Raw genomic sequence first — 56,943 nt, forward strand, 5'->3', positions numbered from 1 at the left:
CCCATCGCCCCGGTCGGCCTCGACAGCGTCAAGGCCCGCCCGATCAACGCCGCCGATTTCGGCGTGCCGCTCAACGAAGGCGAAAGCTCCGTCATCGGCGTGATGCCCGGCAAGATCATCACCGAGCACCGCCGTTATCGGCTGCCCGCCAAGGGCAATCAGACCGATATCGACCTCGGCAACGATGTCATCAAGGTCGCCGTCATCGAGCGGCACGGCAAGAACGGCAACCACGCCAACGGCTTCGTCCAGGGGTTTGGGCTGAAGAAGGGCGCGATCGCCTCGACCGTCGGCCATGACAGCCACAATATCTGCGTCGTCGGCGTCAACGAGGATGACATGGCGCTCGCCGCCAACCGCCTCAGCGATATCAACGGCGGCTTCGTCGTCGTCGAGGATGGCGTCGTGACAGGCGAAATCGCCCTGCCCGTCGCCGGCCTGATGAGCCTGGAACCATACGAAAGCGTGCGCGACACGCTGCACGATCTGCGCCAGGCGGCCTATGCGCTCGGCGCGACGCTGGAAGAGCCTTTCCTCCAGCTCGCCTTCCTGCCCCTGCCCGTCATTCCGCATCTGAAGATATCGGACAGAGGCCTTGTCGATGTCGACAAGTTCATGCTGATCGGCTGATCAGGCGAGCTTGCCGCAATAGACGTCGAGCGCGGCGAGCACCACCGTCGCGCCGGCATCCGCCGTTCCAAAACCCGGCATGGCGATCGTCTTGGCCAGCTTGATCCCCTTCGGCAGGGCAACCTTTACCGGCTTGCGGGAGAGATTGAAGACGAACAGCAGCGTCTCGCCGCCCTTGGAGCGCGTGAAGGCGAGAACATCCTCCTTGGTATCGAGGAAGGTCATATCGCCATCGCGCAAGGCCGCATAATCCCTGCGGAAGGCCAGTGTCTGCCGATAGTGGTGCAGCACCGAATCTCCGTCCGCCTCCTGCTTGTCGACGGCGAGCGCCGCATGCTGGTAGGGAACCGGCAGCCATGACTTGTCCGCGGTCGTGAAACCCGCATGGGCGCGGCTCGCCTCCCAGGGCATCGGCGTGCGGCATCCGTCACGTCCCTTGAACGCCGGCCAGAAACGAATGCCGTAGGGATCGCGCAGATCCTCGAAGGCAAGCTCCGCCTCGGGCAGGCCGAGCTCTTCCCCCTGATACAGGCAGATCGAGCCACGCAGGGTGGACAGCAGCGAAATCGCCAGCTTCGCGACGCGGGGCTGCTCTTCCTCCGTCTCGGCAAAACGGCTGACATGGCGCTGGACGTCATGGTTGGAGAAAGCCCAGCAGACCCAGCCGTCGACGACGTTATCCTGGAAATCGCCGACACAGCGGCGGAAATGCGCCGGCGTGAAATCAGGACCGAGCAGATCGAAGGTGTAGCACATATGCAGTTTGTCGCCGCCGCTGGTATAGGCCGCGACCGTCTGCAGCGAGCGTGCGCCGTCGCCCACCTCACCGACGGTCGTACGATCCTCATACTGGTCGAGCAGCGCCCGGAACCGCTTCAGGAAGCCGATATTCTCCGGCTGTGTCTTGTCATAGAGATGGTTCTGCATCCCGTAGGGGTTGCTCTCGGGCGCATCGAGACCGCCCGTCGCGACGAGTGCCGGCGGATTGTCGCGCAATTCCTTGTCGCAGAAATAGTAGTTGACCGTATCCAGGCGGAAGCCGTCCACGCCGCGGTCGAGCCAGAATTTTACCGCCGCCAGCACCGCGTCCTGAACCTTCGGATTATGGAAGTTCAGGTCCGGCTGAGAGGTCAGGAAGTTGTGCTGGTAATATTGCCGGCGCACGCCGTCCCATTCCCAGCCCGGCCCGCCGAAGATCGACAGCCAGTTGTTCGGCGCCGTGCCATCCGGCTTCGGATCGGCCCAGACATACCAGTCCGCCTTGGGATTGTCGCGGCTTGTCCGGCTTTCCACGAACCACGGGTGCCGGTCCGAGGTGTGCGAGATCACCTGGTCTATGATGACCTTGAGCCCCAGCTCGTGCGCCGCCGCCATCATCTCGTCGAAATCGGCCAGCGTGCCGAAAATCGGATCGACATCGCAGTAATCGGCGACGTCGTAGCCCATATCGGCCATCGGCGAGGTGAAGAACGGCGCCAGCCAGATCGCATCGACCCCGAGTGCCGCAATGTGAGGCAGGCGTCGGGTAATACCCTTGATGTCGCCGAGCCCGTTGGCATCCGTATCCTGAAACGACCGCGGGTAGACCTGATAGATCACCGCCCCGCGCCACCAATCGGCTCCCGCCGCCTTATTCGTCGATTTCATCAACCCGCCTCGATATCGCACAAGGCTGCCCAGTTTGCACACTCGCGCGCGGGCGGCAAGCCGCCAAACGGTAGAAGGAAAGATCGCTACTATCAGGACGCGTAAATTCGCAGTATCAATTTTAGAGAATTATCAACATGGAAATCCACGCGCTGAGCACCTCCGACTCTTTTGGGCTTGAAAGCGACGTCGCTTTGGATAGGTTCCGGCATTGACCTGCACGTACAGGTCACCTGTGGAAATAAAAATACCCCTGTAAAATCAGGGACAATAACTCCAGAAAGGTGGGAAAAGGCATGACTCATTTCACCAGAAAATTTCTAGCGACGGCTCTCGTCAGCACGGTATTGAGCTTCTCCGCGCACGCCGCGACCCTCAATATCCACAACGGCGGCGACCCCACGTCGCTCGACCCGCAAAAAATTTCCGGCGATTGGGAAAACCGCATCGACGGCGATATTTTCGAAGGGCTGGTGACTGAGGACCCCAAGGACAATCCCATCCCCGGCCAGGCTGCAAGCTGGACGGTTTCGCCCGACCAGAAGGTCTATACCTTCAAGCTGCGCGACGGCATCAAGTGGTCCGACGGCCAGCCGGTGACGGCTCAGGACTTCGTTTTCGCCTTCCAGCGCCTGATGGATCCGAAGACCGCCGCCCAGTACGCCTATCTGCAATACACGATCAAGAACGCGGAAAAGATCAACAAGGGCGAGATCAAGGATCTGACCCAGCTCGGCGTCAAGGCGATCGACGACAAGACGCTGGAAATCACGCTTGAGAACCCGACGCCCTACTTCCTCAACGCCTTGATGCACTACACGGCCTATCCGCTGCCGAAGCATGTCGTCGAAGCAAAGGGCGATGCGTGGGTCAAGATCGAGAACATCGTCACCAACGGTCCTTACAAGCCGGTCGAATGGGTGCCCGGTTCGCACGTCTCCAACGTCAAGAACGATCAGTATTATGACGCCAAGGACGTGAAGATCGACAAGGTGAACTTCTACACCCTCGAAGATCAGGCCGCCGCTCTGAAGCGCTATCGCGCCGGCGAGTTCGATATTCTCACCTCGTTCCCCGCCGATCAGTACGAGTGGATCCAGAAGAACCTTCCCGGCCAGGCACATGTGGTGCCGTTCCTCGGCACCTATTACTATGTTGTGAACGCCACCAAGCCGCCCTTCAACGACAAGCGCGTCCGACAGGCTCTCTCCATGGCCGTCAACCGCGAAGTCATCGGCCCGAAGATCCTCGGCACCGGCGAACTGCCGATGTATTCCTGGGTTCCGCCGGGCACGGCCAATTATGGCGAGCCTGCCTATGTCAGCTGGAAGGACGAGCCTTACAAGCAGAAGGTAGAAGAGGCCAAGAAGCTCCTGAAGGACGCAGGCTTCGGCCCCGACCATCCGCTGAAGGCGCAGCTGCGCTACAACACCAACGACAACCACAAGCGCATCGCCGTCGCGATCGCCGCCATGTGGAAGCCGCTCGGCGTCGATATCGAGCTCTACAACACCGAAACCAAGGTGCATTACGATGAAATGCAGCGTGGCGAGGTGCAGATCGGCCGCGCCGGCTGGCTCGCCGACTACAACGACCCGATCAACTTCCTCAACCTGCTGTCCACCGGCGTCGAAATGAACTACGGCCGCTGGAGCAACCCGGATTACGACGCGCTGATCAAGCAGGGCAATGAAGAAACCGACCTGAAGAAGCGCGCCGAAATCTACAAGAAGGCCGAACAGCTGGCTCTCGACGACAGCGCCGCGATCCCGATCTACTACTACGTTTCCCAGAACATCGTCGCCCCGAAGGTCGAGGGCTTCGTGGATAATATTCAGGACATCCACCGCACTCGCTGGCTGTCGATCAAAGAATAATTGGGAACAGGCCCTCTCCCGCATAAACCGGGAGGGGGCCGTTTAAAAACATGTTTGGCTATGCTCTCCGCCGTCTGCTGTCGACAATCCCCGTGCTTTGGATTGCCGTGACAGTGTGCTTTTTCATTTTGCGCCTCGCTCCCGGCGGCCCCTTCGATGGCGAAAGGCCATTGCCGCCGGAAGTCAAAGCCAACCTTGCGGCCCACTACAATCTGGACAAGCCCCTGGTTGAGCAATACCTGATCTATGTCGGCGACGTCATGAAGGGCGACCTTGGCCCCTCCTTCGCCAATCAAGATTTCACCGTCACCCAGCAGATCATGTCCGGCTTTCCCTACACGCTGACCATCGGCGGCGCGGCCTTCGTGCTCGCAACCGTCGTCGGCGTCTTCATAGGCTGTCTTGGCGCACTCTATCAGAACCGCGCGGCCGATTACTGGCTGGGCGGCGGCCTCCTCGTCGGCCTGGTCATGCCGAGCTTCCTGATCGCCCCGATCCTTCAGCTCGTCTTCGGCAACACGCTCGGCTGGCTGCCGGTCGGCGGCTGGGGCGACGGCTCGATCCGGTTCCTGATCCTGCCTATCATCGTCCTGACGTTGCCGCACGCGGCACGCATCTCCCGCCTCATGCGCGGCTCGATGATCGAGGTGATGAGCCAGAACTTCATCCGCACCGCCAAGGCCAAGGGCATCGGCCCGCGGCTGACCGTGATGCGGCACGCATTGAAGCCGGCCATGATGCCCGTCGTCTCCTATCTGGGACCGGCGGCCAGCTACCTCCTCACCGGCTCGCTGGTCGTGGAAAGCATCTTCGGCCTGCCCGGCGTCGGCCGTTACTTCGTCGGAGCGGCGCTTAATCGCGATTACGGCATGGTCCTCGGCACCGTCATTTTCTACATGGTGCTGATCGTGGTCCTCAATCTCCTGGTCGACATCGCCTATGCCTGGCTCGACCCGAAAGTGAGAATGCGATGATCCTCAATTCCGCCAAGAGAGAATTGCTGGAAGCGGAACTGCTTTCGGCTGAAGGGCTCGCACCCAAGGGGCGCTCCCTCACCGGCGATGCGATGCGTCGCCTGCTGCGCAACAAGGCGGCGGCGCTTTCGCTGATCGTGCTGGCGGCGCTGGTGCTCATCGCCATTTTCGGCCCGAGCTTCCTTCCCTTCAACTATGAGGATCCGGACTGGAACTCCTTCCGAGGCGCTCCGGACTTCGCCGCAGGCCACTATTTCGGCACCGACGGCAATGGCCGCGACCTGCTGGCGCGCACGCTTTACGGCACACGCGTTTCGCTGACCGTCGCCCTCGTCGCCACCCTCGTCTCGGTCGTCATCGGCGTGCTCTACGGCGCCGTGTCAGGCTATTTCGGCGGTCGCGTCGATGCGATCATGATGCGCTTCGTCGATATCATGTACGCCCTGCCCTACGTGCTCTTCGTCATCCTGCTGATGGTGATCTTCGGCCGCAACGTCTATCTGCTGTTTGCGGCGATCGGTGCGCTCGAATGGCTGACCATGGCCCGCATCGTCCGCGGCCAGACCCTGTCGATCAAGCAGCGGGAATTCATCGAAGCCGCCCGCGCCTCCGGGCAGCGGTCGTTCAAGATCATCCTCAAGCATATCGTGCCGAACCTCGTCGGTCCGGTCGTCATCTATGCGACGCTCACCATTCCGGAAATCATCGCGACCGAAAGCTTCCTCTCCTATCTCGGCTTCGGCGTCCAGGAGCCGCTGACGTCGCTCGGCACGCTGATTGCCGAAGGCTCGGCCGGCATGGAGACGACGCCCTGGCTGCTGTTCTTCCCGGCCGGATTCCTGATCGCGCTGCTGATGAGCCTGCTCTTCATCGGCGACGGCCTGCGCGACGCTTTCGATCCGAAGGATCGCTGACATGACAGACACGCTTCTCGAACTCAAGGACTACTCCATCACCTTCCGCACGCCGGAAGGCGAGGTGGCTGCCGTCTCCAGGATGAACCTCAAGATCGGCCGTGGCGAGCGGGTCGCCATCGTCGGCGAATCCGGCTCCGGCAAGAGCCAGACCTTCCTCGGCCTGATGGGCCTGCTCGCCAAGAACGGCCGCACCAGCGGCCAGGCGCTGCTCGACGGCAAGGATCTGCTGACGCTGAAGCCGCGCGAACTCGACCATGTGCGCGGCAAGGACATGGCCATGGTCTTCCAGGACCCGATGACCGCGCTCAATCCGTCGCTGCGCATCTCGCGGCAGTTAACGGAGCAGCTGGAGGTCCATGGCGGCCTGACGGCACGCGCGGCCTCGGCTGCAGCGCTCGACATGTTGAAGCGGGTCGGCATTCCCGACCCGACCCGACGCTTCAATCTCTATCCGCACGAGCTTTCGGGCGGCATGCGCCAGCGCATCGTCATCGCCATGGCGCTGCTCACCAAGCCGAAGCTGCTGATTGCCGACGAGCCGACGACAGCGCTCGACGTGACGATCCAGGCGCAAATTCTCGATCTTTTCAACGAGTTGACGGCGGAAATGCATACGGCGCTTGTGATGATTACCCATGACCTCGGCGTCGTCGCCGGTCTCGCCGACCGTGTCGCCGTCATGTATGCGGGCCGTATCGTCGAGGAGGCGCCGGTCGAGGAGCTGTACGAAAATCCGGCTCACCCTTATACGGCAGCGCTTCACGCCTCGATCCCGCGACCCGACCAGGATGTCGACGATCTCGCGGTCATCCCCGGCCGTCCGCCGAACCTGATGCACCTGCCGCGCGGCTGTGCCTTCTCGCCGCGTTGCGCCCATGTGCAGGACGACTGTCTGGATGCGGCGCCGCCGCTCGCCCAGCTCGCGCCGCGTCGCTGCGCTGCCTGCTTCCATCCCCTCTCGGCTGATCAGGAACGGAGCCTCGTCCATGGCTGAACAAACGCTTCTGAAGGTCGAGCACCTGACCACGGAATTCGAACTGCCGTCGAAATCCCTCTTCAAGCCGCCGCTGGTGCTGACGGCGGTCAACGACGTCAGCTTCGAGCTTAAGACCGGCCGCACGCTCGGCATCGTCGGCGAGTCGGGCTGCGGCAAGTCCACGCTCGGCCGCTCGATCCTGCGGCTGATCAAGGCGCAGAAGGGCCGCATTCTCTGGCAGGGCAGCAACCTGCTCGACCTCAGCGAAGAGGAGATGCGCGCCGCCCGCCGCGACATGCAGATCATCTTCCAGGACCCAATCGCCTCGCTCGATCCGCGCATGACCGTCGGCGACATCATCGCCGAGCCGCTGACCGTCTTCGAACCGAAGCTGAGCCGCGCACAGCGCCAGGATCGCGTCCGCGAGATCATGGCGGCGGTCGGTCTCGTCCCCGAAATGATCAACCGCTATCCGCACGAATTTTCGGGCGGTCAGGCACAGCGCATCGGCATTGCCCGCGCCGTCATCACCCGGCCGAAGCTGATCATCTGCGACGAGCCGGTCTCGGCCCTCGACGTCTCGATCCAGGGACAGGTCATCACGCTCCTGCGCCGCCTGCGCAAGGAGTTCGGGCTGACCCTGATCTTCATCAGCCACGACCTTTCGGTCGTGCGCCTGATATCGGACGACGTGCTGGTGCTCTATCTCGGCAAGGTGGTAGAGGCGGGCGAAGCCGCAACGGTCTTCGACCACCCAGCCCATCCCTACACGCAGGCACTGTTCTCCGCCGCCCCGATCCCCGACCCGAAGCTGGCGCGCGGCCGCGAGCGCATCCGCCTGCAGGGAGACCCGCCCTCGCCGCTCAACCCGCCGCCGGGCTGCGTCTTCTCGCCCCGCTGCTGGAAGGCGACGGATATCTGCCGCACGAAGATGCCGCCGACCGAGCACGTACGCCCGGGCCAGACGGCGGCCTGCTATCATATGGACCGACCCTGAGGCCGCAAGGAGGACGGCGGTAGCCGCCGTCCTCCTTGCCCAAGCCGCCGCTTGCGCGTATGCAGCACCAGGGCAAAATGCGGGAGGAAGTCTTGGGCGGGCGTTTTCTATCGATCGGCGAATGCATGGTGGAACTGTCGCAGGCCGATGACGGACATCTGCGCAAGGGCTTTGCCGGCGACACCTTCAACACCGCCTGGTATGCCCGCGCCTGCCTGCCCGCAGACTGGTCGATCGACTATTTCACTGCACTCGGCGATGATGCCATGTCCGACGAAATGAGCGCCTTCATCGGCGCCGCCGGCATCGGCACGGCCAGTATCCGCCGCCTTCGCGGCAAGACGCCCGGCCTCTACATGATCAATCTGAAGGACGGCGAACGCTCCTTCAGCTATTGGCGCGACAGCTCCGCCGCCCGCCAGCTCGCGGCCGATGGCGATGCCCTGCGTGCGGCCATAGAAGCATCCGACGTACTCTATTTTTCAGGCATTACGCTGGCGATCCTGCCCCGCGAGGACGCCTTCACCCTCCTGGCCGAGCTGCGCCGCGCCAAGGCTATTGGCAAGCTGGTCGCCTTCGACCCCAATCTGCGCCCTCGCCTCTGGTCGAGCCTGGACGCCATGCACACCATGATCGCGGAGGGCGGACGCGCCTCAACGCTCGTCATGCCGAGCTTCGATGACGAGGCCATGCATTTCGGTGACGATTCGATTGCCGCCACCATCCGCCGCTACCGGCAATACGGAGCCAGCATGATCGTCGTCAAGAACGGCGCCGACGGCGCCACCATCGGCGACGGCACCGATGAGACGCTCGTTCCGGCGGTCAAGGTCGGCAAGATCATCGATACCACCAGCGCCGGCGACAGCTTCAACGGCGCGTTCCTGGCTCATTATCTCCAGCACCGGGACGCGGTCGCAGCCGCCGCGTTTGCCGCCAAAATCGCGGCAAAGGTCATTCAGGAGTATGGCGCGCTCGTCTCTCCCGAGAAGCTGAAAGCCATCCGGTAAGCGCTGTAATATTTCCATCATGGACACCCCCCACAATAGAGTGGGCGCGGGAATCATGTTTGAAGCACCGCAATCGCTGGCACCGTCATCATGAGGATGCGGTGCGGATGGACTGTTTTGGGCATGTTGCAACGCTTGTCAGACATCGACCACACCACTTGGACGCAGGCGGCGACACCCGTCGCCGTACCTGAACGGCTGCTCATCGTCAGCGATGCCTGGCATCCGCAGGTCAACGGCGTCGTCCGTTCGATAGAGAACACCAACCGCGAACTGGTGCGCATGGGCGTCGAAGTGTCGATGATCACGCCCGACGGCTTTCGCAACATCCCCTGCCCGACCTATCCGGAAATCCGGCTGTCGATCGCCAGCTACCGCAAGGTCGCCGCAAGAATAGAAGCGCTCCGGCCGACCTACGTGCATATCGCCACGGAAGGGCCGCTGGGATTGACGGCGCGGCGCTGGTGCCTGCGAAACGGCATGCCCTTTTCCACGAGCTACCACACGCGCTTTCCCGAATATGTCGCCGCCCGCCTGCCGATACCGCAAAGCTGGCTCTACGCCTTCGTCAGATGGTTCCACAATGCCGGCTACGGCTGCATGGTGGCGACGCCAAGCCTCGCGAGCGAACTCAAGCAGCGCGGCATCCACAACCTGCTGCCCTGGAGCCGGGGCATCGACTCCTCCCTCTTTCGGCCGCAGCCACAGGAAGACGCTCCCTTCGGCCTGCCTCGCCCGATCTTCATGACCGTTGGCCGCGTGGCGCTTGAAAAGAACCTGCCCGCTTTCCTCGATCTCGACCTGCCGGGATCGAAAGTGGTGGTGGGCGATGGTCCGGCGCGGGCCGAACTGCAGAAGCTCTATCCGGACGTGCATTTTCTGGGAGCCAAGTTCGGCGAAGAGCTGGCGCATGTTTATTCACAGGCCGACGTCTTCGTCTTCCCATCCAAGACCGATACCTTCGGCAATGCCATCCTGGAAGCCCTCGCCAGCGGCGTGCCGGTTGCCGCCTATCCCGTGACCGGCCCGGCGGATATCCTGAGCGGCGATAGAGCCGCCGGCGTGGTGGACTCGGATCTGGCAACCGCGTGCCTGGCCGCTCTTTCCTGCTCGCGCGAGGCGGCCCGCTCGCTGGCGCTCAACTATTCCTGGGAAGCCGCCACGGCCCAGTTCATCGGCAATGTCCGGATTGCCAACCGCCGGGGCCGTGTTCACCAGCATTGAGCTTTCGATGAGCTCACTCATATTGATTTCCTTGACACCCTGCGCCAGATAGCTGATAGCGCCCGTGCGTGGCCGTCAGCGCGATCGTCCGGGCTGAAGCGCGTCACTGCACCCGACATCGACGGCGCTCGCCGCTGCGGCATGCCCGGGAACGGCGTGACACGAGCAGGCTTTCCGAAAACGGAAGAAACCCGTAGCACCGCCGTAAATTTGGGTGTACAATTATTTATCGCACGATTTACATGAGACCTCTCAGGGAGGACTTGAGATGACCGACGACCCGTTAAAGCTGGACACCTTCATCTGTTTCGCCCTCTATTCGGCGAACCACGCAATGAACCGGCTCTACAAGCCCATGCTGGACGCACTCAACCTCACCTATCCGCAATATCTCGTCATGGTGACGCTATGGGAGCAGGACGGCCAGACTGTCGGCGGCATCGGCGAGAAGCTGTTCCTCGAATCGAGCACGCTGACGCCGCTTTTGAAGCGCCTGGAAGCGGCCGGCTTCATTCATCGCATCCGCAGCAAGGAAGACGAACGTCAGGTGCTGATCCATTTGACCAGTGAAGGCAAGGCGCTGAAAAAGAAGGCGGCAAACGTTCCCCCATGCATTCTGGATGCTACGGAGCAAACAGCCGAAGAGCTCACGAGGCTTAAGGCGGAAATCACCACGCTGCGCGAGGCGCTCAGCAAGAACGCGGCCTGATCCGAAGCGCCCTCGCCCGACGGCGGGGCGCTCAGTCGGACTATCGCTTCTTCTTGTTTTCGTAAGGGTTTTCCGACGTACGGAAATGGATGCGGATCGGAACGCCCGGCATGGCGAAATCCGCGCGCAAGCCGTTGATCAGATAGCGCACATAGGATTCCGGCAGCGCATCGGAGCGCGTGCAGGAAATCATGAAGGCCGGCGGACGAGCCTTGACCTGCGTCATGTACTTCAGCTTGATACGACGCCCGGAAACAGCTGGTGGCGGATGCTGAACCTGCTGTGTCTCCAGCCAGCGATTGAGCTTGGCGGTGGCTATGCGCTTGTTCCAGACCTTGTCGGTATCGACGATCGCCTGCATCAGGCGGTCGAGCCCCTCGCCGGTCTGGCCGGCAATCGGTATGGCGCGAATACCGCGCGCCTGCGGCAGCAGCCGGTCGGTCTTTTCGCGCAGGTCGGCAAGCACGGCCTGACGATCCTCGATCATGTCCCACTTGTTGAAGGCGAGCACGGCGGCCCGTCCTTCGCGGATGACGAGATCGACGATCTGCAGATCCTGCTTCTCGAACGGAATGGTCGCGTCGAAGACGATGACAACGGTCTCGGCAAAGCGGATGGCGCGCAACGCATCGGCGACGGAAAGCTTCTCGAGCTTTTCCGTGACCCTCGCCTTGCGGCGCATGCCGGCGGTATCGAACATCTTCACCGTGCGTCCGCGCCAGCTCCAGTCGACGGAGATGGAATCACGGGTGATGCCGGCTTCCGGACCGGTCAGCAGCCGATCTTCACCGAGAAAGCGGTTGATGAGCGTCGACTTGCCCGCATTCGGGCGGCCGACGATGGCAACGCGCAACGGCTTGGTCTCGTCATAGGCCGGTTCTTCGTCAATCTCCTCGCCATCCTCGCCGACGGCGGAGCGCGGAATGCTGACATTCGTTTCCGCTTCGTCGTCCGTCTCCGGAAAGGCGCGCTCAGGGCCGAGCGCCTCGACGATCGCGTCGCGCAGGTCCATCATGCCCTGGCCGTGTTCGGCCGAAATCGGGCAAGGTTCGCCAAGGCCGAGCGTGTAGGCATCGTAGAAGCCGCTATCGGAGCCGCGCGCTTCGGATTTGTTGGCGACCAGCACCACGGGCCGGCCGCGCTTGCGCAGCATTTCCGCCAGTGTCTTGTCGACATGGGTCAGGCCCATCTTGGCATCGACGACAAAGAGCGTCAGGTCGGCCTCATCGATCGCAGCTTCCGTCTGCGCGCGCATGCGGCCTTCAAGCGTCTCCTCGTCGGCTTCCTCGAGGCCCGCGGTATCGACGATACGAAACCGGAGATCGATCAGCTTGGCGTCGCCAGGGCGGCGGTCACGCGTGACGCCCGGCGTATCGTCGACAAGCGCCAGCTTCTTGCCAACCAGACGGTTGAAAAGGGTGGACTTTCCGACATTCGGGCGACCGACGATCGCGACCGTGAAACTCATTTAGCGACTTATCCTTCAGCCTTTTGCGACCGGAGCCTTGCCGGATGCGGTGATGAGATCGAGCAGCATCTGAGCGCGGTTGGCGACGTTGCGCGGGCTCTGCGGATCGTCGACGATTGCCTGGAACCACTGCCGGGCCTTGGCGAAATCGCCGGCCTTGTAGGCGGCAAGACCAAGAACGTCGCGCGCCGAATGACGGAAACCGTCGGCCGGTACGGCAAGCTCCTGCGCTTCGGCGGCAACCTGATCGTAGGTGCCGGTATCGACGAGCAGATAGGCTGCGCGCAAACGGGCGGCATCGCGAACGACGACCGGAATATCGGTCTGCTTGCCGATCGCCGAGAACGTGGCGATGGCGCCAGCCTTGTCGCCCTTCTGGGCCTGCAGCGTCGCCGCACGCAGGCGTGCCAGCAACGGATAGGAACCGGGGCCGGTCTTTTCGATGGCGGCAAATGCGGCAAGCGCCTCATCCGTCTTGTTCTGATCGGCCAGCGTCAGGGCCGCGACGAACTGGTCGCCGCCGCTGCCGGCCTGATTGCCTACCCAATAGCGATAGCCGCTATAGGCTGCCGTGCCGAGAACGATGAGCACGGCTCCGCCGATGATGAGCTTGCCGAAACGGCGCCACACGAACCGCAGCTGGTCCGAACGCAGTTCCTCATTCACCTCGCGGATGAAGCTATCGTCATTGAATGCCATTCTCGTCTCCGGCCCAGGCCAAATTGTAGCAAAAAGCGTAGGGGTTAGTGGGGCCTTCTACTCCATTTTGCGGCTGATGTAAGGGGGAATGGCAGAAATCGTCACATAACGAGCGGTGAGACCCCGATAATCCACGCATGAAGCTTCCAAATGATCAATGCCCAGACGATAGCGCCGATGACGATCGCATAGAGATCGTATTTCGCCGAGACGAACGGACGCAAGGTGATTTCTCCGGCACGCTCGCGCCGCTTCAGCGAAATGCGCAGGATCACGCCCCAGGCGAGGAAGGCGGCAAAGAGCAGGATGGCGGCGCCATCGCCATTGGACAACAGGTGCGCCAGCGCCCAGATTTTCACCGACAGCACCATCGGGTGCTTCGTCCTCACCGCGATATGCCCCGCCGGCAGCAGCGAGGCGACAAGACAGATCATCGCGAACAGCATCAGCAGGATGGTGATATGGCTCATCCAGAACGGCGGCGACCAGACCGGCGTCATGTCGCGCGCCTCGCCGAAGCCATAAATCAGCACGATCAGCGCGATAACGCTCGCGACCGAATAGGCGACCTTCCAGCCGGCCTCGCCGAGGCTTGCAATCAATGAGGCTCGCAGGCCCGGAACGACGACGCGGATCAGATGCAGGCCGAGAAAAAGAACAATACCCAGAATAAGCAATGCCATGGATGAAATCCTCTATGGTCTTGGAGTCACATCCTTATCGGCTGCCACAAAAAATTGCCAGCATCACCGCAGCTTTGCCGTATTTGCGCGAAAGGAAGGAAGCCACCCGGAGCATGTCGTCGAAAATCGCTGGGCGATCTTTGGCAAGCCATGCTCGATCAAGCAACGTCGGTGCCCATGTTTCTTTTCGCCTCCTGCCTCTCCCTTGCGCTTTCCCTTGCCCTGCCCGCAGTCGCCCAGGCCGATGGAAAGCCCAAGCAACTGGTCATGATTTCCTTCGACGGCGCGCATGACAACGCGCTCTGGACCAGGAGCCGCGAAATCGCGTCACGCAACGGCGCGCACTTCACCTACTTTCTTTCCTGCACCTTCCTGATGAACAAGGCGCAGGCCAAGGCCTACCAGGGACCGAAACAGCGCGTCGGCAAATCGAATGTCGGCTTTGCCAAGAGCGAGGATGACGTCCGCACCCGCATCGCCAACATCTGGGGCGCCCATCTGGAAGGCCACGATATCTCCAGCCATGCCTGCGGCCATTTCGACGGCAAGGGCTGGAGTGCGGCCGACTGGAAGCAGGAGTTCATGAACGCCCGCCTTGCTCTTCGCGATGCCTGGAAGAATGTCGGCGTGGCCGACAAGGAGCCGCAGGGCTGGGAAGATTTCGCCACGCATGACGTCAAGGGTTTTCGCGCGCCCTATCTCTCCACCAGCGACGGCCTCGTGCCGGCGGAAAAGGAGATGGGATTCGAGTATGACGCAAGCCTCGTCACCAAAGGCCCCGCCCTGCCGCAAGTGGTGGACGGCATCTATCGCTTCGGCCTGCCGCTGATCCCCGAGGGGCCGGAGCATCGCCTGGTCATCGGCATGGACTACAATCTCTATGTCAGGCATTCCAAGGGCGCCGAGGACAAGGCAAACGCCAAGACCTATGAGGACCGCACCTTCGACGCTTTCGAAGCAGCCTTCAGCAAGCAATATGACGGCGAGCGCATCCCGCTCCAGCTTGGCTTCCACTTCGTCGAAATGAATGACGGCGCCTACTGGCGCGCGCTCGACCGCTTCGTCAGCGACGTCTGCCACAAGCAGGATGTCGCCTGCGTCAGCTATTCCGAAGCCATCCCGTTGATAGCCTCCCGAGGCAAGCCCCAGCAGGGGTGAGGAGCAGTCGGGCCAAGCTCGACCATGTGCCGCCTCTCCCTCCTGTCAATTCATTGAAAAAGGCCCCGTTTCCGGGGCCTTTTTCATCAGCCGTCGACGTGAACGACGGACGTGTCTCGTTCCAGGTAAGTCTGGTCGATCTTCGGCAGCGGCACATCGTCAATTGCAGCCTCGAAGGCTTTCAGGCGCTTGTGGATCGACAGCAGCTCGATGATCGTCGTCCAGGAGCTGACGAGATACTGGAAGGAATTGCTGACCTGGCCGAACGCCGTGGCGATCTGCTGCCAGATACCGAGCGTGATCTTGTGGGCAACGAAGGTCGGCACCAGCACGAAATACAGGAAGATCGCATCGATCTGGCCGTATGAATAACGCGCGACGTTGAAATACGCGTAGTGAAAATACATGCGGAAATAGTTACGCCGAACGTTGGAGAAGAGCTCCTTCACGGTGGGCGGCTGTGCGCGATCCTCGCGATCCTCGCCGTAGACAAGTTCCTTGCGGTAGGCTGCCTCGACGCGCTGGTTGCGGAAGTTCAATCCCGGCAGCTTGATCCCGAAGAGCGCAAGCAGGAAGGTGCCGAACACCGACCAGATCAGCGCAAGCCAAACAAGCGAATACGGGATGGCGCCGATGATCGGCAGATCGGTCACATATTTCGACAGTTCCAGCAGGATCGGCAGGAAGACGATGAGCGTCATGACGGAGCCGATCAGGCTGACGCCAAGCCCTTCGAGGTTGGTGGCAAAGCGCATGGTGTCCTCCTGGACACGCTGCGATGCACCTTCGATGTGGCGAAGCTTTTCCCATTTCGACATGTAGAAATTGTTCATCGCCCAACGCCAGCGGAAGAGATAGTGGCTCAGGAAGAACGATGAAACAACGCTCACCGCTACGCCCACCATACCGAGCTGCGTGAACGCCCAGAGCAATCCATAGAAATCCCCATCCGTGACGCCAGGCTTTCCGCCGAGGGCATTCTGCAGAAGGTCAAAGAAAGGCCTGCGCCATACGTTTACCGCCACGTCGATCTGAACACCGAAGTAGGTGATGAAGACGATGAAAGCAGACCCCCATACCGACCAGACGACCCAGGGGTTGCTCTTCGAAACCACATGCCAGAAGCCGCAAAAGACGGCAGCGGCGAGGATAAAGTAAATATAAAACAGGAAATTGCTGGGAGCAGCAAAAAATGCCGCCCCGACCGGCTGCTGCTCTTCCGGCAGCGGCGGATAGCCCATGGACGCAACGATATTTGCGCCGACGAGATACCACAGGAAGACGCAGACGAGCGCCCAGACGACCGCTGAGGAAAAGAACAATCTCGGATTCGGGAAGAAAGAATGGAACACGACGGTTAGGCTTCCTGTTGGTTCGAACGACCACAAATGACGTCAATTTGCGGCGAGCCTAGGACAGTTCGCCGGGAGCGGCAACCGGCGGTGACCTATTCTTACGTAGATGTAATCGCTTATCCCATGATCGTGATGCAGTTGTTCAGCAACGAATTTTCACCCATTGGATGAGTTCCCTCCCCATTTGAGCGACCCTTTCGGCAATTGTCGGTGTCGATAAGTCGCCCTCTTGCAGAATACTATCTTACGATATATATCGTACGACATGACGAACGATATAAACCCTCACACTTCACAAGGAGAAACGATATGAGAGGTTTCAGAGATCGCATGTTCGGAGATGGCTTTGACATGGTCGAGGCATATATCCTACGACATGGCCGAGACCGTGAATCGCGCGGCGAGCACAGGAGAGACTTCATGAGAGGCTTCAAGGGCGGCATGTTCGGCGGCGGGTTTCGCACCGGCCGCAAGTTCGATGCGGCCGACCTGCAGCTCATCATCCTCGCCCTGCTTTCCGAGCAGCCGCGCCATGGCTATGAACTGATCAAGACTTTCGAGGAGCGCTCCGGCGGCTTCTACGTGCCGAGCCCAGGCGTGATTTACCCCGCCCTCACCTATCTGGAAGAGACCGGGCAGACGGAAGTCGAGGTGAGCGGAACGAAGAAACTCTACCGCATCACCGAAAGCGGCCAGAAGCGCGTCGACGATAACCGCGACCTGGTTGAGGTGACGCTCGCCAAGCTCGCCTCCATCGGCGAGAAGATGGCCCGCGTCCGCGAGGTTTTCGATGGCGGTGACGACGACGGCCGGGATAGCCCGTTCGATCGGCATGGCGCGGGCGACGTGCATCGCGCTCGCCATCTTCTCCGCTCCGCACTTCGCTCGAAGTTCCCTTGGAGCAAGGCCGAGGGTGCGCGCATCGCGGCAATCCTCGAGCGCGCAGCCGCCGATATCATTCGCGGTGAGACGAAGGCCGGCGGAGAGCCGAAGACGGACGACTAAGCGGAGACGTCAGGCGTCCGGCAAGGTCAGGATGACCGGCCCGTTGCGGGTGGCAATGATCGTATGTTCGTACTGGACCGTGGGTGCCTGCGGATCGGCATAGAGCGTCCATGCGTCGTCGCCACCCTCTGCCCAGCTCGCGCCGAGCGAAAGAAACGGCTCGACGGTGAAAACCAGGCCGTCCTCCATGATCCTGTCCTCGGAAGGGTCCGCCCAGGTGGAAACCTCGGCGGGCTCTTCGTGCAGCGAACGGCCGATGCCGTGGCTCGCCAGATTGGCGATCAGCGTATAGCGGTTCTTTTGCGCAAAGGCGCCGACGGCCTGCCCGATCTTCGCAAGCGGCGTACCGCTGCGCACCTGATTGAGACCGACCCAGAGCGCCCGCTTGCCGTCCCGGCAGAGGCGTTCGATCTTCGGCTTGACGGGCGGCACGGCGAAGGATGCGCCCGTATCGGAAAAGAAGCCGTCCTTCTCGGCCGAAACGTCGAGATTGACCAGATCTCCCGCCCGGATGATGCGCGGGCCGGGAATGCCGTGGGCCACTTCCTCGTTGACGCTGATGCAGGTCGCGCCGGGGAACTTGTAGACCAGCTCCGGCGCCGATTGCGCGCCGGCATCTTCCAGCACCTTGCGGCCGATCGCATCCAACTCCAGCGTGGTGATGCCCGGTTCGAGCGCAGCGGCCATGGCCTGCAGCGCATTGGCGCAGATGCGGCCGATCTCTTTCAGCTTTGTCAGTTCTTCTTCGGTCGAGACGATCATTTACGGCTTCCGGCACTGTCGCGCCCTGCACAACGGTTCTGCAGGAGGCGTAAGCTCGCTTTCGCCTCTTCGCTCCGCGCAGTCAATGGCTTTCTGGAGCTTTCCGCCAGATAGCGCGACTTTCACGCTCCCAAAGACATCAGGAACGCGGGTCGTCCGACAGCAACGCCCAGCGTTCGTGATCGCACCAGACGCCGCCGATCTTCAGGTATTTGGGCGAGAACCCTTCCTTGCGGAAGCCCAGCCTCTTCACAAGCGCGATGGACGGGCCGTTTGCCGGCTGGATATTCGCCTCCAGTCGATGCAGGCCGACGGCATCGAACGCATGATCCACCGCCAGGCGGACCGCCTCCGTCATCAAGCCGCGACCGGCAAAGCCCACCATGCCGTGATAACCGAGAAAGGCGCTGCGGAAGCCGCCCCAAACCATCTGGCTGATATTGACCACGCCGACGATACCGCCGGAGCCTGGATCGCGCGCCACCAGCCCTATGTTCGGGCCGGTGATCGTCTGGCCGAACCATGCGTCGAAACCGTCGCGATCAAGGAAGGGATAGGCCCATGGTGCATGATGGATGCGGCTGGCGATGTTGGCTGCGATCAGGTCGTCGGCATCCGATTGCCTGACCGGCGCGATGATCACTTGCGGCATGGCTCGCTCTCCTTCCCCGACGAGCGAGCCTTAGCAAATCGAATCCGAAATCAAAAGCTTCGCTGAAAGAACGGAATCATTTTACGAACCGCTTCATAGCGAAGATAAAGTCCGCCCCAGGCGATCACGCCGACATAGACGCCGAACAACAAATGCGAAAAGATCGGGCTGCCGACCCGCAGATGGGTCGCGATCGCACCGCCGAGAAGGCCGGTCAGCAGGATCGCACCGAGGACGGAAGTCCTCGGGATCGCATAGAGAATGGCACAGCCGAGTGTGATGACGCCGAGCAGCCGCGCAAGTGCTGGATCGGCGGAGTAGCCGAGCCCCGCCATCGTCTCCGTGACGACGGGAAGCGGAACGAGCTTGATCACGCCATCCAACACAAGGAAGGCAACGATGAGCCCGCTGAGGATCGTGCCGGCCACGCGCTGGGCCCGCGTGGCCGAAGATGAAGATGAATCGACTGCATAAGACATGTTCGTATCCCCCGGAATTGAATCGCAAATTCAGATCTTGGCCGCCAGCGCGGCGAGCTGATCGGCACACTGGCCCCACCCCTCATGGAAGCCCATCTTCTCATGCGTCTCGCGATCCTCGGCCGACCAATGCAGGACCGTGGCCGTGTAGCGGGTCTTGCCGCCGCCGAGATCGTCAAGCTGGATCGTCGCCGTCATGAAAGGCTTTGCCGACGGCACCCAGGCGCTGGTAAAGGCATCGGTGAAAACGATCCGTTCGTTGGGAACGACCTCCAGATACACGCCGTTGCCAGGATAATCCTCGCCCTCGGGGCTGCGCATGGTGACCGAACTCGAACCGCCTGCGCGAACGTCGATCGTTGCCGCGGATACCGTCCACGGCAGCGGCGCAAACCATTGCTTGAGAAGTTCTTGCTCCGTCCAGCAGCGGAAGATTTTTTCGCGCGGCGCGTCGATGACACGAGTCAACGAGAGTTCGTGGCGCTGGGTCTGCTCAGTCATGTTCCTGTTCCTCTTCTGGTGCGACGGGGCCTGTGCTCCAAGGACGCTCGTGGTTGCCGCTTCCCGACAGCCCGGGAACGAGTTTTCCGATTATTTCGTAGCGACAACAGCATCCGCGCTCAGTCGATCGAGCTGATGGCGGATATGGGCGGCTTCAGCAGGCGAGCGCGCCAGTGCGATTGCCCTGTCAAAGGCGACATGAGCCTCCTGCGGCCGGTTCAATTGCACCAGCAGGCCACCCCTTACGCCGTGAAAATAAAAATAGCTGTCGAGCTGTTCCTGCAGCGGCGCTATCAGTGCAAGAGCCGCCTCCGGCCCCTTCAATTTGGAAAGAGCGACGGCGCGATTGAGCGTGACGACCGGAGACGGCGCCAACCTTTCCAGCGTCTGATAAAGCAGGTCGATCTCTTCCCAGTCCGTCTCCACGGCACGTTTTGCCCTGGAATGCAGCGCCGCGATCGCCGCCTGCACCTGATAGGGACCAGGCCGGCGATGGCGGATCGCCTTGTCGAGAAGAGCAAGCGCCTCGTCGATCAGTGCCCGGTCCCACAGCGAGCGGTCTTGCTCTTCCAGAAGGATGATCTGCCCGTCGGCATCGAAGCGTGCCGCCTTGCGCGATTGCTGCAGCAGCATCAGTGCCAGCAACGCCATGGTCTCCGGCTCGGACGGAAAGATCCGCAAAAGCAGCCGGCCGAGCCGGATCGCCTCGTCGGCGAAAGCGGCGGCCTCTCGATGCGTTCCGCCGGCCGAATAGCCTTCATTGTAGATGAGGTAGATCATGGCGCTGACAAGCGTCAGCCGCTCGCTGCGTTCGACGGCGCCCGGCGTCTCGAAAGGCACGCCGGCGGCGGCCACGCGCGCTTTCGCCCGCGTGATGCGCTGTTCCATCGCGCTGTCGCCGACCAGAAATGCTCGAGCGATCTGCGGCACCGAAAGGCCTGAGACGATACGCAGCGCCAGAGCGATCTGCTGCGTCGCCGGCAAGTCCGGATGGCAGCAGATGAACAGCAGCCTCAGAATATCGTCACGGTATCCGGAACCGTCGAGACGCTCGGCCAGATCGCTCTCGGCATCGCCCGTATCGGAGATCGTCTCTTCGTCCGGCAGGCTCTGCAATCTCGCCTGCTTGCGCGTGGTGTCGATGCCGCTGTTGCGGCCGACGAAGATCAGCCAGGCCGCCGGGTCGCGCGGCGGCCCCTTGTCGGGCCAGGTCTTCAGCGCCCTGAGGCAAGCCTCCTGAAAGGCCTCCTCGGCAATATCGAGATTGCGGAAATAGCGCAGCAGCGCCCCCAGCACCTGTGGCCGGGAATTGGTGAGCGCGATGTCGATCCAGGCAAGATCCGTCATGTCGCAACCGTCCCCGGCCTGAAGGCATAAAGCGGCCGGATCTCGTAGGAACCGACGCCGGGATTGGCCTCGGCAAGCTCTTTCGAAAAGCCGATGGCTTCGTCCAGGGTTTCGAAATCGATGACATAGAAGCCCAGCAACTGCTCTTTCGTTTCGGCAAAGGGACCGTCGATGACAAGCGGCTCGTTCTTGCCCTTGCGCAAGGTCGTTGCTGCCGTCGTCGGCATGAGCCGCGCTACGGGGCCAAGCTTGCCGGCCTCTCGCAGCGGCTCCTGCACGGCGATCAGCCGCGCCATGGTTGCCTCCTCCTGCTCCTTGGACCAGGCGAACACGGTATCTTCGTCGTTGTAGCATAGGATTGCGTAGAGCATGAGGACCTCCTTCTCCAGTAAAGACGAAGGAATATCATCTGCTCCGACAGGCAGCGTCAAAAATTTTGTTATGGAAAGACATCAGCTGCGGCCGCGCCGGATCGCCAATGTTCCCGCTTCTGCGTCAAGTTCCGCGACGGCACCGAGCAAAATACTCGCAGGGCTGTTGCCGTGCCCGAGCGGCAGGCCGCCAAGAATCGGCACGCCTAGCTCGGCCAGATGTTCGCGCAGGATATCGATCACCGAATAACGGCGATCGAACTCGAAATCGGTGAACTGGCCGATGGCAACACCCGCCAAACCATCCAGATGGCCCGCCTTGCGCAGCATCGTCATCTGCCGATCCACCTGGCCGCGATACAAGCCAATGGCTTCGAGCAGAAGAATGGCGCCGTGCAGATCCGGCAATGCCCAGCCGGCAGATGTCGCGACCATATCGAGATTGCCGCCGATGAGCGGACCTCTGGCCGTTCCGGCGGTCGTCAGGCGGGAGGTCGGCTCTTCCAGGCGTGAATGGATGACGACGTCTTCCGTGGTCATCAGCGCCCGTCGCAGCGAATCGCGCGTATAGGGGCTGACCTCCTCTTCGTTCGGCCCGATAGAAAACGCGCCGTGAATGCCGGCCTGACGGCAGTTCTTCAGGAGGCTGAGATGCAATGCCGTGATGTCGCTGAAACCGATGACGAACTTCGGGTCCCCACGGGCCGCCGAAAAATCCAGTCGATCGGCGATCCGGTAGGATCCCTTGCCTCCGCGTGTGGTGAAGATCGCCCGAACATCGGGGTCGCGAAGCGCGGCATTGAGATCCGCCAGTCGCTGCTCGTCGGTGCCGGCAAGATAGTCGTGCTTGCAGAAGGCGTGCTCGCCAAAATCGACCCGCAGCCCCCAGCCCCGCAGTATTTCGGCATTCCGAAGGACCCTGTCCTTTTCGGGCGGGCTTGCGGGCGACACAAAGCGCACCTTGTCGCCCGGCCGCAATGGCGGCGGGATCAGCAGATCGGCTTTCGGATGAGCGCGTGATTCCATGCTGTAATCTTGGCATGAAACCATGACATTCGTCAGCCGCCAACCCACGGCTGGCGAGCCTTTAACTCAAGAATGAATTGACGACCGCGGTCTTTGTCGAGGCGGGCCGCCTGGCTTTGGCATCGGACGCAGGCGTCCGGCCGGCCTTCGCCTTTCCTGTCCATAACGGCAGGCCGATGGATTGCGATACTTCCGGATCCGCAGTGAACACCGGATAGCCGCGCTCGATCAGCCGCTCGAGAATTTCGCGGTCCTTGCGGACATGCGATCGGGCAAGATTTTCCCTGTTGTAGACATGGCCGCCGGAATCGGGGTTGATGCCGGTGATAATCACTTCGGTCGCGCCGTTATAGAGCGCAAAGAGCACGGCGTTGATGCCGTTGGAGCATTTGTCGTCGGCTCCGATCTCGCTGCACTTCACGCCGCCGACCCGGTCCAGAAGCGCCATGCGCCGGTAACGATCGACGATCTCGAGCTTGTCGTAACGGTAGTTGAATGCCTCCAGCCCGTCTTGGAGCCGTTGAAACTCTTTCCGCCACAGGAGCACATAAAGCATTCTCGCCCGCTCGCCGTTCAGGACGCGGCGCACCTCGACGGCGTTGGTGTTCGTTCCTTCGATCTGGTTGAATTGAAGGAGGGTGACGTCAGGCGCCTCTATCCCCCATCCCTTCGTCACCACCTGCGATCCGTTGATGGTGATAACCCGAAAGGTGCCGTCATAACCCACCGGCTTGTGCGATATCGGCGCCGATCCGACTACGACAACCGGTCCATTGAACCGCTCGGCCAGCACCGGCGGCTCCGGTCGGGTTAGACGATACTTGATCCGCCTATAGATATGTTTCTTCAGTTCTTTCAGTCGAGCAGCCATTACACGCTTTGTCGTCTCTCAGAAGGTTCCCGTTCCCTGGGGAATCGATCCCGCGAAGTGCGATTCGGAATCGACTCCCGAACCACGGACGACATGAGTATCGCTGTGTTTTCTTATATAAGCAAAATAAAGAAATCTTACACGATATAACCTATGGTGAGCATCGACACCGCGCCGTCACCCCTGCCGTGTACTCAAAGTGCGCGAAACCGCGTTCCTCCACCCCTTGAGTTTGGCTTTTCGTGTCCTGTCGTCCATAACGGGCTCGAAGCGGCGATCGCGCGCCCAGGCCTTGGCAAAACCGGCGCGATCCGGCCAGACGCCGGCACGACTGCCCGCCAGCCAGGCGGCGCCGAGGGCGGTCGTTTCGAGAATGGTCGGCCGATCGACGGGTGCGTCCAACAAGTCGGCAAGCCGCTGCATCGTCCAGTCCGAGGCGACCATGCCGCCGTCGACGCGCAGGACCGTATCCCGCCCGCTGCCGTTGCGCCAATCCTTGTGCATGGCATCGAGCAGATCGCGCGACTGGTAGCAGACGGCCTCGAGCGCTGCCCGGACGATTTCCGCGGGGCCGGTGTTGCGCGTGAGGCCGAAGATTGCGCCTCGGGCATCCGGGTCCCAGTGGGGAGCGCCGAGACCGGTGAAGGCCGGCACGAGATAAACCTCCTGCAATGGATCGGCCTTGGCCGCCAGGTCTCCGGAATCGGAGGCGCGCTGGATCGTCTTCAAGCCGTCGCGCAGCCATTGCACGGCGGCTCCCGCGATGAAGATCGATCCCTCAAGCGCATAGGTCGTCTCGCCGTTCAGCCGGTAGGCGATGGTGGTCAGCAGGCGGTTCCTGGAGCGCACCATGTCCGTGCCGGTGTTCAGCAGCGCGAAGCAGCCAGTGCCATAGGTGGATTTCATCATGCCGCGCTCGAAGCAGGCCTGGCCGATCGTCGCTGCCTGCTGATCGCCGGCAACGCCGAGAATCGGGATTTCGGCACCGAAGAGCGAAGCGTCCGTCACGCCGAAATCGGCGGCGCAATCCTTCACCTCGGGCAGCATCGCCGAGGGAATGCGCAGGATGTCCAGCAGCTCCTCGTCCCATTCGTTGGTGCCGATATTGTACATCAGCGTCCGCGAAGCGTTGGTGGCGTCGGTGACGAAGCTTTTGCCCCCCGTCAGCCGCCAGATGAGGAAGGTATCGATGGTCCCGAAGCAGAGCTCGCCCTTGGCAGCGCGCACGCGCGCACCCTTCACATTGGTCAGCAACCAGGAAAGTTTGGTGCCGGAGAAATAGGGATCGAGCAGCAGACCGGTGCGGCCGGTGAACAGCTTCTCCAGGCCCTGACGTTTCAGCTTCTCGCAATAGCTTGCCGTGCGGCGATCCTGCCAGACGATGGCGTTGTGAATCGGCTTTCCCGTGTCGCGATCCCAGGCGACGACGGTCTCGCGCTGGTTGGTGATGCCGAGCGCGGCTATCTCCTTGGCAGTAATGCCGGCGGCCTCGATGGCCTTGCGGACGGTCAAGACAACGGACGACCAGATTTCCTCCGGATCGTGCTCGACCCAGCCAGGCTTGGGATAGTGCTGGGTGAACTCCTTCTGCCCGACGCCGGCAACCTTCATCTTGCCGTCGAAAACGATAGCCCGCGTCGATGTGGTTCCCTGATCGATCGCCAAGACATATCCGCTCATGCATTCCTCCCGCGTATTGCATCCCGAAACAACAGATACGCGAGCAAAACGAATGTGAAAAGAAAGCAAAACGAAATTTTTCGCTGAAAGATGCGCTTTCTTGTTCATCGTATCGCGGAGCAAGGTGCTGCTGAAGGAACCGGCTGCAATGCGATTGCCATATCCGGGCGTTTGGGACTAGGCTCGGAGCGTTTTGCACTGCAGCAGAAAGCTGCGCTGTCCAAGGAGAAGATCATGGCAAGAACAGTTGTCGTCACCGGTTCCACGAGCGGTATCGGCCTCGCCATCGCGACCGCCTTCGCCGCCAAGGGCGATAACGTCGTCATCAACGGTTTCGGAAAGCCCGAAGAGATCGACGCCATCAAGGCCAAGCTCGAAGCCTCCGGCGGCGGCAAGGTGATCTATCATCCGGCCGACATGACGAAGCCCGCCGAGATCGCCGACCTGATCGCGACCGCCAATTCCACCTTCGGCAGCGTCGATGTCCTGGTCAACAATGCCGGCATTCAGCATGTCGAGAAGATCGAGGATTTCCCGATCGAGAAGTGGGACCAGATCATCGCGATCAACCTCTCCAGTTCCTTCCACACCATCCGCGCCGCCATCCCGCTGATGAAAGCCAGGAAATACGGCCGCATCATCAATATCGCCTCGGCGCACGGCCTGGTCGCCTCTCCCTTCAAATCCGCCTATGTCGCCGCAAAGCATGGTATATTGGGCCTGACCAAGACGGCAGCGCTCGAGCTTGCCGAATTCGGCGTCACGGTGAATGCCATTTGCCCCGGCTACGTCCTGACCCCGCTCGTCGAAAAGCAGATCCCGGATACGGCCAAGGCCCGCGGCATGACCGAGGAGCAGGTGAAGAACGAAGTCATTCTCAAGGCCCAGCCCACGCACGAATTCGTCAAGGCCGAGGAGATCGGCGCCCTGTCGCTCTATCTCGCCAGCGACGAGGCGCGTCAGGTGACCGGCACACACGTCTCGATTGACGGTGGCTGGACCGCGGAATAACCATATACGGTTAGGGCCGGGTTCATATCCGGCCCGACCAACAGATAATAAACGGGAACGACATGAGCGACAGCATCCGCTTTATCCTCAACGGCGAGGATATTACGCTATCAAGTCTGCGCCCCACCGAGACGCTGCTCGACTTCCTGCGTCTCAAGCGGCGGCTGACGGGAACGAAGGAAGGATGCGCGGAAGGCGACTGCGGCGCCTGCACGGTGCTTGTGGGACGGCTGATCGACGGCGGGCTGCACTATGAGTCGGTCAATGCCTGCATCCGCTTCGTCGGCTCTCTGCATGCAACCCACGTCGTTACCGTCGAACATCTGGCAGCGCAGAACGGCACCCTGCATCCGGTGCAGCAGGCCATGGTCGATTGCCACGGTTCGCAATGCGGCTTCTGCACGCCGGGCTTCATCATGTCGCTCTACGGCCTCTGGCTTTCGACGGAAAACCCAAGCCGGGCGCAGATCGAAAAGTCGCTTCAGGGCAATCTCTGTCGATGCACGGGCTACGAGCCGATCGTCAAGGCGGCCGAGCAGGTCAGCCAGAAGCGGCCGAGCGCGCTCTTCGACCCGCTCGAAAGGACAAGAGCGGATATCATCGCCCGCCTCTGGGCGATGCAGGGCGGCGACACGATCACCATTACCGAAGGCGAGGATCGCCTGATCGTGCCGGGTTCCGTCTCCGCCTTGGCCCAGGTGCTCGCCGACGAGCCGAAGGCGACCGTCGTCGCCGGCTCGACCGATGTCGGCCTGTGGGTGACGAAGCAGATGCGCCGGCTCAATCCGGTCGTCTTCATCAACCATCTGGCCGATCTGCAGAAAATCTCCGTGGAAGACGATGGGCTGAGCATCGGCGCCGGTGTCACCTACAGCCGCGCCTTTGCGGCCATCAGCGAAAAGATTCCTGCGTTTGCCGGCCTTATCAACCGCATCGGCGGCGAGCAGGTGCGCAACATGGGCACCATCGGCGGCAACATCGCCAACGGCTCGCCGATCGGCGATAGCCCTCCGCCACTGATCGCGCTCGGCGCAACGGTGAGGCTTCGCTCGACGGCAGGCACCCGCAGCCTGCTGCTGGAAGATTTCTTCATCGATTACGGCAAGCAGGATCGCCATCCCGGCGAGTTCGTGGAAGGAATCTTTGTCCCCTACCCGGCCGTCGATACGCATTTCGCCGTGTACAAGATTTCCAAGCGCCGCGACGAGGATATCTCGGCCGCCTGTGGCGCTTTCCTCCTGGCGCTGGACGATGCCGGCAATGTTGCCGATATCCGCATCGCCTTCGGCGGCATGGCCGCAACGCCGAAGCGCGCCCGCACGGTCGAGGCCGAGTTGATCGGCAAGCCCTGGACGGAGGCGACGGTCACCGCCGCACGCAATGCCTTCGACGCCGACTACAAGCCGCTGACCGACTGGCGTGCCACGGCCGAATACCGCCAGCTGACGGCAAAGAACCTGCTGATCCGCTTCTATCTGGAAACGGTCGGGGCGCCGCAGGAATTGAAGCGCTTCGAGGTGCTGGCATGATGACGGCGACGGTATATGCCGCATTGCCCCTCACCCTAGCCCTCTCTCCGTTGGAACGGGGAGAGGGAACGACCTCTGTACCCTCGCCAGTTGATGGGCTGGAAGGAAGGCTGCGAGGTCGCCTATCTCCTTCTCCCCGTCAAAACGGGGAGAAGGTGCCCGACAGGGCGGATGAGGGGCTACTCACGATCGGTCTTGCCATCGGGAACATTCTCGCAGAAGGAGGACGATAAATGGATAAATCCACCTTCGAAGAGCGCAAGGTCGTCATCAACGGCTCCATGCACGGCTCGCTGCGGCATGATTCCGCGCACAAGCATGTCACCGGCACGGCCGATTATATCGACGATATTCCCGAACCCGCCGGCCTCTTGCACGGCGCGCTCGGCCTTTCCGACCGTGCCCATGCCGAGATCGCCGGCATCGATCTTTCGGCCGTCAGGGCCTACCCCGGCGTCGTCTGGGTATTCACCGGCGCCGACGTTCCCGGCGTCAACGATACCAGTTCCAACGGCATGCACGACGAACCGCTGCTCGCCGAAACCAAGGCCGAGTTTCACGGCCAGCCGATTTTCGCCGTCATCGCCGAAACACGCGATGCGGCCCGTCGTGCCGCTCGCCTCGCCAAGATCGACTATCGCGACCTGCCGCATTGGAGCGATATCGACGGCGCGCTCGCCAATGGTGGGCCGCTCGTCTACGAGCCGATGACGCTGAAGCGCGGCGAACCTGAAACCGAGATGGCAAATGCCAAGCATCGCATCAAGGCGCAGATGCGCATCGGCGGCCAGGAGCATTTCTACCTCGAGAGCCATATCGCCATGGCGATCCCCGGCGAAGACGACGAAGTCGCCGTCTGGTCGTCCACCCAGCATCCGAGCGAAATCCAGCACATCGTCGGCCATGTGCTGGGTATTCCGTCCAACGCCGTGACCGTCAACGTGCGCCGCATGGGCGGCGGCTTCGGCGGCAAGGAAACGCAGGGCAACCAGTTTGCCGCACTCGCCGCCGTCGCCGCCAAGAAGCTCGGCCGCGCCGTCAAATTCCGGCCCGACCGCGACGAGGACATGAGCGCCACGGGCAAGCGCCATGATTTCCTGGTGGATTACGAGGTCGGCTTCGATGATGACGGCCGCATCCACGCCGTCGATGCCACCTATGCCGCCCGCTGCGGTTTCTCCTCCGATCTTTCCGGGCCAGTCACCGACCGCGCGCTGTTCCACGCCGATTCGAGCTATTTCTATCCGCATGTGCATCTGGTTTCGAAACCGCTGAAGACGCATACCGTCTCCAACACCGCCTTCCGCGGCTTCGGCGGCCCGCAAGGGATGGTTGGCGGCGAACGCATGATCGAGGAAATCGCCTATGCGCTCGGCAAGGACCCGCTCGAAATCCGCCGCGCCAATTTCTACGGCCAGCCGGGCTCCGGCCGGACCCTGACGCCCTATCACCAGGAAGTCACCGACAACATCATCAACCGCATCGTCGACGAGCTGGAACAAACCTCCGACTATCAGGCGCGACGCAAGGCCATCATCGAGTTCAACCGCTCCAGCCGCTTCATCCGCAAGGGGATCGCGCTGACGCCGGTGAAATTCGGCATCTCCTTCACCATGACCGCCTTCAACCAGGCGGGCGCGCTGGTGCATGTCTATCAGGACGGCTCCATCCACCTCAATCATGGCGGCACCGAAATGGGCCAGGGCCTCTATACGAAAGTGGCGCAGGTCCTGGCCGACAGTTTCCAGGTCGATATCGACCGTGTGAAGATCACCGCGACGACGACCGGCAAGGTGCCGAATACGTCGGCGACGGCGGCTTCCTCCGGCTCCGATCTGAACGGCATGGCGGCCTTCGATGCCGGCCGGCAGATCAAGGAGCGGCTTGTCGCCTTCGCGGTCGAAAAATGGGGCGTCGGCGCCGAGGAAGTGCAGTTCCTGCCCAACCGCGTGCGTGTGGGCGACACCGAAATCCCCTTCCCGGATTTCATCAAACAGGCCTACTTCGCCCGCGTCCAGCTTTCCGCCGCCGGCTTCTACAAGACGCCGAAGATCCATTGGGATCGCAAGGCAGGCCGCGGAACGCCCTTCTACTACTTCTCCTATGGAGCGGCCTGCTCGGAAGTGTCGATCGACACGCTGACCGGCGAATATCTGATCGACCGGGCCGATATCCTCCACGATGTCGGCCGCTCCCTCAATCCGGCGATCGATATCGGCCAGGTCGAGGGCGCCTTCGTGCAGGGCATGGGCTGGCTGACGACCGAAGAACTCTGGTGGGATGCCAAGGGCCGGCTGCGCACCCATGCGCCGTCCACCTACAAGATCCCGCTCGCCTCGGACCGGCCGAAGATCTTCAACGTCCGTCTCGCCGAATGGTCGGAAAATACCGAGGCCACCGTCGGCCGCTCCAAGGCCGTCGGCGAGCCGCCTTTCATGCTGCCCATCTCGGTGCTTGAAGCATTGTCGATGGCCGTCGCCAGCATCGCGGACTATCGCGTCTGCCCACGCCTCGATGCTCCGGCAACACCGGAGCGGGTGCTGATGGCAGTCGAGCGGTTGAAGGGGATGTGATGTCCTTTGGGACGCAAAGTTTGCTGTGATGCTGCAAGTAAAGGAGTTTGAGGCCGAACTGGAGGTTTGGGTATGCGGCAGTATACCCCCCTCTGTCAGCTTCGCTGACATCTCCCCCACAAGGGGGGAGATTGGTAGCCTGTAGCCTTCTCGACGCGTATCAAGCGCACCAGGCATCTGTGGAAACAATGTCGCGATACTCCGCAAGGCGGGCGCAGCAAACTCCTAACGATCTCCCCCCTTGTTGGGGAGATGTCACGAAGTGACAGAGGGGGGTGCACACTCTCCACTCATCATAATAGTCTCAACCAGATACCTTTCATCGAGCCTTAGGCGATCCTCGCCGCCTATGGCAGCCGCTTGTCGTCATAATGCGGCTCACGCCCATCGAGAAATCCAAGGTCGCGCTTCAAGCGGTCCGGCATCTCGTCGAGATCCAGATGCGGGGACGGTTCGCCATGCGCCAGGAAGACCTGCGCCAGCGATTCCAAAAAACGCGCCAAGAGCCTGGGCTTGGCTGCATCCACCGGTTCCATGACATAGCAATCCATGACGACACCTCAATCAAATCCGTGATATGGATTGCAGTTTGTCGCGAATAATGCTGGAATTCCAATCGAACTATCGTCTGAACGCATAAAGAGAACTTATCCATGAAGCTGTCGAAACGCTTCCCGCTGAATGCGCTCCGTGTCTTCGAAGCAGCGGCCCGGCTCGGCAGTTTCACGCGCGCCGGCGAAGAGCTGGGCATGACGCAGACGGCGGTCAGCTATCAGATCAAGCTGCTGGAGGAGATGACCGGCGAGCCGCTCTTCCTGCGCCGGCCGAGGCAGATCCTGCTGACCGAGGCGGGCGAACAGCTGGCTCCGAAAGTCGCCGAAGCCTTTGCCATGCTGCAGGAGGCCATGGCCTCGCTCAGCGGCGACGCCGAGACCACGCTTCATATCCATTCCACCCCAACCTTCGCATCCCAATGGCTGGCACGGCATATCGGCACGTTTCAACTCAAACATCCGAAGATCGCCGTTCGCCTCGCCACATCCGGCTCGATCATCGACTTTGCCCGGGAACCATCCGACATCGCCATCCGCGCCGGGCGCGGAGCATGGCCGGGACTGCGCGCCCACCTGCTGATGAAGATGCATTTCACGCCCATGCTGAGCCCGGCCCTGGCCGCGACCATCGGCGGCGTGCACGAGCCGGCCGACCTCCTCAAGCTGCGCATCATCGATGCGGGCGATCCATGGTGGGTTCAATGGTTCCAGGAGGCCGGCGTTCCCGACCCCGGTCTTCAGGGCAGACCGCGCAGCCGGCTCGGGGCACAGTCCTTCGAAGCAAGCGCCGCCATAGCGGGCCAGGGTGTCGCCGTTCTCACTCCCGAATTCTATGCCGACGACCTGGCATCCGGCCGGCTGATTCAACCTTTCGATCTTCTCTCGACCGATGGCGCCGACTACTGGATCGCCTATCCGGAAAACAGGCGCCATACCCCGCGGATCCGCGCGTTCAAGGACTGGATCCTCGGCGAATTCGGCATGCCGCGCGACTAACGCAGCTCAAGGGAACGCATACGGCGGTTTCCGTCCCAAACTTGCGTGGAAACAAGGCGATAGGCGATCCGCAGAGCGCTGAGCCACGGCAGCGCTCACTCGGACATGTCGGGCGCATAGAAACAGCGCGGCGTATTCTCGTCCGGAAACAGGCAGAGGTGATAGGCTCCGTCGGGCGAACGCATCGTCTTGCCCTGCGGCAGGGTGAAGATATGCGCGTGCGTTATATAGCGGTGATCGCCGGGATTGAGCGTCACCCGATAACCGCCCGGTACGATGGTGACCGTGCGCGAGGGGATCATCTCGCAATCGCCGGTCTCGCTGTCGCCGTTGCAGCAATAGGGATCGTAGGACCAGCCGGAGGGCGCATCATGCGCCAGAGCAGAACTTGCAAAAAGAAGAAAGACGAACGCCAGAACACCACGCATGGGCAATTCTCCGTCGAAAAATGGACGGCTGCCGCGGACATGGCCCGCTCCAAGCAGCCGAGAGCGTTTTATTAAAAACCGCCATAATCTGATCTAATGCGATCCGGACGCTCGGCAAGACCGCGGCTTTTTACCGACACATCAAACACCCCTCTTCCATCCGCTCCCAACATTCTGCAAGGTACGGAGTCGGAAGAAGAAAAGGGGAACTGAATGTATGAATACGCCATAGCGTGGGAGTGGCTTGCCTTTGCGGCACGCTGGTTCCACGTCATTACCGCCATTGCCTGGATCGGTTCGTCCTTCTACTTCATCGCGCTCGATCTCGGACTGGTGAAGCGACCCCATCTTCCGCCCGGCGCCTATGGCGAGGAATGGCAGGTCCACGGCGGCGGCTTCTATCATATCCAGAAATATCTCGTCGCCCCCGCGCAGATGCCGGAGCATCTGACCTGGTTCAAATACGAGAGCTATTTCACCTGGCTTTCCGGCTTCCTGATGCTGTGCATCGTCTATTACGGCGGCGCCAACCTCTTTCTCATCGACCGGCATGTGCTCGATGTCAGCGTCCCCGTCGCCATCCTGATTTCGCTGGCCTCGCTCGCCGGCGGCTGGATCGTCTACGACCTGCTGTGCAAATCGCCGCTCGGCAACAACACCTGGGGCCTGATGGTGGTGCTTTACGCCGTGCTGGTCTTCATGGCCTGGGGCTACACGCATCTCTTCACCGGCCGCGCCGCCTTCCTGCATCTCGGCGCCTTCACCGCGACGATCATGTCGGCCAACGTCTTCATGATTATCATTCCCAACCAGAAAGTCGTCGTCGCCGACCTCATCGCCGGCCGCACGCCCGACCCGAAATATGGCCGCATCGCCAAGCAGCGCTCGCTGCACAACAACTACCTGACGCTGCCCGTCATCTTCTTCATGCTGTCGAACCATTACCCGCTGGCCTTTGGCACGGCCTACAATTGGATCATCGCCTCGCTGGTCTTCCTGATGGGTGTCACCATCCGCCATTGGTTCAACACGACGCATGCCCGCAAGGGCCGCCCGACCTGGACCTGGATCGTCACGCTCGTCATCTTCATCGTCATCATGTGGCTTTCCACCGTGCCGAAGGTGCTGACCGGCGAGAAGGATGCCAATGCGGTCGCGCCCGCCTTCCAGCAATTCGCCTCGGACGCGCATTTCCCGGCCGTCAAGCAGATGGTGTCGACGCGCTGTTCCATGTGCCATGCCGCCGAGCCCGTCTATGAGGGGATTGTCCGGCCACCGAAGGACGTGATGCTGGAAAACGACGCGGAAATCGCTATGCATGCCCGGGAGATCTATATCCAGGCCGGCCGCAGCCATGCCATGCCCCCCGGCAACGTCACCGAGGTGACGCCCGAGGAACGCAAGTTGCTGGTCGCCTGGTTCGAAAGCTCCATCGGAGAAAAGAGCCAATGACCACCCTTCTGCGCGGCCGCCTGCTTTCCTTCAAGCGCCTGCCGCAAAGCCTTCATGATACGGAGAGCTACGCCTACGAAAGCGATGGCGGCCTGCTGATTGCGGACGGCACGATCGTCGCGACCGGCCCCTATGCCGAGATCAAGGCGCGGGCACCGGACGACGTGATCGAAATCGACCATCGCCCGCATCTGATCCTTCCGGGCTTCATCGACATGCACCTGCATTTCCCGCAGATGCAGGTGATCGCCTCCTACGCCGCCAACCTGCTGGAATGGCTGAACACCTATACGTTCCCCGAGGAATGCCGTTTCGTCGAAAGCGCGCATGCGGAACGTATCGCCACCCATTTCTATGACGAACTGATCCGCCACGGCACGACGACGGCCGTCGCCTACTGTTCGGTGCACAAGACCTCCGCCGACGCCTATTTCGCCGAGGCCATGCGGCGCAACATGCGCATGGTCGGCGGCAAGGTGATGATGGACCGCAATGCGCCGCAAGGGCTGCTCGACACGCCCGAGATGGGCTATGACGAGACCCGCCAGGTCATAGCCGACTGGCACGGCAAGGGCCGCAATCACGTCGCCATCACGCCGCGCTTCGCCATCACCTCGACGCCGGCGCAGATGGAGGCGACCGCAGCCCTCGCCCGCGAGTTTCCGGACCTGCACATCCAGACGCATCTTTCCGAGAACCACGACGAGATCAAGTTCACCTGCGAGCTCTATCCTGACGCGATCGACTATACCGATATCTATGCCCATTACGGCCTGCTCGGCCCGAAAAGCCTGTTCGGCCATGCGATACACCTCTCCGAGCGCGAAGCCGACGCGATGAGCGAGGCAGGCGCGGTCGCGGTGCATTGCCCGACCTCCAATCTGTTCCTCGGCTCCGGCCTCTTTCCGCTGAAGGCGCTGGCGCGCCGCGAGAAGCCCGTCCGCATCGGCGTGGCCACCGATATCGGCGGCGGCTCCAGCTATTCCATGCTGCGCACCATGGACGAGGCCTACAAGATCCAGCAGCTCCTGGGCGAACGTCTGAACCCGCTGGAAAGCTATTACTACATGACTCGCGGCAACGCCGAATCTCTCTCCCTCGTCGACAGGATCGGCACGCTCGACGCCGGCACCGAGGCTGACCTTATCGTCCTCAACGCCGCGGCAACGCCGGCCATGGCACTGAAGATGGAGGTGACGAAGAGCCTCACCGAAGAGTTGTTCCTACTGCAGACCATGGGCGACGATCGCGCCGTCGTCGAAACCTATGTCGCCGGGAAGCCGATGAAATCGACCTTGCAATAAGGCACGCCAACCCCGCCATACGACAACCCTCCAGAAGGCAGACCGCCATGACCGCGCCGCTTACCATCGCCGAACTGAAGACGCTTGCTCAGCGGCGCGTGCCGAAAATGTTCTTCCAATATGCCGATTCCGGTTCGTGGACCGAATCGACCTATCAGGCGAACGAAGCAGATTTTGCCAGAATCAAGCTGCGCCAGCGCGTCCTCGTCGACATGTCCGACCGGTCGCTGGCGACCACAATGGTCGGCCAGAAGGCTTCCATGCCGGTGGCGCTGGCGCCAACCGGCCTTACCGGCATGCAGCACGCCGATGGCGAGATGCTGGCGGCCCGTGCAGCCGAGGAATTCGGTATTCCCTTCACGCTCTCGACGATGAGCATCTGCTCGATCGAGGACATCGCCTCGGTGACGAAGCAGCCCTTCTGGTTCCAGCTTTACGTCATGAAGGACCGCGATTTCGTCCTCAACCTCATCCATCGCGCCAAGGCGGCGAAATGCTCGGCGCTGGTGCTGACGGCCGACCTGCAGATCCTCGGCCAGCGCCACAACGACATCCGCAACGGTCTCTCCGCCCCGCCGAAAATGACGGTGAAAAATCTCTGGCAGATGGCGACCCGGCCGAGCTGGTGCATGGAGATGCTGAAGACCAGGCGCCATTCCTTCGGCAATATCATCGGCCATGCCAAGGATATCTCCGACATGACGACGCTGTCGCACTGGACGCATTCGCAGTTCGACACCAAGCTTTCATGGAACGATGTCAGCTGGATCAAGGAGCAATGGGGCGGCCCGCTGATTATCAAGGGCATTCTTGACGTCGAGGATGCGAAGGCGGCCGTCGATACAGGCGCCGATGCCATCATCGTTTCCAATCATGGCGGCCGGCAGCTCGATGGCGCCCACTCCTCCATCAGCATGCTGCCGCGAATCGTCGATGCCGTCGGCGACAGGATCGAGGTGCATATGGACGGCGGCATTCGCTCTGGCCAGGATGTGCTCAAGGCCGTGGCGCTCGGCGCCAAGGGCACCTTCATCGGCCGCCCCTTCCTTTATGGTCTGGGCGCCATGGGCAAGGAAGGCGTCACTCTCGCTCTGGAGATTATCCGCAAGGAGCTGGATATCTCCATGGCGCTCTGCGGCAAGCGCGATATCAAGGCCGTGGACAGATCGATCCTGGCAGATCTTTAAGGCGCATGTCGTTGCCGCAAGGCAGTTACACGCTTATGCGCGTCATGCTCTAACGTAACCAGCCCGTCGCCAGGCCGCTCGCCCACTCGTCGCGGCCATTCCGCGCCGCGAGCCTCGCCATTTCCATATGATCGTAGGCAACCTGCCGAAAGACCGGCAACCAGGTCTCGCCGGTCTTTTCCAGAATGGCATAGGAGGCAAAGGGGTGGCCGGCCTCCACCTTGTGATGATAGGGCAGATCGTCATCATAGGCCGGACAGCCGACGCTGCCGGGATTGACGATCACGCGGCCATCGGAAAGCCTGACAAGACGCGGAATATGCGTATGCCCGCACAGGATCAGCGGAAAGTCGATGCCGGCGGCCAGCGCTTCGATGTCCTCGATCGGCTTCCGATACACATGACCGTCCGCCGAGACGGATTCCAGCCAATAGACGGTGTCGGCCGTCGGTGTCGCATGGCAAAGATAAGCTGCATTTCGATAGACGGCGCTGAAAGGCAGACCGCGCAGCCAATCGAGATGACGCTCGGCCAATTCCGCATGTGCGGCCTTGTCAGACAGGTGCATCGCCTCCGGCGCCTGTTCGATCAGATACCGGTCGTGATTGCCGCGCACCGTCAGCGCATCCAGTTCCAGCAGCATATCGGCTGTTTTGCCTGCCGTCAGCGGCCCGCTGAAACAATCGCCGAGATTGACGATATCGGTGATGCCATGCCTCCGGATATCCGCAAGCACCGCCTCGAGCGCCAGATGATTGCCGTGAACGTCCGCGATGGCGGCAAAACGCAAGGCTCAGCTCCCGCGATAGGTCGAATAGGCGTAGGGCGAGATCAGCAGGGGCACATGGTAATGCGCCGTCGTATCGGCAATGCCGAAGCGGATCGGCACGAGATCGAGGAAAGCCGGTTCCGGCAGCTCGGCGCCGCTTGCACGCAGATAGTCTCCGGCGCGGAACAGCAGTTCGTAGGTGCCGGCGACGAAGCTATCGCCGACCAGCATGGGGCCGCCGTCCACGCGCCCGTCGGCATTGGTCTTGACCGTCTTCAGGTGCGTGCGGGCATCGCCCTCGATCCTGAAGAGATCGATCGTCAGACCCTCGGCCGGCCTGCCGAGGGCAGTATCGAGCACATGCGTGGTCAATCCGGTCATAACGTCGGCGCTCCGATGATGAAGGGCGTATCGAAGAAATATTCCTCGAGATTGTTTCCCGGCCCGTCGCGATCCACGATGAGGAAGTCGCTCTGCTCGTCGAGCGCCATCAGGGGATAATGCCAGACATTGACCCGATAGTTCACGCCCTGGTCGCCCTGCGCCAGGAAGACCTGCGGCCTGCCGGGTTTGCCGCCTTCGTCCTCGGCGACGACGACGAGAAACGGACGGCCGTTGAGCGGCACGAAACATTGGCTGCCGAAGGGATGGCGCTCCATCATCTCGATCGAGAAAGGAAAGGCCCGCGGTTGGCCGCGAAAGAGGTTCAGGATAACCCGCGCGCCGTCACCAATGGTTTCGGCATTGGATAGCGCATGGAAGCGCTCCGTCGTGCCGCCGTTGATGAACCGCATCGTTGCCGGATCGGCCTCGATCACATCACCGAAGGGCGAGAATGCCGTTTTTGTCAGAGGATGAATGTCTAAATGCTGTGTCATTGATTGATCATTCGCCTTCCGCCCGCCAGTGACGAACGGAGTCCAGTTGCAGGAGCAACTCCGGAAGAGATTTGTGCGCGATATCCCACAGGGCCGTCAACTCGATGTCGAAGTACCCTTGCGTAATCCGATTCCGGAAGTCTCGCATCACATGCCAAGGCAATTCCGGATGGTCAACGACAAACTCCGGATATTCCTCCGCAATACGCGCGGCCGCCTCGCCGATCAGCATGAGATTCATGCCGATGGCGCGCTGCTTCTCGACATTTCCGGAAAACATGGCTTGATCGATTCCCCGAAGGAATTGACCGGCTTCGGATGCAGCCCGCTGCATCCGCTCAAGATGAGTGGTCAGCCGCTCCAGACTCATGCCGGCTTCACTTCATCAACATTGCCCGGCCTCTTCGTGCCGAGCCGCCTTTCGGCCCTACCGGTCTTCCGTCCGCTTCCATCTCTATCCACTGCTTCCATCGCCTCATCGCAGCATCCCTTCAGGCGGATACTAAGCCATGAGCCGACCGAAAAACAGCAGGCAGATTATCTCGAAAAAACTGGGCGGATCCAAGTGCGGGAGCCAGGGCGGCCCGCAGGCCGCGCACCGACATCAGGCTTCGGGAAGCATCGACTGCAGCCGCAGCAGCGCGATCTTTTCGACCTGGGCCGCCGCAGTCGCAAACTCGGTATCCCGGCCATTGCCGATTCGGGTTTCGAAGGCAGCCAGGATATCGGCCTTGCCGAGCCCCTTGACCGCGATGATGAAGGGAAAACCGAACTTGGTCACATAGGCCGCATTGAGTTCGGTAAACCGGGCGTGCTCTTCAGGACTCAGTCGATCGAGGCCTGCTCCGGCCTGCTCCTTGCGGCTGTCTTCCGTCAGCTCGCCGGCAATCGCCAGCCGGCCGGCCAGATCGGGGTGCGCCTGCAGAACGCCAAGCCGCTCCGCCTCGCTGGCGGCACGGAAAACCCGCGCCAGCGCGGCATGCACACCACCGAAGGTCAGAGGCTCGGCGATGGCGCCCGCATCATAGGCGCGCTCGGCGATGAAAGGCGAGTGTTCGAACACACCGCCGAAGCGGCCGACAAAATCGTCCCGCGATATCATCTCAGCGCTCGCCCCCGGGCAGGTGATTCTCATACCAGTGGTTGGCGATCTCGATGCGTTTCGGGATCCAGACCTTGTCGTGCTTCTGCACATATTCGATGAACCGCCGCAGAGCGGCTGCGCGGCCGGGACGACCGACGAGACGGCAATGCAGGCCGACCGACATCATCTTCGGGCTGCCCTGCTTGCCTTCCTCATAGAGCGTGTCGAAGGCATCCTTGAGATAGGTGAAAAACTGATCGCCGGAATTGAAGCCCTGCGGCGTCGCAAAGCGCATGTCGTTGGTTTCGAGCGTATAGGGGATAATCAGGAACGGCTTGCCGTTCACGCCGTCGACCCAGAAGGGCAGATCGTCGGCATAGGAGTCGGAGGAATAGAGGAAACCGCCCTCCTCCATGACCAGCCGCAGCGTGTTGTCGGATGGCTTGCCCTGATACATGCCGTAGGGCCGCTCGCCGGTCAGCTCGGTGTGCAGCCGCACGGCCTCGAGGATGTGCTTGCGCTCCAGATCCTCGGAAAAATCCTTGTATTCCAGCCAGCGGTAGCCGTGGCTCGCAATCTCCCAGCCGGCTTCCTTCATCGCGGCCACCGCTTCCGGATTGCGCGCCATGGCGAGCGTCACGCCGTAGACTGTCGCCTGAACCTTGAGTTCGGTGAACATGCGCCACAGCCGCCAGAAACCGGCGCGCGAGCCGTATTCGTAGATCGATTCCATGTTGAGATTGCGCTGATTCGGCCAGGATGCCGCGCCGACGATCTCGGACAGCAGGTTTTCAGACCCCGGATCGCCATCGAGAATGCAGCTTTCCCCGCCCTCTTCATAGTTGATGACGAACTGCACCGCGACGCGGGCATCGCCGGGCCATTTCGGATCCGGCGTATTGCGGCCGTAGCCGATGAGATTGCGGGCGTAGATTTCCGACATTGAAGCACCTTCTCTTATCGGGGAACGGTAACATCCATGCCGGGAAAGTCGAGCCGGAAAGTAGGAAAATCACTTTCGCTTCAAACCGAGGTATTGGCGCTGACGGCGTCCCGTAATCTAGGCGATCTTCCGCGCGCTCACCTTGCCCATCGGGTGCAGGGAATGCACCCGGAAGGGGCCGCCGGACCCGTCCTCCATCATCAGGGCGATATTGGACACCGGAACGGGCGCAGCCAGAGCAGGCTCGAAGAAGTCGCGCAGCACGCGCTCGATGCGCGGCATGTCGCTGGGGCTGACCGTGCCCGTCAGCATCATCTGGAAGCGGAATTCGTCCATGACATGCGGGTGGCCCCAGCGATGGAGATTGGCAAATTGCGTTGCCGAAAGGCCGTCCGGATCGATGCGCTCGATTTCCGCTTCGCTCAACGGAGCCCTGTAGTGATCGAAGGCCTGCACCAGGGATGCCGCCAGGAAATGCATCTGCTGGCTCGGCGTCGAGGGAACCAGGCCCAGCGCGCCGCCGAGCCGCGCAACCTCGAGCCTCGGGATCTCGAAAGGCGCGACCGAGCCCGAAAACCGCATCAACTCGCGCAGCAATCCCGCCTCGGACATGTCGTCTGCCAGCCGGAACGGCGCCTTCAGCAGGCCCATGAAGCCATACCGGCGGGGAACCGCGGTGTAAAAGGCAATCTCATGGATCCCGAGCCCGCGAACCGCGGGCGGATCGACCATCTCGCCGGAATAGACATTGCGACCCAGCCAATTCGCTGCCGCAAGCGTCAGCGGATCGCTCGCGGACGGCGTGAAGCAAATGGCGTAGCGCATAAAAATCTCCTCCAGAGCGCGACAAGCCGGCTGACCGAACCGGCACCGACGGCCAAGGAGATAGGTGATTTGCGTGACAGATTGACGACCCGAAAGAGGCGTGAATTCACGTTTTATGTGATATGACTGAAATATGACTTGCTAAAGTGAAAGTCTGCGGCAACTTGAAGCGACCGGGCATATCCGCCGCCTCCCGCACCGCCGTCTCGGCCAGCCGATGCGCCAATCCGAAGCTCACTTTGAAGCCTCCGGTCAAGGCAATCACCGCCGGATGGTCCGGGTGCGCGCCGACCATCGGATCACGATCCACGGCTTTCGGGCGCAGGCCTGCCCACCGTTCGATCACCTCCGCGCCGGCCAGCACCGGCGCCATGGCGCGCGCTGTGACGAGCAGAGCGTCAAGCTGCCCGTCCGTCGACAGCGGATCGTCGAAACGGTTCTCGCTCGTGCTGCCGACTGCGACCAATCCTCCCTCGTGCGGAACGATGTAGAGGCCGTCCCGAAAGATAACCGGGAGGGCGCCATCGACATCGGCCTTCAGCATGGCCGCCTGCCCCTTGACCGGCTGGCCGAGCGAGGATTTGCGACCTTCCGTCAGCCCATCGAGGATTGGAAACGACCGATGCCCGGCGGCAAGGACGCAGCGTCCGAACCGGATGTCGCCCCCATTCGTGCGCGCCAGGCCCTGGCCCGGATCGATGCTCTCCACGGCAACGCCCTCGGCGAGCCGGACGTGCCGTGCCGTGGTCAGAAATTCGCGCAGCACCGCCAGCAAGGCGCGGGGCGCGACGCGCGCTGCCAAGGTATCGAAGACAAACCCGCTTTCCGCGGCCGAAGGCTCGATCCAGCCTTCGACGGGCGCGGCGTCGAGGACATGCCAATGAAACCGACGGTCTTCATGCCGCCAATGCGCCTCCGCATCCTGAGAATGACCGAGCGCGATCTGCCTCAGATGCGGCTTCGGCAGCGGGATCAGGCGGCCGGCGCGACGATAGCCGGCCGAAAGCCCGGTCTCCACCTCCAGCGCCGCGATGTCCTCTTCCAGTGAAATGAGCGCGTCGAACTGAAACTGCTTCTTGTCGGACCACTTGTCGGGCATGTGCGGCATCAGCGCGCCAAGCAGACCACCGCTCGCTCCTTGCCCGAAATGGCCGGCTTCGACGAGCAATGCCTGAATGCCGAGGCGCTCGGCATGAACGGCGGCCCACAGACCCATGATCCCCCCGCCGACGATCAACAGATCGAAGGACGATTGACCGGCAGGTCTCAGGGGATTATCGGCTCTTTCCATGACAGATCCAGTTTCCGATCGGACTGAGGCGTCCGAAACCAATGCGGCAAGCCCGGAGCTCGAATGGCGCGACGGCGATATGCCCTATTCAACGGCATTTGGCGACCATTTTTATTGCCAGACGGATGGCCGGCTGGAATGCGGCCATGTCTTCCTGGCCGGCAACGGCCTGCCCGCCCGCTGGCAGGAGCGCCAAGATTTTCTGATCGGCGAACTCGGCTTCGGCACCGGCCTGAATTTCTGCGAGACATGGCGCCAATGGCGGCAGCAGGCAGCTCCCGGTTCGCTCCTGCACTTCATGTCCTTCGAGCTCTATCCCATGCGTGCCGAGGAAATCGACCGCGCGCTGTCGCACTGGCCTGAAATCGACAACGAGCGCCAGGCGCTTGCCGCCGCGTGGCCGAACGATCCGCAAGGCGTGGTCTCGTTGTGGCTCGACGCGCATACGCGCCTCAGCGTCGTCTGCGGCCCTGCCCTCGAAGGCGTAAGCCATGCAACACCCGGCTTCGATGCCTGGTATCTCGACGGCTTCGCGCCATCGCGCAATGCCGACATGTGGTCGCCGGAGCTGATGCAGACGCTCTACGACAAGACCTCTCCGAATGGCACTTTCGCCACATACGCGGCGGCGGGCTTCGTTCGGCGAAACCTGCAGGCGACGGGGTTCGTCGTTGAGCGGCGCAAGGGCTTCGCCGGCAAGCGGGAAATGCTCTGTGGCGTCAAGCCGGCCTAGCTGTTGGAACGATCGGCCTGGAAAACGGCGTCGCCGAGATAGCGCCGGATCTTGCCCTCGAGAAGTTCGGGGCTGATCGGTTTCGACAGGCAATCGTCCATGCCGGATTGCATGCAGGTGATGCGGTCGACATCCAGCGCCTGCGCAGTCACCCCGACGATGGGGACATGCCATTCCTGTCCGAGCTGCGTCTCCAGTTGCCGGATCATGCGGGTCGCCTGATGGCCGTTCATGACGGGCATGGAGACATCCATGAGGATCAGCGACGGCCGCAACTGGCGCCATGCGTCCACTGCCGCCTGGCCGTTCTCCACGACAAGGAATCGCAAGCCGGTGGCCTGTAGAATCTGCGTGAAGACGATCTGGTTCACCTCGTTGTCCTCGGCCACGAGAACATCGATCGCGTTGCCGGGTTTGGCGGGCATCATCTGATCGGTGGTTTCGATCGCGACCGCGATCTCCCTGTCTATCGGCAACTGCCGGGCAGCGGAATCCGATTGCCCACCCGCCTTCTTTCTCCGGGACGTCCGCACGACATCGATGATCGTGTTGCGCAGCACATTGGCGCGCACCGGCTTCATCAGGTGCGTCTGGCCATTGACGGCGCCGAATTCCTTGTCGCTGCCGGCAGCACCCATCGACGTGAGAAACACGATCGGCAGCGTGGCGAAGCGCGGATCGGCGCATACGGTGCTCGCCAGCTGATAGCCGTTCATGTGGGGCATGCCGTAATCGATGATGATCGCATCGACCGATACGCCCATATCGAAGGCGGCATCCAGAATGGCGAGCGCGGTCTCCGCATCCTCGGCCGCGTGCCCGTCGAAACCCCATTGCGCCAATTGTTCGGTCAATATCCGCCGATGGGTCTCGTCGTCTTCCACGACCAGGATCCTGGCGCGCTTCAGATTGGCGGGCAGCTCCGGAACCGCGTCGCGCGCGGCGACCAGCGGCATCGGCAGATGGACCGTGAAGACCGATCCCCTGCCCCATTCGCTTTCGACGGACAGCGACCCGCCGAAAAGATCGACGAGGCCGGCGGTGATGGCGAGGCCCAGGCCCGACCCATCGAGACGTCGCGCAAAGGAGGAATCCGCCAACGAGAATTTGTCGAAGATGGTGTCGAGCTTCTCATCGGGAATGCCGATCCCCGTATCCTCGATACGGAGCACGAGCAACACGTTGTCGTCCGGCGCAAACTGGCTGTCCAGTTCCACCAGCACATGACCGCGCTCGGTGAACTTGATGGCATTGCCGACGAGATTGGTCACGATCTGGCGGAAACGGCCCGCGTCGCCAAGCATCGCCGCCGGCACGCCGGGAGCGATGCGCACCATCAGCTCTATGTTCTTTTCCGATGCGGCGGCGGCCAGCAGCGTCGCTATGTCCTCGATAGCCTCGGCAGGATCGAATGCCATCTTGCGCAGATGCATTTCGCCGGTGTCGATGCGGGAAAAATCGAGAATGTCGTTGATGATGGTCATCAAGGCGTTGCCGGACTTGACGATGATATCGACGAAAGTCTTCTGCCGCGTATCGAGATCGGTCTTGCCGAGCAATTCCGCCATGCCGAGAACACCGTTCATCGGCGTGCGGATTTCATGGCTCATATGGGTGAGGAATTCGGATTTGGCCCGGTCCGCGGCGTTGCTGCGCGCCAGCAGCAGCTGCAGATCCGCCTCGCGCTCCTTCATCTCCGTGACGTCGGTCAACACCACCGTCCAGCGGCGATGCTCGCCGATCGCCGCGTCGAGCTGCATCCAGCGATCGCCGACGATCTGGAACACGCAGGAAATCGGCTTGCACGACGCGATGCTGTCAGCCCACGACTTCCGCAGGACCTCGGAATCGCCGCCGAAGTCACCGCGTTCGGCGCAATAGTCGAACGCCGCCGACCAGTTCTTGCCGACCTCGAGAAGCGCCGCCGGCAGCTTCAGCATCTCCTTCAGCCGGTCGTTCGCCAGCATGATCGTGCCATCCTGGACGATCAGCAGGCCCTGTGACATCGCCTGCATGGCATCGGCCATGAGTTCGCCAAGACGCTCCAGCGCCAGGCGGGTCTCGGTAATTTCCTGAGATTGCTGCCTTACGGAGGAAATGTCCGTGTAGGACATCAGCGTGCGGCCGTTGGAAATCCGGCGCGCATCGATGATGACGGATTTGCCGTCGGCAAAATTCACTTCCGTCTGCAGATGCTCCCCCGCCTTGCGCAATGCAGCCAGACGCGCCTGATAGATGTCGTCGATGCTGCCGCTATCGGCGCTGAACCGTGCCAGCTCGTAGTGCTTGGCGATCAGGTCGCGATAAGGACGTCCCTCGAATCGATCGTCCTTCGAGAACTCCCATATGTCGTAGAAGGCGTGGTTGACGTATTCGACGATGTAATCGCTGTTGTGGATCAGTACGCCGATCGGCATCGAGCGGAGAATATTGTCGAGATCCTGATGCAGCGCTTCGGCGCGTGCTTGCGCCTCGATCAGCTGCGTCTCCCGCTGCTTCAGCGCCGACGTATCGGTCACGGAGCCAATGGCATAGTGCTTGCCGTCTGTCGTCGTCGCACGATTGAGGCGAATCCTCACCGGACGCGCCACCTGCTGCCGGTTGACGATTTCGCTTTCGAACTCATGGCCGCGCCCTTCCCGTAACACGGCTTCATTTTCCGCAAAGAAGTCGTCCGCGCCGACGTCGAACATCTCATGCTCGGTCTTTCCCAGCATTTCCTTGCGGTCGAGGCCGATGATGTCGGCATGGGCGGCATTGGTATAAATCAGCCGATGGTCCGCATCGCGCACAAAGGTCGCAACGGGCAGATCTTCCAGGACGCTGCGGAAAAAGCCGGCCTCGTCGACATCCTTCCGCACCGCTTCGGCGGTGGAGAGGTCGCGTGTCGCGGCCGATGCGGCCAGGAATACCCCAAATATGTAGAGGCGCTCTTCCGAAGGGGAAAAGCTTTCGATCTGTATGCGCGAGCGCTGGCGGCCCGAGGCATCGAAGCACAGCGCCACCTCCTCCGAACCGAAAACAAGAGCGCGGCGCTCCCTGTCCTCCCGGTCGGCACTTTCATCGGCATCGAGAAGATCATGGCTGCGATTGCCGATGAAATCGGAAATCTCGCGTCCGAAAAAACGCGCATAGGCTTCGTTGACGGCGACGTAGCGCAGCTCGCTGTTCTTGATGTAGGCGGGCCTGTCCAGATTGGCGATCCGGCGGCACGCTATGTCAAGCAGTTCACCGTCCAGGGTCAAATGGAGCCTCTCTTCTCACCGCGCATGACAGTTCATGACACGACGCTCTAGCACATGTCGTTTTAACAAGCCGTTAACCATGTTTAACCACCGTCGCCACGTCGCGTTCTGACCATGCACTATCCTATAACGGTCATGCCTTGGTCGCAAACGACGGCGGCACGCTGCCGCAAACTCTGCCAAGAATCACCCGAAGCAATCCCCGCAAAAGCACAGCGGTCTTTCGTGCGGAATGCATAAAAACAAGGATATGGAGCGGCCCGGCCGCTTCGACGGATCATTGGGAGTGAGCGCTATGAGCGACGAAGCAAGCCTGGCCTTGAACGAAGCGGAGGCCTCGGTAGCGACAGGCGAAAGACGCCGTCGGGCCGGAGGCCGCGGCGCTGAACGCAGCCGCAAGCCGAGCGGCGCGAAATACCTCAATCTCGTCAACAGCCTCACCCATACCGAACTCCTGTCGCCCGAGGCGCTAGACGACATTCACAACGCCTCGCTGACCATCCTCGAAGAAATCGGCATGGACATCATCCTGCCGGAAGCGCGCGAGCGCATGAAGGCCGCCGGCGCCGATGTCACACCGGGCAAGGAGCGCGTGCGCTTCGACCGCAACATGATCATGGAGCTGATCGCCTCCGTTCCCTCGACCTTCACCCTGCATGCCCGCAATCCCCTCAGGAATGTGCAGATCGGCGGCCGCAACCTCGTCTTTGCCCAGGTCGCCTCCGCCCCCTTCGTCGCCGACCGCGAAGGCGGGAGAAGAGCCGGCAACCAGGAGGATTTCCGCAAGCTCATCAAGCTCGCCCAATCCTTCGACGTCATTCATATGACCGGCGGCTACCCAGTCGAGCCGATCGATATCCATGCGTCGGTGCGCCATCTCGATTGCCTTTCCGACATCGTGAAGCTCACCGACAAGGCTTTCCACTGCTATTCGCTCGGCAAGCAGCGCAATATCGATGCGATCGAGATCGCCCGCATCGGTCGCGGCATCAGCATGGAGCAGATGGAGCGCGAGCCCTCGCTCTTCACCATCATCAATTCCTCCTCGCCGCTGCGTCTCGACGGGCCGATGCTGCAGGGCATCATCGAAATGTCGTCGCGGGGCCAGGTGGTGGTGGTCACGCCGTTCACGCTGGCGGGCGCCATGGCGCCGGTGACGATTGCCGGTGCGCTGGTACAGCAGAATGCCGAGGCGCTGTGCGGCATCGCCTTCACGCAGATGGTGCGCAAGGGCGCGCCGGTCATGTATGGCGGCTTCACCTCCAACGTCGACATGAAGACGGGAGCGCCCGCCTTCGGCACGCCGGAATACATGAAGGCGGTCATCTGTGGCGGCCAGCTCGCCCGCCGCTACGGCATTCCCTACCGTACCTCCAACACCAATGCTTCGAACACGCTCGATGCCCAGGCGGCTTACGAATCGGCCCTTTCACTTTGGGCCCTGACCCAGGGCGGCGGCAATTTCGTGCTGCACGCCGCCGGCTGGAGCGAAGGCGGCCTCACCGCCTCCTTCGAGAAATTCATCCTCGACGTCGACATGCTGCAGATGGTTGCCGAGTTCCTGACGCCGCTGGATGTGAGCCAGGATGCCCTCGCGCTCGACGCGGTGCGCGATGTCGGCCCCGGCGGGCACTATTTCGGCACGGCACACACGCTCGCCCGTTATGAGACCGCCTTCTATTCGCCGATCCTGTCGGACTGGCGAAATCACGAGACATGGACGGAGGCCGGACGGCCCACAACCTACGACCATGCCAACCGCATTTTCAAGGAAACGCTCGCCCGCTATGAGCAGCCGCCGCTTGACCCGGCCGTTGAAGAGGAGCTCGATGCCTTTGTCGCAAGGCGAAAGGAAGAAGGTGGCGTTCCCACCGATTTCTAGTTGAAAATCAACGCCTTTCGCCTCCTCATCATGGACGAAATTTAATGTCGCGGTCCTTTTTTCAGCCGCGACTTCGCCCGTTTTCCCTTCCACTTTCAAACTCGGCTTCGGCTGGGAGGCCTGTGTTCTTGGGAAAGGGATCTCAATGTCTGTACTCCGAAATCTAACGACGGCCGGTCTGATCGCGCTGACGCTTGGCAGCGCCGCGGCCGTAACAACCACCACTGCCGGCGCCTCCGAGCGCGGCGCCATCTTCGGCGGTCTTGCCGCCGGTGTCGTCGGTGGTGCGCTCGCCGCGGAGGCGGTGCGACCCGCCTATCCGGTCTATCCGGCTTATTATCCGGCCTATCGAACCTATTATGCTCCGGCCTACGTCCGCGCCTACCCCAGTTGCTACTGGGCCTGGCGCCACGACGGCTGGGGTCGTGCATACCGTGTCGAGGTCTGCCGCTGAAGCCTGACAGCACCGCACGGTGCTGATGGCACTCCCTATCAGTCGTACTCGATCCGTAATGCCGCCGGTTTTCCGGCGGCATTTTTTGTCTGCCTGTTGAAAAGCTTTTGCTCACACCCCTTGACTTTGGCGGCAATTAAGACCAAATGCGCCTCAGCTTTCACCTTCCGGCCGCCGCGTGAGCGTGCCCTGCGGGACAATATGTACGCAAGAGAGGGACAAAAGCGCTTTAGATAATGAGACCGCACCCAAGGCGGTCAGATGCGCTGGAAAGCTTTTTCCAACTTACAAGTTCCCACTTCACGCGGGGTTCTTGACGCCAGAGACAGACCGGACCGCATGGTGCGATCCGGCCTTTTTGCTTTGGCGCCCCCGAAAGGTATTGAATTGACCGATTTTCACTCGCTTGGTCTCTCCAAGCAGATCGTAGATACGCTGTCGCAGAACAACTTCGCGACGCCGACGCCGATCCAGGCGCAGGCGATCCCGCTCGTTCTCCAGGGCCGCGATCTGATCGGCCTCGCCCAGACCGGCACCGGCAAAACGGCCGCCTTCGGCCTGCCGATCATCGAAATGCTGCTGAAGGACGCCAAGCGCCCCGACAACCGTACCGTCCGGACGCTCATCCTCGCTCCGACCCGCGAACTGGTGAACCAGATCGCCGATAACCTCAAGCTCTTCGTCCGCAAGACGCCGCTGAAGATCAACGTCGTCGTCGGCGGTGCGTCGATCAACAAGCAGCAGCTTCAGCTTGAACGCGGCACCGACATCCTCGTCGCCACGCCCGGCCGTCTCCTCGATCTCATCAGCCGCCGCGCCCTGTCGCTCGGCCATGTCACCCACCTCGTCCTCGACGAAGCCGACCAGATGCTCGATCTCGGCTTCATCCACGACCTGCGCAAGATATCCAAGATGGTCCCGGCCAAGCGCCAGACCATGCTGTTTTCGGCCACCATGCCGAAGGCGATCGCCGATCTGGCTTCCGACTATCTGACCGACCCGGTCAAGGTGGAAGTGTCGCCTCCGGGCAAGGCAGCCGACAAGGTGGAGCAGTATGTCCACTTCGTTTCCGGCCAGAACCACAAGACCGAGATCCTCAAGGAAACGATTTCCGCGAACCCGGATGGCCGCGCCATGGTCTTCCTGCGCACCAAGCATGGTGCCGAGAAGCTGATGAAGCATCTCGATCATGTCGGCTTTGCCGCCGCCTCCATCCACGGCAACAAGAGCCAGGGTCAGCGCGAGCGCGCGCTCAAGGCCTTCCGTGACGGCGAAATCCGCGTTCTCGTCGCCACCGACGTCGCTGCTCGCGGCATCGATATCCCCGGCGTTTCGCATGTCTACAACTACGACCTGCCGGAAGTGCCCGATGCCTATGTCCACCGCATCGGCCGTACCGCGCGCGCCGGCCGCGACGGCATCGCCATCGCCTTCTGCGCCCCGGACGAAATCCGCCTGCTGCGCGACATCGAGCGCCTGATGGGCATCGAAATTGCCGTTGCCAGCGGCGAGGCTCCGGCCGATCGCGGCCGTCCCGTTCGCGGCAACAACCGCGGCGGCGGTCAGGGCCGTGGTGGCCAGGGTCAGGGACAAGGTCGTGGCGCAGGTCAGGGTCGTGCCGAAGGCCGTCCTGCCCGCCCGGCCCGTCGTCCCTTCTTCGACAATGAGAACGGCGAAGCCCGCGGCCAGGCCGGAGAGCGTCAGGAACGCCGCGCCCCGCGCGAAAACAACCGCAACGCCGATTTCCGCGGCCAGCGCCGCAACGAGCAGACGCCGCGCCCGGAAGTGGACAACGATCTCGCATCGACGTCCGATTTCCGTCCGGCACGCAAGCCGCATCACGGCAACTCCGCGAATGGCAATGGCGCAGCTCATGAGGGCGCTGCTCACCGCGGACAGCGCCACGCCCATGGCCGCCCGGCGGGCCGTCATGGCGAAGAGCGTAGCCAGGGCGAACAGCGCAACGGCGGCAACGGCCGCACGAAGCGTCGCGGCCCCGGCAATGGCGGCCAGCGCCGCGAACGTGCCTAACACGATAAAAAGGGGGCCTCTGGCCCCCTTTTTTTTGTTCCGGATGAAACAATCTATTCCGGCACCACATCCGCCGTGCGCCGGTTGGTCAGATAGACGCCGATCACCACGACCGCCGTGCCGATGATGATCGGCAGCGTCAGCGGCTCGCCGAAGGCAATCGCCGCCTCGATGGCGACGGCCGGCGGCATCAGGTAGATCAGCGATGCGGCGCGCGATACCTGCCCCCGGCGAATGAGATAGAGCAGCAGACCGACGGCGCCCATGGACAGGCCGAAGACCGACCAGAGCAGCGACAGGATCGCCGTCTGCGTGCCGTCGAAACGAAGGCCCTCGAATATGAAGGCCAGCGGCACGGTGACGATCAACGCCCCGACATACTGCAGGGTCGCGATGGTGCGCAGGTCGCCGGTTTGCAGATGCCGCTTCTGGTAGAGCGTGCCGTAGGTCACCGATACCATTGCCAGCAGATTGACGATCAGCGGGACGGCGGATTGCCAGAGATCGGCTGTTTCCGGCATCAGCAGCTTTGGCGAAATCGCAATGGCAATGCCGAGAAAGCCGAGCAGCAGGCCGACACGCTGGATGGGTTGCAGCCGTTCGCCGACGAGAAACGGCGCCGCCATGGCGGTCATCAGCGGTTGCAGCGCCGCGATGATGCCGGAGATGCCGGCCGGCACGCCCTCGGCGATCGCCCACCAGAGACAAGCCAGGTAGATGCCGTGCAGGAAGATACCGGAATAGACGGCACGAAACACGCTCGACCAATCGCGCGGCCATTTGGCGCCGGTCAGCGAACAGAGCAGCACGAAAGCAAGTGCCGACAGCGCATAGCGCATCATCAGGAACGTGAACGGACCCGAATGCATCGAGGCATACTTGGCGACGATCCAGCCGGTGGACCAGAGAAGGACGAAAATCGCCGGCGCGAGCTTATCGAGGGACATGGAAATCGGACCGATATACGTGTGATGCGCGGGAGCCGGAATCGGGGATAAACTCGGGATGGCGCGCGGGGGGGCTGCAGGCTGATAGCCGATGGCAACAGCGTGGTCAAAATCGATCTGCCGAAAACAGCAATCAATTTTTCTTCACGCCAAACGGGTCGTCGCCAAGGCTCGGCGACGCCGATCCGCAACCCCCGAGCTCCGTCTGCAAAAGAAGCATATGCTTAAATTTTGATCCGCCCCGAAAGGCGCGGCTCGGCAAGTAAAAACCGCTCTATCGCTAAATGCATGCAAATCCCCCGTTTTTTCGGCCCGGCGAAATTCGTAGGGGCAACTGCGCATAGTTCTTGCATTGTCAAAACTGTTGTATTCAAATGAGTGAAAAATACGGGGACCGCACCTTTGGCATTTGATGAAATGATAACTGCGGATGAAAATCCGCGCGCGCCTTACGAGAAATACTTCGAGTGGTACTCGGGCCAGGATAGAGGCCACCTCATTGCCAAATCCCGCGATGCGGAAAACATCTTCCGAAAAACGGGCATTACCTTCGCGGTCTACGGACACGCAGACTCCTCCGAAAAGCTCATCCCCTTCGACATCATCCCCCGCATCATATCAGGCAGCGAATGGCGCAAGCTCGCCCAGGGCATCGAACAGCGTGTCATCGCCCTCAACGCTTTCCTCTATGACATCTATCACAAGCAGGAAATCATCCGCGCCGGGCGCCTCCCGCGTGAGCTGATCGAGCGGAACGATGCCTTCCTGCCCGAGATGATCGGCTTCCGGCCGCCGGGTGGCGTCTATACCCATATCGTCGGCACCGACATCGTGCGCACCGGCGAAGACCAGTTCTACGTGCTCGAGGACAATGCCCGCACGCCGTCCGGTGTCAGCTACATGCTGGAAAACCGCGAAACGATGATGCAGATGTTCCCGGAACTGTTCCACCAGAACAAGGTACGGCGGGTCGAGGACTATCCGCTGCAGCTGCGCCAGAGCCTCGCCTCGCTCGCCCCTCCCGGCTGCACCGGCAAGCCGCGCGTCGCGGTGCTGACGCCGGGCATCTACAATTCCGCCTATTACGAGCATTCCTTCCTTGCCGACATGATGGGCGTGGAGCTTGTCGAAGGTTCGGACCTGCGCGTTATCGACGGCAAGGTGAAGATGCGCACGACGCGCGGCTACGAGGCCATCGACGTGCTCTATCGCCGCGTCGACGACGATTTCCTCGATCCCCTCACCTTCCGGCCGGATTCGGCGCTTGGCATTCCCGGTATCATGGATGTCTATCGCGCCGGCCACATCACCATCGCCAACGCGCCCGGCACCGGCATTTCCGACGACAAGGCGATCTATTCCTATATGCCGGAGATCGTCGAATTCTACACCGGCCGCAAGCCGATCCTCGAAAACGTGCCGACCTGGCGCTGTTCGGAGCCAGACAGCCTGAAATATGTGCTTGATAATCTTGCCGACCTCGTCGTCAAGGAAGTTCATGGCTCCGGCGGCTACGGCATGCTGGTGGGGCCGACGGCCACGAAGAAGGAGCGAACGGAATTTGCCGAGAAGCTGAAGAGCAGACCCAACAACTACATCGCCCAGCCGACGCTGTCGTTGTCGACGGTGCCGATCCTCGTCAATAAGGGCATCGCGCCGCGGCACGTCGACCTGCGCCCTTACGTACTGGTATCGGACAAGGTGCGGATCATCCCTGGCGGGCTCACCCGCGTGGCATTGAAGGAAGGCTCGCTGGTGGTCAACTCCAGCCAGGGCGGCGGCACCAAAGACACCTGGGTTCTGGAGGACTGAACGGACATGCTGGGAAGAACCGCCAATGGCCTCTACTGGATGTTCCGCTACATCGAACGCGCAGAAAACATAGCCCGCCTGGTCGATGCCGGTCAGCGCATGTCGCTGACGCGCGCCGATGCCGTCGATGACGATTGGGACGGAGTGCTGCAAAGCGCCGGCGTGCGCGAAGCCTATGACGAAGTGCATGGCAAGCTGACCGGTACGGACGCGATCGATTATCTGATGCGCGACCGCTCCAATCCGTCGAGCGTCATGTCCTGCATCGAATATGGCCGCAACAACGCCCGCATGGTGCGCACGGCGCTGACCCGCGACACCTGGGAAGCCACCAACGAATGTTGGATCGAACTGAAGTCCCTGCTCGGCAAGCGGCTGAAAACGGCCGAACTGCCCGAGACGATCGACGTCATCAAACAGCGCGCGGGCTTGATCCGCGGTGCCTTCCACGGCTCGATGCTGCGCAACGAGCTCTATAATTTCGCCCGCATCGGCACCTTCATCGAGCGCGCCGACAACACCGCCCGCATCCTCGACGTGAAATATTACGTGCTGCTGCCCTCCGTCTCGCATGTCGGCTCCTCGCTCGACAATGCGCAATGGGAATCCATCCTGCGGTCCGTCTCGGCGCACCGGGCCTATAAATGGGCCTACGATCCCGAATACAAGCCGGCCAACATTGCGGATTTCCTGATCCTGAACGGGCAGATGCCGCGCTCGCTTGCCTATTGCTACGACAAGATCGTCAGCAACATAGGCTACCTCAGCGCCGAATACGAAACGCGGCTGCCGGCGCACGATACCGCCGAAGCGATCCGGCAGTCCCTGCAGCGGCTGACGGTCAAGCGCATCATGGACCAGGGTCTGCACGAATTCCTGGAGGATTTCGTTGCCCGCAACAACAAGCTTGGCGCGGAGATTTCCGATGGCTACCGGTTCTATGAGTAGGCGGACAACATCATGAGACTGACGATCAGCCACATCACCGAATATCGCTACGACCAACCGGCGCAATTCTCGCTGCAGCGTCTGCGTCTGACGCCGCTGACGGGTGTCGGGCAGACGGTCCTCGACTGGAAACTGTCTGTCGAGGGTGCAAGCCCCGAAGTGGAATATGACGATCAGTTCGGCAATCGCATCACGCTCGTCTCGCTCGACGGCCAGCAGGATGCGACGAGGATCGTTGCCTCGGGCGAAGTCGAAACGCAGGATCTCAACGGCGTCCTCGGGCAGCATACCGCCTTTAGCCCGCTCTGGCTCTTCCTGCGCGACTCACCGCGCACCAGGGCCGGCAAGCTGACCAAGGATCTGTTGCGCGGCATCTCCGGCGACAACGACCTCGGCAAGATGCATGCGCTGATGGCGGCGATCCATGAGACGGTGGAATACAAGCCCGGCACCAGCGACACGGAAACCACCGCCGAGCAGGCATTGGAGAGGAAAAGCGGCGTCTGCCAGGATCATGCCCATGTCTTCATCGCCGGCGCCCGCGCATTGCGCATCCCGGCACGTTACGTCTCCGGCTATCTCATGATGGACGGCAAGAACGAGCAGGCCGCCACGCACGCCTGGGCCGAAGCGCACATTCCCGGCCTTGGCTGGGTCGGCTTCGACCCCGCCAATGACGTGTGCCCCGACGCCCGCTACGTCCGCATCGCCACGGGCCTGTGCTATCGCGATGCTGCTCCCGTCTCCGGCATGCGGATCGGCACGCCCGGCGAAACCCTCATGGTTAAGGTGACGGTCGCAAGCCAGGAACAGACGCAAAGCCAGAGCCAGTAAAGCAAAAGGGCGGAACCAACGCTCCGCCCTTCGCCCGATCATAAGCCTCGATATCAGTGGCTGTCGCGATTGTTCGGGATTTCCGAGCCGCGCGGGCCGACGAGGAAGTCGAGGTCGGCGCCGGTATCGGCCTGCATGACCGACTTCACATAGAGACCGCCGTAGCCGCCATTGAGCGGCTTGACCGGCGAAACCCAGGCGGCGCGGCGCTTCGCCAGTTCCTCATCCGACACTTCCAGCTGGATCGTGCGGGCTGGAACGTCGACGGCGATGATGTCGCCGTTCTGGACGAGCGCCAGCGGTCCGCCATCGGCAGCTTCAGGCGCCGTGTGCAGGATGACGGTGCCGTAGGCGGTGCCCGACATACGCGCATCCGAAATGCGGATCATGTCGGTGATCCCCTTCTTCAGCACCTTCGGCGGCAGGCCCATGTTGCCGACTTCGGCCATGCCCGGATAACCCTTCGGGCCGCAATATTTCAGCACCATGATACAGGTCTCGTCGATGTCGAGATCGTCGCGGTTGATGCGGGCGTGATAGTCCTCGATGCTTTCGAAGACAACGGCACGGCCCTTGTGCTGCATCAGATGCGGCGAAGCGGCCGATGGCTTGAGCACGGCACCCTTCGGCGCGAGATTGCCGCGCAGAACCGCGATGCCGCCAGACTGCGTCAGCGCCTTCTCGCGCGGGACGATGACGTCGTCATTATAGTTGACGACATCCTTGACACCGGCCCAGATCGTATCGCCTGTGACAGTAATCGCATCCTTATGCAGCAGGCCCATCTCTCCCACGGCCTTGATGACGACGGGCAGGCCGCCGGCATAGTAGAACTCTTCCATCAGGTGCTTGCCCGAGGGCTGCAGGTTGACGATGGTCGGCACTTCGCGACCCAGGCGATCCCAATCATCCAGCGACAGGTCGACGCCGATGCGGCCGGCAAGCGCGAGGAGGTGCAGGACGGCATTGGTCGAACCGCCGACTGCGCCGTTGACGCGGATGGCGTTCTCGAAGGCTTCCTTGGTCAGGATGTCGGAAGGCTTCAGGTCTTCCTTGACCATGTCGACGATGCGGCGACCGGAAAGCTGCGAGATGACGCGGCGGCGTGCATCCACGGCCGGAATGGCCGCATTGCCGGGCAAGGTCATGCCGAGCGCTTCGGCCATCGACGCCATAGTCGAGGCCGTGCCCATGGTCATACAGCTGCCGGCCGAACGGGCCATGCCCTGCTCCGCATCCATGAATTCATCCAGCGACATCTCGCCGGACTTCACCATTTCCGAGAACTGCCAGATCGCTGTACCCGAGCCGACGTCCTTGCCGCGCCACTTGCCATTCAGCATCGGGCCGCCGGACACGAGGATGACCGGGATATCGACGGAAGCTGCACCCATCAACAGGCTCGGCGTGGTCTTGTCGCAGCCGCCAAGCAGCACGACGCCATCGACCGGATTGCCGCGGATCGCCTCTTCGACATCCATGGCCGCGAGGTTGCGGAACATCATCGCCGTCGGGCGAAGCGTGCTTTCACCGACGGAGAAGACCGGGAACTCGACTGGGAAACCGCCGGCCTCGTAGACGCCGCGCTTTACGCGTTCGGCAAGATCGCGCAGATGCGCGTTGCAGGGCGTCAGCTCAGACCAGGTATTACAGATGCCGATGATCGGGCGGCCGTCGAAGGTGTCGGCCGGCAGGCCCTGGTTCTTCATCCAGGAGCGATGCATGATCGCGTTCTTGCCGGTGCCGCCGAACCAATCATAAGAGCGCAGTCTGCGCGGCCATTCAGCTTTCTTCTTCATAGTCTCAGTACCTTTTGCGTCGCCCGGGCCGCCTCGTTCGCGCCCGGGTCTTGAAGTAAGCGGTCAGGCCAGCGTGTAGGCGGTCTTGACCGTGGTGAAGAATTCGGCGGCGTACTTGCCCTGCTCGCGCGGACCGAAGGACGAGCCCTTGCGGCCACCGAACGGCACATGGAAATCGACGCCCGCCGTCGGCAGGTTGACCATAACCATGCCGGCTTCGGCATTGCGCTTGAAATGCGTCGCATGTTTCAGGCTTGTCGTGGCGATGCCGGAAGACAAGCCGAACGGCGTGTCGTTGGCGGTCGCCAGCGCCTCGTCGTAATCCTTCACCCGGATGACCGAGGCAACCGGCCCGAAGATCTCCTCGCGGCTGATGCGCATCTGGTTCGTCGCTTCGGTGAAGAGCGTCGGCTGCA

At 61.8% G+C, this 56,943-nt stretch carries 53 protein-coding genes (2 of these 53 only partly in view); 25 read left to right on the top strand and 28 right to left on the bottom strand.

Going from position 1 to position 56,943, the window contains the following annotated elements:
- On the top strand, positions 1-630 hold the 3' end of the coding sequence (gene ade / locus GR212_RS18115; RefSeq protein ID WP_204326639.1) for an adenine deaminase. It extends 1,068 nt beyond the left edge of the window; only the last 630 of its 1,698 coding nucleotides appear in the window; the start codon falls outside the window, past its left edge; it ends in the stop codon at positions 628-630.
- On the opposite strand, the gene GR212_RS18120 is transcribed toward ade, so the two are convergent.
- Entirely contained in the window at positions 631-2,277 is a 1,647-nt protein-coding gene (locus GR212_RS18120) for an alpha-glucosidase family protein (protein ID WP_163987961.1), read from the bottom strand. It lies immediately after the preceding gene.
- A 296-nt stretch (positions 2,278-2,573) separates the two neighbouring features.
- On the opposite strand from GR212_RS18120, the gene GR212_RS18125 reads away from it, so the two are divergent.
- From GR212_RS18125 to GR212_RS18160, 8 genes are all read left to right on the top strand, one after another.
- Positions 2,574-4,154, top strand: coding sequence for a peptide ABC transporter substrate-binding protein (locus GR212_RS18125; RefSeq protein ID WP_163987962.1), 1,581 nt, complete (start codon positions 2,574-2,576; stop codon positions 4,152-4,154).
- A gap of 50 nt (positions 4,155-4,204) precedes the next feature.
- Positions 4,205-5,128, top strand: coding sequence for an ABC transporter permease subunit (locus tag GR212_RS18130; protein WP_163987963.1), 924 nt, complete (start codon positions 4,205-4,207; stop codon positions 5,126-5,128).
- Entirely contained in the window at positions 5,125-6,042 is a 918-nt protein-coding gene (locus tag GR212_RS18135; protein ID WP_163987964.1) for an ABC transporter permease, read from the top strand. Before GR212_RS18130 ends, GR212_RS18135 begins: the two co-directional genes overlap by 4 nt.
- Position 6,043: 1 nt before the next feature.
- Positions 6,044-7,039 carry an ABC transporter ATP-binding protein gene (locus GR212_RS18140; protein WP_163987965.1) on the top strand — a complete coding sequence of 332 codons (996 nt, stop codon included), beginning with the start codon at positions 6,044-6,046 and terminating at the stop codon, positions 7,037-7,039.
- Complete coding sequence (locus GR212_RS18145; protein ID WP_163987966.1) at positions 7,032-8,018, top strand: ABC transporter ATP-binding protein; 987 nt, start codon at positions 7,032-7,034, stop codon at positions 8,016-8,018. Before GR212_RS18140 ends, GR212_RS18145 begins: the two co-directional genes overlap by 8 nt.
- Before the next feature lie 92 nt (positions 8,019-8,110).
- Positions 8,111-9,028, top strand: a complete 918-nt coding sequence (locus tag GR212_RS18150) for a sugar kinase (protein ID WP_163987967.1) — start codon at positions 8,111-8,113, stop codon at positions 9,026-9,028.
- 123 nt (positions 9,029-9,151) lie between these two features.
- Positions 9,152-10,252, top strand: coding sequence for a glycosyltransferase family 4 protein (locus GR212_RS18155; RefSeq protein WP_163987968.1), 1,101 nt, complete (start codon positions 9,152-9,154; stop codon positions 10,250-10,252).
- A gap of 268 nt (positions 10,253-10,520) precedes the next feature.
- Positions 10,521-10,961 carry a MarR family winged helix-turn-helix transcriptional regulator gene (locus GR212_RS18160; RefSeq protein WP_163987969.1) on the top strand — a complete coding sequence of 147 codons (441 nt, stop codon included), beginning with the start codon at positions 10,521-10,523 and terminating at the stop codon, positions 10,959-10,961.
- 40 nt (positions 10,962-11,001) lie between these two features.
- Here the strand turns inward: GR212_RS18160 and der are convergent, their stop codons facing one another.
- The 3 genes from der to GR212_RS18175 all read right to left on the bottom strand — a co-directional run bounded on the left by der (position 11,002) and on the right by GR212_RS18175 (position 13,811).
- The gene (gene der / locus GR212_RS18165) at positions 11,002-12,429 is read right to left on the bottom strand and encodes a ribosome biogenesis GTPase Der (protein ID WP_163987970.1); all 1,428 of its coding nucleotides are present in this window, start codon (positions 12,427-12,429) and stop codon (positions 11,002-11,004) included.
- A gap of 15 nt (positions 12,430-12,444) precedes the next feature.
- Positions 12,445-13,128, bottom strand: coding sequence for a tetratricopeptide repeat protein (locus GR212_RS18170; RefSeq protein ID WP_163987971.1), 684 nt, complete (start codon positions 13,126-13,128; stop codon positions 12,445-12,447).
- A gap of 101 nt (positions 13,129-13,229) precedes the next feature.
- A complete protein-coding gene (locus GR212_RS18175; RefSeq protein WP_163987972.1) occupies positions 13,230-13,811 on the bottom strand; it encodes an NnrU family protein in 582 nt (193 codons plus the stop codon).
- 150 nt (positions 13,812-13,961) lie between these two features.
- Between GR212_RS18175 and GR212_RS18180 the strand changes: the two genes are divergently transcribed.
- Complete coding sequence (locus tag GR212_RS18180) at positions 13,962-14,969, top strand: polysaccharide deacetylase (RefSeq protein ID WP_204326640.1); 1,008 nt, start codon at positions 13,962-13,964, stop codon at positions 14,967-14,969.
- A gap of 86 nt (positions 14,970-15,055) precedes the next feature.
- On the opposite strand, the gene sbmA is transcribed toward GR212_RS18180, so the two are convergent.
- Positions 15,056-16,321 (bottom strand): peptide antibiotic transporter SbmA, encoded by a 1,266-nt coding sequence (gene sbmA, locus GR212_RS18185; RefSeq protein ID WP_163987973.1) that lies wholly within the window; start codon positions 16,319-16,321, stop codon positions 15,056-15,058.
- 423 nt (positions 16,322-16,744) lie between these two features.
- On the opposite strand from sbmA, the gene GR212_RS18190 reads away from it, so the two are divergent.
- Positions 16,745-17,329: a PadR family transcriptional regulator gene (locus GR212_RS18190; RefSeq protein ID WP_163987974.1), complete on the top strand. Its 585-nt coding sequence runs from the start codon at positions 16,745-16,747 to the stop codon at positions 17,327-17,329.
- Positions 17,330-17,338: 9 nt separating this feature from the next.
- Here the strand turns inward: GR212_RS18190 and map are convergent, their stop codons facing one another.
- The 9 genes from map to glpK all read right to left on the bottom strand — a co-directional run bounded on the left by map (position 17,339) and on the right by glpK (position 25,018).
- Positions 17,339-18,091, bottom strand: coding sequence for a type I methionyl aminopeptidase (gene map / locus GR212_RS18195; protein ID WP_163987975.1), 753 nt, complete (start codon positions 18,089-18,091; stop codon positions 17,339-17,341).
- A 139-nt stretch (positions 18,092-18,230) separates the two neighbouring features.
- Positions 18,231-18,743, bottom strand: coding sequence for a GNAT family N-acetyltransferase (locus GR212_RS18200; RefSeq protein ID WP_163987976.1), 513 nt, complete (start codon positions 18,741-18,743; stop codon positions 18,231-18,233).
- 50 nt (positions 18,744-18,793) lie between these two features.
- Positions 18,794-19,222: a DoxX family protein gene (locus GR212_RS18205; RefSeq protein WP_163987977.1), complete on the bottom strand. Its 429-nt coding sequence runs from the start codon at positions 19,220-19,222 to the stop codon at positions 18,794-18,796.
- Positions 19,223-19,252: 30 nt separating this feature from the next.
- Positions 19,253-19,723 (bottom strand): SRPBCC family protein, encoded by a 471-nt coding sequence (locus GR212_RS18210; protein ID WP_163987978.1) that lies wholly within the window; start codon positions 19,721-19,723, stop codon positions 19,253-19,255.
- A gap of 90 nt (positions 19,724-19,813) precedes the next feature.
- Positions 19,814-21,070, bottom strand: coding sequence for an RNA polymerase sigma factor (locus tag GR212_RS18215; RefSeq protein ID WP_163987979.1), 1,257 nt, complete (start codon positions 21,068-21,070; stop codon positions 19,814-19,816).
- Positions 21,067-21,441 (bottom strand): YciI family protein, encoded by a 375-nt coding sequence (locus GR212_RS18220; protein WP_163987980.1) that lies wholly within the window; start codon positions 21,439-21,441, stop codon positions 21,067-21,069. Before GR212_RS18220 ends, GR212_RS18215 begins: the two co-directional genes overlap by 4 nt.
- Positions 21,442-21,522: 81 nt before the next feature.
- Positions 21,523-22,467: a S66 peptidase family protein gene (locus tag GR212_RS18225; protein ID WP_163987981.1), complete on the bottom strand. Its 945-nt coding sequence runs from the start codon at positions 22,465-22,467 to the stop codon at positions 21,523-21,525.
- A 61-nt stretch (positions 22,468-22,528) separates the two neighbouring features.
- Complete coding sequence (locus tag GR212_RS18230) at positions 22,529-23,338, bottom strand: membrane-anchored protein (RefSeq protein WP_163987992.1); 810 nt, start codon at positions 23,336-23,338, stop codon at positions 22,529-22,531.
- A 177-nt stretch (positions 23,339-23,515) separates the two neighbouring features.
- Positions 23,516-25,018 (bottom strand): glycerol kinase GlpK, encoded by a 1,503-nt coding sequence (gene glpK, locus GR212_RS18235; protein ID WP_163987994.1) that lies wholly within the window; start codon positions 25,016-25,018, stop codon positions 23,516-23,518.
- Between the two features lie 234 nt (positions 25,019-25,252).
- Between glpK and GR212_RS18240 the strand changes: the two genes are divergently transcribed.
- From GR212_RS18240 to xdhB, 3 genes are all read left to right on the top strand, one after another.
- Positions 25,253-26,029, top strand: a complete 777-nt coding sequence (locus tag GR212_RS18240; protein WP_163987996.1) for a 3-hydroxybutyrate dehydrogenase — start codon at positions 25,253-25,255, stop codon at positions 26,027-26,029.
- A 62-nt stretch (positions 26,030-26,091) separates the two neighbouring features.
- Positions 26,092-27,558 (top strand): xanthine dehydrogenase small subunit, encoded by a 1,467-nt coding sequence (gene xdhA, locus GR212_RS18245; protein WP_163987998.1) that lies wholly within the window; start codon positions 26,092-26,094, stop codon positions 27,556-27,558.
- Positions 27,559-27,791: 233 nt separating this feature from the next.
- A complete protein-coding gene (xdhB, locus tag GR212_RS18250; protein WP_163988001.1) occupies positions 27,792-30,131 on the top strand; it encodes a xanthine dehydrogenase molybdopterin binding subunit in 2,340 nt (779 codons plus the stop codon).
- 347 nt (positions 30,132-30,478) lie between these two features.
- Here xdhB and GR212_RS18255 read toward each other — a convergent pair whose 3' ends face one another.
- Positions 30,479-30,682, bottom strand: a complete 204-nt coding sequence (locus tag GR212_RS18255; RefSeq protein ID WP_163988003.1) for a hypothetical protein — start codon at positions 30,680-30,682, stop codon at positions 30,479-30,481.
- Between the two features lie 102 nt (positions 30,683-30,784).
- Between GR212_RS18255 and GR212_RS18260 the strand changes: the two genes are divergently transcribed.
- On the top strand, positions 30,785-31,681 hold the full coding sequence (locus GR212_RS18260) for a LysR substrate-binding domain-containing protein (RefSeq protein WP_163988005.1): 897 nt from the start codon (positions 30,785-30,787) through the stop codon (positions 31,679-31,681).
- A gap of 95 nt (positions 31,682-31,776) precedes the next feature.
- On the opposite strand, the gene GR212_RS18265 is transcribed toward GR212_RS18260, so the two are convergent.
- Positions 31,777-32,109, bottom strand: coding sequence for a hypothetical protein (locus GR212_RS18265; RefSeq protein ID WP_163988007.1), 333 nt, complete (start codon positions 32,107-32,109; stop codon positions 31,777-31,779).
- A 213-nt stretch (positions 32,110-32,322) separates the two neighbouring features.
- On the opposite strand from GR212_RS18265, the gene puuD reads away from it, so the two are divergent.
- The 3 genes from puuD to GR212_RS18280 are packed head-to-tail and all read left to right on the top strand — an operon-like array spanning position 32,323 to position 36,052.
- On the top strand, positions 32,323-33,561 hold the full coding sequence (gene puuD, locus GR212_RS18270; protein WP_163988009.1) for a urate hydroxylase PuuD: 1,239 nt from the start codon (positions 32,323-32,325) through the stop codon (positions 33,559-33,561).
- Positions 33,558-34,865, top strand: a complete 1,308-nt coding sequence (guaD, locus tag GR212_RS18275) for a guanine deaminase (RefSeq protein ID WP_163988011.1) — start codon at positions 33,558-33,560, stop codon at positions 34,863-34,865. The genes puuD and guaD overlap by 4 nt, the downstream gene beginning before the upstream one ends.
- A gap of 47 nt (positions 34,866-34,912) precedes the next feature.
- Entirely contained in the window at positions 34,913-36,052 is a 1,140-nt protein-coding gene (locus GR212_RS18280) for an alpha-hydroxy acid oxidase (protein ID WP_163988013.1), read from the top strand.
- 49 nt (positions 36,053-36,101) lie between these two features.
- Here GR212_RS18280 and GR212_RS18285 read toward each other — a convergent pair whose 3' ends face one another.
- The 8 genes from GR212_RS18285 to GR212_RS18320 form a co-directional block, all read right to left on the bottom strand.
- Entirely contained in the window at positions 36,102-36,842 is a 741-nt protein-coding gene (locus GR212_RS18285) for a metallophosphoesterase family protein (protein WP_163988015.1), read from the bottom strand.
- 3 nt (positions 36,843-36,845) lie between these two features.
- Positions 36,846-37,202: a hydroxyisourate hydrolase gene (uraH, locus tag GR212_RS18290; RefSeq protein ID WP_163988017.1), complete on the bottom strand. Its 357-nt coding sequence runs from the start codon at positions 37,200-37,202 to the stop codon at positions 36,846-36,848.
- Positions 37,199-37,699, bottom strand: coding sequence for an ureidoglycolate lyase (locus GR212_RS18295; RefSeq protein ID WP_163988018.1), 501 nt, complete (start codon positions 37,697-37,699; stop codon positions 37,199-37,201). The genes uraH and GR212_RS18295 overlap by 4 nt, the downstream gene beginning before the upstream one ends.
- Positions 37,700-37,706: 7 nt before the next feature.
- Positions 37,707-38,069, bottom strand: a complete 363-nt coding sequence (locus GR212_RS18300; protein WP_163988020.1) for a HepT-like ribonuclease domain-containing protein — start codon at positions 38,067-38,069, stop codon at positions 37,707-37,709.
- A gap of 234 nt (positions 38,070-38,303) precedes the next feature.
- Positions 38,304-38,801: a 2-oxo-4-hydroxy-4-carboxy-5-ureidoimidazoline decarboxylase gene (uraD, locus tag GR212_RS18305; RefSeq protein ID WP_163988022.1), complete on the bottom strand. Its 498-nt coding sequence runs from the start codon at positions 38,799-38,801 to the stop codon at positions 38,304-38,306.
- A gap of 1 nt (position 38,802) precedes the next feature.
- Entirely contained in the window at positions 38,803-39,726 is a 924-nt protein-coding gene (gene puuE / locus GR212_RS18310) for an allantoinase PuuE (RefSeq protein ID WP_163988024.1), read from the bottom strand.
- Positions 39,727-39,843: 117 nt separating this feature from the next.
- Entirely contained in the window at positions 39,844-40,551 is a 708-nt protein-coding gene (locus GR212_RS18315; RefSeq protein WP_163988027.1) for a DUF1045 domain-containing protein, read from the bottom strand.
- 106 nt (positions 40,552-40,657) lie between these two features.
- Positions 40,658-41,842: an NAD(P)/FAD-dependent oxidoreductase gene (locus GR212_RS18320; RefSeq protein ID WP_163988029.1), complete on the bottom strand. Its 1,185-nt coding sequence runs from the start codon at positions 41,840-41,842 to the stop codon at positions 40,658-40,660.
- Between GR212_RS18320 and mnmD the strand changes: the two genes are divergently transcribed.
- The gene (gene mnmD, locus GR212_RS18325; protein WP_163988031.1) at positions 41,841-42,575 is read left to right on the top strand and encodes a tRNA (5-methylaminomethyl-2-thiouridine)(34)-methyltransferase MnmD; all 735 of its coding nucleotides are present in this window, start codon (positions 41,841-41,843) and stop codon (positions 42,573-42,575) included. The genes GR212_RS18320 and mnmD overlap by 2 nt on opposite strands.
- Here mnmD and GR212_RS18330 read toward each other — a convergent pair.
- Positions 42,572-45,820, bottom strand: a complete 3,249-nt coding sequence (locus GR212_RS18330) for a PAS domain-containing hybrid sensor histidine kinase/response regulator (RefSeq protein ID WP_163988033.1) — start codon at positions 45,818-45,820, stop codon at positions 42,572-42,574. The two genes, mnmD and GR212_RS18330, sit on opposite strands and share 4 nt — an antisense overlap.
- A 295-nt stretch (positions 45,821-46,115) precedes the next feature.
- Here GR212_RS18330 and GR212_RS18335 point away from each other — a divergent pair, with 295 nt between their 5' ends.
- From GR212_RS18335 to GR212_RS18345, 3 genes are all read left to right on the top strand, one after another.
- Positions 46,116-47,702 (top strand): trimethylamine methyltransferase family protein, encoded by a 1,587-nt coding sequence (locus GR212_RS18335; RefSeq protein ID WP_163988035.1) that lies wholly within the window; start codon positions 46,116-46,118, stop codon positions 47,700-47,702.
- A 145-nt stretch (positions 47,703-47,847) separates the two neighbouring features.
- The gene (locus GR212_RS18340) at positions 47,848-48,156 is read left to right on the top strand and encodes a hypothetical protein (RefSeq protein WP_163988037.1); all 309 of its coding nucleotides are present in this window, start codon (positions 47,848-47,850) and stop codon (positions 48,154-48,156) included.
- A gap of 339 nt (positions 48,157-48,495) precedes the next feature.
- Complete coding sequence (locus tag GR212_RS18345) at positions 48,496-50,187, top strand: DEAD/DEAH box helicase (RefSeq protein WP_163988039.1); 1,692 nt, start codon at positions 48,496-48,498, stop codon at positions 50,185-50,187.
- Positions 50,188-50,240: 53 nt separating this feature from the next.
- On the opposite strand, the gene GR212_RS18350 is transcribed toward GR212_RS18345, so the two are convergent.
- On the bottom strand, positions 50,241-51,134 hold the full coding sequence (locus GR212_RS18350; protein WP_163988042.1) for a DMT family transporter: 894 nt from the start codon (positions 51,132-51,134) through the stop codon (positions 50,241-50,243).
- Between the two features lie 402 nt (positions 51,135-51,536).
- On the opposite strand from GR212_RS18350, the gene GR212_RS18355 reads away from it, so the two are divergent.
- From GR212_RS18355 to GR212_RS18365, 3 genes are read left to right on the top strand one after another with little or no spacing between them, the layout of a single operon-like run.
- Positions 51,537-52,946, top strand: a complete 1,410-nt coding sequence (locus GR212_RS18355) for a circularly permuted type 2 ATP-grasp protein (protein WP_163988044.1) — start codon at positions 51,537-51,539, stop codon at positions 52,944-52,946.
- Between the two features lie 6 nt (positions 52,947-52,952).
- Positions 52,953-53,894, top strand: a complete 942-nt coding sequence (locus GR212_RS18360; RefSeq protein ID WP_163988046.1) for an alpha-E domain-containing protein — start codon at positions 52,953-52,955, stop codon at positions 53,892-53,894.
- Positions 53,895-53,906: 12 nt separating this feature from the next.
- The gene (locus GR212_RS18365; RefSeq protein ID WP_163988048.1) at positions 53,907-54,728 is read left to right on the top strand and encodes a transglutaminase family protein; all 822 of its coding nucleotides are present in this window, start codon (positions 53,907-53,909) and stop codon (positions 54,726-54,728) included.
- Between the two features lie 53 nt (positions 54,729-54,781).
- Here the strand turns inward: GR212_RS18365 and araD are convergent, their stop codons facing one another.
- Positions 54,782-56,527 carry an L-arabinonate dehydratase gene (araD, locus tag GR212_RS18370; protein WP_163988050.1) on the bottom strand — a complete coding sequence of 582 codons (1,746 nt, stop codon included), beginning with the start codon at positions 56,525-56,527 and terminating at the stop codon, positions 54,782-54,784.
- 63 nt (positions 56,528-56,590) lie between these two features.
- Positions 56,591-56,943: the final stretch of an aldehyde dehydrogenase family protein gene (locus tag GR212_RS18375; protein WP_163988052.1), read on the bottom strand. Its footprint extends 1,081 nt past the window's final position; only the last 353 of its 1,434 coding nucleotides appear in the window; the start codon falls outside the window, past its right edge; its stop codon occupies positions 56,591-56,593.

Origin of the sequence: Martinezella lusitana (assembly GCF_010668395.1) — a bacterium.
Classification (GTDB): domain Bacteria; phylum Pseudomonadota; class Alphaproteobacteria; order Rhizobiales; family Rhizobiaceae; genus Rhizobium; species Rhizobium lusitanum_A.

What these genes read in the sequence shown, in the direction of transcription:
- GR212_RS18200 (WP_163987976.1), bottom strand. Translation starts at nt 18,743, where the DNA reads ATGCCGCAAGTGATCATCGCGCCGGTCAGGCAATCGGATGCCGACGAC.
- GR212_RS18140 (WP_163987965.1), top strand. Translation starts at nt 6,044, where the DNA reads ATGACAGACACGCTTCTCGAACTCAAGGACTACTCCATCACCTTCCGC.
- GR212_RS18340 (WP_163988037.1), top strand. Translation starts at nt 47,848, where the DNA reads ATGTCTGTACTCCGAAATCTAACGACGGCCGGTCTGATCGCGCTGACG.
- GR212_RS18315 (WP_163988027.1), bottom strand. Translation starts at nt 40,551, where the DNA reads ATGCGCTACGCCATTTGCTTCACGCCGTCCGCGAGCGATCCGCTGACG.
- puuD (WP_163988009.1), top strand. Translation starts at nt 32,323, where the DNA reads ATGTATGAATACGCCATAGCGTGGGAGTGGCTTGCCTTTGCGGCACGC.
- GR212_RS18205 (WP_163987977.1), bottom strand. Translation starts at nt 19,222, where the DNA reads ATGTCTTATGCAGTCGATTCATCTTCATCTTCGGCCACGCGGGCCCAG.
- GR212_RS18320 (WP_163988029.1), bottom strand. Translation starts at nt 41,842, where the DNA reads ATGGAAAGAGCCGATAATCCCCTGAGACCTGCCGGTCAATCGTCCTTC.
- GR212_RS18175 (WP_163987972.1), bottom strand. Translation starts at nt 13,811, where the DNA reads ATGGCATTGCTTATTCTGGGTATTGTTCTTTTTCTCGGCCTGCATCTG.
- GR212_RS18360 (WP_163988046.1), top strand. Translation starts at nt 52,953, where the DNA reads ATGCTGGGAAGAACCGCCAATGGCCTCTACTGGATGTTCCGCTACATC.
- GR212_RS18215 (WP_163987979.1), bottom strand. Translation starts at nt 21,070, where the DNA reads ATGACGGATCTTGCCTGGATCGACATCGCGCTCACCAATTCCCGGCCA.
- GR212_RS18255 (WP_163988003.1), bottom strand. Translation starts at nt 30,682, where the DNA reads ATGGATTGCTATGTCATGGAACCGGTGGATGCAGCCAAGCCCAGGCTC.
- GR212_RS18220 (WP_163987980.1), bottom strand. Translation starts at nt 21,441, where the DNA reads ATGCTCTACGCAATCCTATGCTACAACGACGAAGATACCGTGTTCGCC.
- GR212_RS18265 (WP_163988007.1), bottom strand. Translation starts at nt 32,109, where the DNA reads ATGCGTGGTGTTCTGGCGTTCGTCTTTCTTCTTTTTGCAAGTTCTGCT.
- GR212_RS18295 (WP_163988018.1), bottom strand. Translation starts at nt 37,699, where the DNA reads ATGACACAGCATTTAGACATTCATCCTCTGACAAAAACGGCATTCTCG.
- guaD (WP_163988011.1), top strand. Translation starts at nt 33,558, where the DNA reads ATGACCACCCTTCTGCGCGGCCGCCTGCTTTCCTTCAAGCGCCTGCCG.
- GR212_RS18240 (WP_163987996.1), top strand. Translation starts at nt 25,253, where the DNA reads ATGGCAAGAACAGTTGTCGTCACCGGTTCCACGAGCGGTATCGGCCTC.
- araD (WP_163988050.1), bottom strand. Translation starts at nt 56,527, where the DNA reads ATGAAGAAGAAAGCTGAATGGCCGCGCAGACTGCGCTCTTATGATTGG.
- GR212_RS18225 (WP_163987981.1), bottom strand. Translation starts at nt 22,467, where the DNA reads ATGGAATCACGCGCTCATCCGAAAGCCGATCTGCTGATCCCGCCGCCA.
- GR212_RS18335 (WP_163988035.1), top strand. Translation starts at nt 46,116, where the DNA reads ATGAGCGACGAAGCAAGCCTGGCCTTGAACGAAGCGGAGGCCTCGGTA.
- GR212_RS18350 (WP_163988042.1), bottom strand. Translation starts at nt 51,134, where the DNA reads ATGTCCCTCGATAAGCTCGCGCCGGCGATTTTCGTCCTTCTCTGGTCC.
- GR212_RS18145 (WP_163987966.1), top strand. Translation starts at nt 7,032, where the DNA reads ATGGCTGAACAAACGCTTCTGAAGGTCGAGCACCTGACCACGGAATTC.
- glpK (WP_163987994.1), bottom strand. Translation starts at nt 25,018, where the DNA reads ATGAGCGGATATGTCTTGGCGATCGATCAGGGAACCACATCGACGCGG.
- GR212_RS18120 (WP_163987961.1), bottom strand. Translation starts at nt 2,277, where the DNA reads ATGAAATCGACGAATAAGGCGGCGGGAGCCGATTGGTGGCGCGGGGCG.
- GR212_RS18345 (WP_163988039.1), top strand. Translation starts at nt 48,496, where the DNA reads ATGGTGCGATCCGGCCTTTTTGCTTTGGCGCCCCCGAAAGGTATTGAA.
- GR212_RS18135 (WP_163987964.1), top strand. Translation starts at nt 5,125, where the DNA reads ATGATCCTCAATTCCGCCAAGAGAGAATTGCTGGAAGCGGAACTGCTT.
- GR212_RS18155 (WP_163987968.1), top strand. Translation starts at nt 9,152, where the DNA reads ATGTTGCAACGCTTGTCAGACATCGACCACACCACTTGGACGCAGGCG.
- GR212_RS18170 (WP_163987971.1), bottom strand. Translation starts at nt 13,128, where the DNA reads ATGGCATTCAATGACGATAGCTTCATCCGCGAGGTGAATGAGGAACTG.
- uraD (WP_163988022.1), bottom strand. Translation starts at nt 38,801, where the DNA reads ATGATATCGCGGGACGATTTTGTCGGCCGCTTCGGCGGTGTGTTCGAA.
- mnmD (WP_163988031.1), top strand. Translation starts at nt 41,841, where the DNA reads ATGACAGATCCAGTTTCCGATCGGACTGAGGCGTCCGAAACCAATGCG.
- puuE (WP_163988024.1), bottom strand. Translation starts at nt 39,726, where the DNA reads ATGTCGGAAATCTACGCCCGCAATCTCATCGGCTACGGCCGCAATACG.
- GR212_RS18365 (WP_163988048.1), top strand. Translation starts at nt 53,907, where the DNA reads ATGAGACTGACGATCAGCCACATCACCGAATATCGCTACGACCAACCG.
- GR212_RS18230 (WP_163987992.1), bottom strand. Translation starts at nt 23,338, where the DNA reads ATGGCTGCTCGACTGAAAGAACTGAAGAAACATATCTATAGGCGGATC.
- GR212_RS18125 (WP_163987962.1), top strand. Translation starts at nt 2,574, where the DNA reads ATGACTCATTTCACCAGAAAATTTCTAGCGACGGCTCTCGTCAGCACG.
- GR212_RS18260 (WP_163988005.1), top strand. Translation starts at nt 30,785, where the DNA reads ATGAAGCTGTCGAAACGCTTCCCGCTGAATGCGCTCCGTGTCTTCGAA.
- GR212_RS18180 (WP_204326640.1), top strand. Translation starts at nt 13,962, where the DNA reads ATGCTCGATCAAGCAACGTCGGTGCCCATGTTTCTTTTCGCCTCCTGC.
- GR212_RS18160 (WP_163987969.1), top strand. Translation starts at nt 10,521, where the DNA reads ATGACCGACGACCCGTTAAAGCTGGACACCTTCATCTGTTTCGCCCTC.
- GR212_RS18190 (WP_163987974.1), top strand. Translation starts at nt 16,745, where the DNA reads ATGAGAGGCTTCAAGGGCGGCATGTTCGGCGGCGGGTTTCGCACCGGC.
- map (WP_163987975.1), bottom strand. Translation starts at nt 18,091, where the DNA reads ATGATCGTCTCGACCGAAGAAGAACTGACAAAGCTGAAAGAGATCGGC.
- xdhA (WP_163987998.1), top strand. Translation starts at nt 26,092, where the DNA reads ATGAGCGACAGCATCCGCTTTATCCTCAACGGCGAGGATATTACGCTA.
- GR212_RS18300 (WP_163988020.1), bottom strand. Translation starts at nt 38,069, where the DNA reads ATGAGTCTGGAGCGGCTGACCACTCATCTTGAGCGGATGCAGCGGGCT.
- GR212_RS18280 (WP_163988013.1), top strand. Translation starts at nt 34,913, where the DNA reads ATGACCGCGCCGCTTACCATCGCCGAACTGAAGACGCTTGCTCAGCGG.
- xdhB (WP_163988001.1), top strand. Translation starts at nt 27,792, where the DNA reads ATGGATAAATCCACCTTCGAAGAGCGCAAGGTCGTCATCAACGGCTCC.
- uraH (WP_163988017.1), bottom strand. Translation starts at nt 37,202, where the DNA reads ATGACCGGATTGACCACGCATGTGCTCGATACTGCCCTCGGCAGGCCG.
- der (WP_163987970.1), bottom strand. Translation starts at nt 12,429, where the DNA reads ATGAGTTTCACGGTCGCGATCGTCGGTCGCCCGAATGTCGGAAAGTCC.
- GR212_RS18130 (WP_163987963.1), top strand. Translation starts at nt 4,205, where the DNA reads ATGTTTGGCTATGCTCTCCGCCGTCTGCTGTCGACAATCCCCGTGCTT.
- GR212_RS18210 (WP_163987978.1), bottom strand. Translation starts at nt 19,723, where the DNA reads ATGACTGAGCAGACCCAGCGCCACGAACTCTCGTTGACTCGTGTCATC.